The sequence below is a fragment of the Lutibacter sp. genome (assembly GCF_046055765.1).
In the GTDB taxonomy this organism is placed as follows: Bacteria; Bacteroidota; Bacteroidia; order Flavobacteriales; family Flavobacteriaceae; genus Lutibacter.
In genome coordinates, this window is record NZ_JASFZF010000006.1 from 1 (window position 1) to 42,681 (window position 42,681).

Below are 42,681 nucleotides of genomic sequence, written 5' to 3' on the forward strand. Positions count from 1 at the left end.
GTTTGATTCTGGCTCAATGCCTTATGCACAATGGCATTATCCGTTTGAAAATAAAGATTTAATTGACGAGAAGAAATTCTATCCAGCCGATTTTATTGCTGAAGGAGTAGATCAAACTCGTGGTTGGTTTTATACATTACACGCAATTGGAACTATGGTTTTTGATTCTGTAGCCTATAAAAATGTGGTGTCTAACGGGTTAGTGTTAGATAAAGAAGGTAAAAAAATGTCGAAGCGTTTAGGAAATGCTGCAGATCCATTTGAAACAATGGAAAAATACGGAGCAGATGCTACACGTTGGTACATGATTTCAAATGCAAATCCATGGGATAATTTAAAGTTTGATGTTGATGGAATTGATGAGGTTCGAAGAAAATTCTTTGGAACGTTATATAACACTTATTCATTCTTTTCTTTATATGCAAACTTAGATAATTTTACTTATGCTGAAGATGAAATAGCAATTGAAGAGAGACCAGAAATTGATCGTTGGGTATTATCAGAATTGAATACATTAATTAAAAATGTAGAGAAATTTTACGAAGAATACGAACCAACAAAAGTAGCAAGAGCAATTCAAGAATTTGTTTCAGAAAATGTAAGCAACTGGTTTGTTCGTTTAAGTAGAAGACGTTTTTGGAAAGGTGAATATGGACAAGATAAAATATCAGCATACCAAACATTATACACGTGTATGGTTACGGTTGCTAAATTAGCTTCGCCAATTGCGCCATTTTTTATGGATAATTTGTATAAAGATTTAACAACTATTTCAGAAAAAGAAAATTTTGAATCAGTACATTTAACTTCATTTCCAAAGTATGATGAGAGTTTGATTGATAGTAAGTTAGAGCGTAAAATGCAACAAGCTCAAAAAATATCTTCCATGGTTTTATCGTTACGTAAAAAAGAAATGATAAAAGTTCGTCAGCCATTACAAAGAATTATGATTCCTATTTTGGATGAAAACGATAGAGAAGAAATTTTGGCTGTTGAAAACTTGATAAAATCAGAAGTAAATGTAAAGGAAATTGAGTTAATTGATGATGCTTCAGGAATATTAGTAAAAATGATAAAGCCTAATTTTAAAGTACTTGGTCCAAAGTTTGGGAAAGATATGAGGTTTGTTGCTCAGGCAATTCAAAATTTAACACAAGATGACATTGCAACTGTTGAAAAACAAGGTGAAATTTCATTAAAAATTAATGAAAATATTGTAAATTTAACGCTCAATGAAGTTGAAATTTCATCGCAAGATATTGAAGGATGGCTAGTTGCAAATCAAGGCGGTTTAACCGTTGCATTGGATGTAACAATCACTGATGAATTACGTAAAGAAGGAAATGCAAGAGAGTTGGTGAACAGAGTACAGAACCTTCGTAAAGAGTCTGGTTTTGATGTAACTGATAAAATTAGATTGGTTATTCAAAAAAATGATATATTAGAGCAATCAATTTCAGCAAATGAACAATATATAAAAACTGAAACGTTAACAAATGAATTGGTGTTTGAAGATAAAGTAGAAAAAGGCATAGAAATAGCTTTTGACGATGTAAACACTAAAATATTAATACAAAAAGTGTAAGCTTATGAACGAAAATAATAGATATTCAGACAAAGATTTAGCTGAGTTTAAAGAGTTAATTTTATCTAAAATTAACTATGCTGAAGAAGACTTAGCATTGATTAATAGTGCTTTTAAAAATGACAGTAATAATGGGACTGATGATACATCACCAACCTTTAAAGCTTTTGAAGAAGGTTCTGAAACCATGTCAAAAGAAGCAAATGTACAATTAGCAATACGTCAAGAAAAATTTATAAGAGACTTAAAAAATGCCTTGTTGCGTATTGAAAATAAAACGTATGGTATTTGTCGTGTTACAGGAAAATTAATAATGAAAGAACGTTTAAAATTAGTTCCACACGCAACATTAAGTATTGCTGCAAAAAGATTACAGCAATAATTAATAAAAATTATAAAACGAATGGAGCTTCCTACTTTGGAGGCTTCCTTTTTTAAATACCAGAATTAAAATACAATAAAATTGAAAAAGGCCTTATTTATTATATTTATAGTATTGTTAATAGATCAAATTAGTAAATTTTATATTAAAACTAATTTTTTTTATGGAGAAGATGTTATAGTTTTTGATTGGTTTCGAATTCATTTTATTGAAAATAATGGAATGGCTTGGGGAGCTGAATTTGGAGGGAAAGCAGGAAAATTATTTTTAACAGTTTTTAGGTTATTTGCAATTACAGGAATTGGTTATTGGTTGTTTACTTCAGTAAAAAAGAAAGCGAATACTATTTTAATTGTTGCAATTTCCTTAATTTTTGCTGGTGCAATGGGGAATATTATTGATTCTGTTTTTTACGGAGTTATTTTTAATACCCCTGGAGGTCATGATTTAGCCACATTGTTTTCTGAACAAGCCACAGGAAAATTATTTTTCGGAAAAGTGGTAGATATGCTTTATTTTCCTATATGGAGTGGAGATTTACCAAGTTGGTTACCAATTTTGGGTGGAAAACCATTTACTTTTTTTAATGCTATTTTTAATGTAGCTGATACTTCAATTTCTACAGGCGTAGGTTTATTAATATTTTTTAACAAAAAAGCGTTCCCAAAAGGGTTATAGTAGTTTTTTTACGTAAAATATAATAATCCAAATACTAATCGTACATTTGCGATTAACTTATGAGAAGAACTATACAAAATATTACCTATTTGGAGGAAACAGAAGAATTAGCAAAATTTGCGAAAGCTTTAGGTCACCCAACAAGAATAAAAATTCTTAACTATTTAGAAAATCAAAGTTGTTGCTATACAGGTGATTTGATGGAAATGCTTCCATTGGCACAATCAACAATTTCTCAACATTTAAAAGAATTAAAAAATGCAGGGTTAATTCAAGGTGAAGTATCTCCTCCAAAAATAAAGTATTGTATTCAGCAAAAAAATTGGGTAAAAGCAAAAGAATTATTTGAGACATTTTTTCAAAAAAATATGACTAAAATATCGTGTAAATAAAAAAAATAAATACATCCATCGTTTATAGGCGATGATAAATAATAAAAAATAAACTTAAAATGAAAATAATAAAAATATTAGGAACAGGTTGCCCAAATTGTGTAAGTACGGAAAAAATTGTTACTGAAGTTGTAGCTACAGAAAAAATTGAAGCTCAAATTATAAAGGTTACTGATATTCAAGAAATAATGATGTATGATATTATGAGTACACCTGCCGTTGTGATTGATGAAATAGTGGTGGTTAAAGGAAGAGTACCTAGCGCTTCAGAAATTAAAGAATTATTAAAAGAAGAAGCTTGTTGTTCTACTACTGAGGATTCTTGTTGTGAACCTGTTTCTGAAAATAAATCAGATAGTTGTTGTGAACCTAAAAACGGTTGTTGCTAAAACAGGATTGAACTAATTTATTTTAATTATGAAAAAAAAGCTTAAACTATTAGATCGTTTTTTAACGGTATGGATATTTTTAGCAATGATTATTGGTGTTAGTTTGGGTTATTTATTTCCTCAAATTGCAAATGTAACTGAATCTCTTTCAGTTGGAACAACAAATATTCCGTTAGCTATTGGTTTAATTTTAATGATGTATCCACCACTTGCAAAAGTAGACTACAGTTTAATACCAACAGTTTTTAAGGACACAAAATTAATGTCTATGTCCTTGTTTTTAAACTGGATTGTAGGCCCAATTTTAATGTTTCTTTTAGCAATTATTTTTTTAAGAGACGAACCAGGATATATGTCGGGTTTAATTTTAATTGGTTTGGCGCGTTGTATTGCTATGGTAATAGTTTGGAACGATTTAGCAGGTGCAAGTAGAGAATATGGCGCTACTTTAATAGCTTTAAATAGTGTTTTTCAAATTATAACTTATAGTTTTTATGCTTGGTTATTTATTACGGTATTGCCTAATTATTTTGGTATAGAAGGATTTGATGTAAATATTTCGGTATGGGAAGTAGCCAAAAGTGTTTTAATTTATTTAGGAGTTCCATTTTTAGCAGGGTTTTTAAGTAGAAAACACTTAGTAAAATATAAAGGTGAAAACTGGTACAATCGTAAATTTATTCCATTTATTTCTCCAATTACATTAATAGCTTTATTAGCAACAATTGTACTAATGTTTAGCTTAAAAGGCGATTTAATTGTTGAAATCCCTTTAGATGTGTTGAAAATTGCAGTACCATTAGTCATTTATTTTGTGCTCATGTTCTTTGTAAGTTTCTTTGTTGGAAAAGCAATGAATATAGATTACAAACGTAATGCGGCAGTTGCATTTACAGCTACAGGTAATAATTTTGAACTTGCAATTGCAGTTGCTATTGCTGTTTTTGGTTTAAATTCTCCACAAGCTTTTGCTGGTGTAATTGGTCCTTTAGTTGAGGTTCCTGTGTTAATTGCTTTGGTGAATGTTTCATTATGGATGAAGAAATTTTTTTATTAAATGAGAATATTAATTTTATGTACAGGTAATTCTTGTAGAAGTCAAATGGCTGAGGGTTTTTTAAAATCTTTTGATGAGAATCTCGAAGTTTTTTCAGCAGGAACTACACCTGTTATTGAGGTACATCCTTTGGCAATTCAAGTAATGAAAGAGTTAGGTATTGATTTAAGTGCAAACAAGCCTAAATCAGTTCATCAATTTTTAAAAGATGAGTTTGATTTTGTAATTACTGTTTGTGGTGGCGCAAAAGAAGCTTGCCCAATGTTTACAGGTAGTGTAAAACACAGGCTTCATATTGGTTTTGACGACCCTGCTGAATTTACCGGATCTATTGATGAAGTTTTAAATGAATTTAGAAGAATTAGAGATAAAATTAAAAGAGATTTCTTTAATTTTTATAAAGAAAAAATAGCTTAAATATAATGTTTGACTGGATTCAACAAATAGCAGATTGGTTTGTTTTTGATGTTTTGAAGCTTCAAGAAGGAAATCATCTAGCTGAAGCTCTAAATTTTTTCATTTATGATACTGTGAAAATTTTATTACTAGTTTTTGTAATCATCTTTTTTATGGGAATTGTAAATAGCTATTTCCCAGTTGAAAAAGTTAGAAATTATTTATCGCGTAAAAAATTGTTTGGTTTTGAATATTTAATATCCTCATTATTTGGTGTGGTAACACCATTTTGTTCATGTTCATCAGTTCCGTTATTTATTGGCTTCGTAAAAGGAGGAATTCCTTTAGGAGTTACATTTTCTTTTTTAATAACATCTCCACTAGTAAATGAGGTTGCAATAGGCTTATTTATAGGTTTATTCGGTTTAAAAACTACAGTGATTTATGTGATTAGCGGAATTTTATTGGGGACTATTTCAGGAATTATTCTTCAGAAATTAAAACTTGAAAAATATTTAACACCTTGGGTACAACAAGTTCTTGAAAAATCACAAAAAGAAACAGATAAGTTTGAAGTTGCTTCCTCTACCTTTAAAGATAGACTGCCATCAATTTGGGTAGATACCAAATCAATTTTAAAAGGAATTTCACTTTATGTAATTATTGGAATTGCCATTGGAGGATTAATGCACGGTTATATTCCAGAAGGATTTTTTGAAGCGTATTTAACTAAAGATAATTGGTTTGCAGTTCCAATTGCAACCATTTTTGCTGTGCCAATGTATTCGAATGCATCAGGAATTTTACCTATTGTACAAGTATTGGTTGCTAAAGGAATTCCGTTAGGAACTGCTATAGCATTTATGATGGGTGTAGTTGGGCTTTCATTACCAGAAGCTATGCTTTTGAAAAAAGTAATGACTTTCAAGTTAATAGGAATATTTTTTGGAGTAGTAACACTTTGTATTATTATTTCTGGCTATTTATTTAATGTTATTTTGTAAAACAATTTAATAATTTAAGCAAAGAATTTAATGATTTATTATTTTAAAGGATAAATAAAACAGATAAAATGAGTAAATTAAATTATAGCAAGCTAAAAACGGTAAATAAGAAAACATACTTAGGTTTATCAGATATGTTGCCTATTATTATTGGAATGATTTTATTAGTCAGCATTATAACAATTATGATTCCAGCATCTTATTATAATGTACTTTTTGATGGAAATATAATATTTGATTCTATTAAAGGGGCAGTATTAGGTAGCATCCTCACTGGAAACCCTGTTACAGGCTACATTTTAGGAAATGGTTTTTTAGAAGCAAATATTAGTTTAATTGCCATTACCTCATTTATTGTTTCTTGGGTAACAGTTGGTTTAGTTCAGCTGCCTGCAGAATCTTTAGTTTTAGGAAAAGTATTTGCATTTTATAGAAATATTACGGCTTTTATGATGTCTATTGTAGTTTCCTTTTTAACTGTTTTAATTCTAAATTTAATTTAAAAATGGAAAAGAAGGAGCACATTAAAAAAAGTTATGGGAAATGGATTTTCTTAGCTGTGGTTATCCTAATTTTAGGAATTATTTATTTTGTTAATTCAAATAAATTTATTCTAATTTTAGAACAATTTCAAAATTTATTATTTCAAATTATCCCTATTTTATTCATAGTTTATTTTATAATGTTACTTACCAATTATTTTATAGATAAAAATAAGCTAAAAAAATATTTAGGTAAAGATGCAGGTGTAAAAGGATGGGTAATTACTATCATTTCAGGGATTTTATCAATTGGCCCTTTATATTTATGGTATCCTCTGATGAAGGATTTACAAGAAAAAGGAGTGAAAGATAGATTTTTAGTAACATTCTTATTCAACAGAGGAATTAAATTGCAATGGTTGCCAATGTTAATAATATATTTTGGACTTAAATATTCACTTATTTTGTTATTTACAATGGCTATTGTTTCTATTCCACAAGGTATAATTACTGAAAAACTGATTAAAATTTCTTCAAAAAATAAATTATGAAATATATATCAATTCTATGCGTAAGCATCCTATTATTTTCTTGTGAAGGAAAAATAACATCAAAAAAAGATGTAGCAACCGTTAAAAATATGGCTAGTAAAGTAGAAGTCAAGGCAAGTTTAACTTCTGAAACAAACAACGCTAAAGTCACTTTTATAGAGCTAGGTTCTGTACGTTGTATTCCTTGTCAGAAAATGCAAGGTGTTATTAAATCTGTAAATAAAAAATATGGAAAACAAGTCAAAACAATTTTTTATGATGTTTGGACAAAAGAAGGGAAACCTTATGCTGAAACTTATAAAATAAATTTGATACCAACACAAGTATTTTTAGATAGCGAAGGAATAGAATATTACAGACATGAAGGATTTTTTCCTGAAGAAGAACTCGAAAAAATATTAAAACAAAAAGGGGTTAAATAAAATCAAAAAATAACAAAATGAAAAATATCAAATTTAGTATCATCATAGCAATTAGTATACTGCTTTCATCTTGTAGCAGTAAAGTTAAACCTAAATCTCAAGCTTTAGATACATCCATTTCAAAAATTGAAGTAATAGACTTTTATTCAACTCACAGATGTGTAACATGTAAGGCTATTGAAGCAAATGCAAAATATACTTTAGATACTTATTTTTTGAACGAATTAAACGAAAATAAACTCACTTTTCAAACTATCAATGTTGATGAAGAACAAAATTTTAAAATAGCTGAAGAATATAAAGCTACAGGAACTGCATTGTTTTTAAATATTATTAAAAATGGTAAAGAAACTCATATTGATTTAACCGATTTTGCTTTTATGAAAGGAATGGATAAAGAAGCTTTTTCAGAAGAGTTAAAATCAAAATTAGAAGCTGAGTTAAAGAATATTTAGATGGAGTACTTACAAACACTTCTCGAAAATTATAATCTTCCTATTTTATCAGCATTAATACTTGGGCTAATGACCGCCATTAGTCCTTGTCCTTTAGCAACTAACATCACTGCAACAGCTTTTATTTCAAAAAATATTACTAATAAAAAGTTGGTTTTTTTAAGTGGATTATTGTATTCTCTAGGACGAGCATTTAGCTATACCGTAATTGGATTAATTTTATTTTTTGGGGCAAGCAAGTTTCAAATAGCACGGTTTTTTCAACAAAATGGAGAAAAATATTTAGGTCCGCTACTTATTGTTGTTGGTTTAATTATGTTGAATGTGATTAAGTTGAATTTTTTAGGAAAATTAAATTTCACTGAAAAATTCACCAACAAGTTTAAAGATAAAGGTTTACTAGGCTCTTTTTTAATAGGAGTTGTATTTGCGTTGGCATTTTGCCCTTATAGTGGTGCATTGTATTTTGGAATGTTAATTCCAATGACCATTTCAAGTACAAACGGTTTGTACTTGCCAATTATTTTTGCTTTTGGTACGGGATTACCGGTAGTTTTATTTACTTATTTATTGGCTTTTGCAGCAGGTAGTGTAGGAGTATTTTACAATAAAATAACCAAGATAGAAAAAGTAATGCGCTATGTTGCTGGACTAGTATTTATACTAACGGGTTTGTATTATGTACTTATTTTTACAGAGATTATTCAATAACCAATTCAAATAACATTCTCCTTATTTAAGCAACTTAAAAAGTATCAATTAATTGTAGCAACTATTAATTGTAACTATTGCTACAATTAATGTTGAATTTTGCCATACCTTTGTAAGTGAATACTTACTTACATCTATTATGAAACGTTTAGATACCGAAACACGACAAATTTTAATTAAAGAGGCTGTGCTAGATATTATTTCAACTGAAGGAATGTCAAAGCTATCGACCAAAAATATTGCTTTGAAAGTTGGCGTAACTGAAGGAGCAATTTACCGTCATTTCAAAAGTAAAAAAGCAATTCTACTATCCATTATACTAGATGTTTATGAAAATTTGGTTGTGAAGCAAGAAGAAATTGCAATTTCAAATTTAGCACCTTCAAAAAAATTATTTACATTTTTCTGCAAACAAATACAGTATTTAATAAAGAATAAAGGTATTACTATTCTACTTTTTTCTGAAGCTACACATTCCAATGATTCTGAACTAAAAAAACAATTACTTAAAACATTAAAAGCACAAAAACAACTATTAATTAAAATAGTACAAGAGGGAATTGATAAAAATGTATGGGATAAAAACTTAAATTTAAATGATTTTTCAACACTTTATATGGGAATACCAGTAATATTAAATATTGAATTAATTCTTCAAAAAGAGAAATTTAAAAGTGATGAGTTTTGTACTAAAATGTTTTATCTATTATTAAAAATTCTAAAAAAATAAATTATTTATCTAATGAAAACTAAAATTTTAATATTAAGTCTACTCCTATTATTCTTAGTTCCTAAAAACAATTATTCACAGGAAATTAATAATATACAAGACCTATTTAGTGCTTTAAAAACGAACCCTCAAACAAAAAGTGATGCATTAGCGTTTGAAAAAGCAACAACAGGAAAACAATTAGCATATAGCGCTTTATATCCAAAAATTACGGCGTTTGGTACTTATGATAATACTTCTATTCCAACAGGAATGATACCAGTGCCTCCTAACGTTATGTTTTCTATGATTCAAGATCCGAGTATACCTCAACCTTTTAGCGATCAAATTTTTAGAGCTGGTGTTAGTATTTCAATGCCGGTATTTATAAAATCTATTTATACGATGGCGAGCAAAGCAAAACACATGCAAAAATCAGCTAAAGCAAAAAAACATATTAATTTATTGCAAAATGAAGCGATTATTATAAGCTCTAATGCTAATTTGCAATATATAAATGCTTTAGCAAAAGCACTTGACAGTAAAAAAGAATCACTTTTAAAAACAAAAGAAATAATTGCTTTAAAAGTGAAAAATGGCAGAGCTCCAGGTTCAAGTTTGTTAATTATTAACAATGGTGTAAATCAGGTAGAAGCTACTAAAAACGAAATTGCTATTAATCGTCTAAAAGCAATAGAAGCTATTGAAACTTTAACAGGAATAAGAATGGAAAACCCTGTAGATATGCTTGAAATTAGCAAAAGTATAGATACAAGTGCTATGAAGGCATTAGAACCTCTAAAACAAAAAGTTATTGCCGATAAATTAAATTATAGAGCTGAAAAAGAAAAGTTATTACCATCCATTTTGCTTAGAGGAAATTATAATCACAGCTTTGCAAATTCTTATAATAATGATATTGCAATTGATGAAAATTATACCACATTTGGTTTAGTTGTAAGCATGCCACTTTTTAATAAAAGTCAATATACTCAAATTAAAAAAAGTAAAATAACTTATAATGCTACTCAAAATGAATTTGATAAACTAAAATTGTCTTTAGAATCTCAAGCTAATCAATTAGAAAATAGTTTACAATTGTTGTATAAATCAGAAAAATTGTACCAACAAAACATACAAGATAAAGAAGAAATTTTAAAAATAGCAAAAGTAAGTTATAGCTCTAATAGAATAGCTATTGAAGATTATTTAAAATATGAAGATGATTTGGTTTTAGAAAAATCAAAACTATATAAAGCACAAGCCGAAAAATGGCAAACATTAGTAAAATTAGCAGTAATTTATGGTAATAACATTGAAAATTTAATAAAATGAAAACGATAAAAAATAAAAAAATAATAGGAATAATTGTAGTAATAATAATTATTATTTTAGCAATTTTTGCTGTAGTTAATGCAAAACGTAAAGAAGCTAATATGCCAATTGCCAAACAATATGGAATTGTAGTACCAACGTTTAAACCAGTAGTAGCAGAAGTAATATTAACGCTTCCTTATTTGGCTCAAACAGAAAATGATAAGGATGTAAAACTATCTTCAAAAGTAACTGCTCGTGTCAATTTCATAAAGCCTAGTGGGGCAAAAGTTAAAAAAGGAGATGTTATTGCCAGATTAGACAATACTTCTATTCAAACAAGTGCTATTAGTTTAAAATCTCAAGTTAAAGCAACAGAAATAGCTCTTAAAAATATAAGAGATACTCATAAAAGAACCAAAGAATTATTAGCTATAAAAGGAGCTTCAATTGAACAATATCAAAAAGAAGAAAGTGAATTGGAAGCTTTAAAAGCTAAATTAAATACTCTACAACAAAATCAAATTGATGTTGCCAATACATTAACGTATGTTACTATTTTATCCCCAGTTGATGGTATTATTTCAAAGACATTAGTCAATAATGGAGATATGTGTTTACCCGGTCATCCAGTAGCAAATATTAGTGCTACTAATGGTTTTTATTTATTGTTAAGAATTCCAACAGATTTACCTATTTATGGCGTAAGTTTTAATAACAAAAGTTATCCTGTTGTTGCTTTAAATAGCACCTTTAACAATCTAGCTGAATACAAAGTGTATGTAGATTCAAAAGGATTTACAACAGGCGATAGAATTGAAGTGAATGTTATTGTATTTAAAGGTAATGCTATAAAATTGCCATTTGATGCTATACTTAATCGCGATGGAAAAAGTTTTGTTTTGATAAATGATAATAGCAAGGCGAAAGCAATTCCTGTAGATATTATTCAAACAGGTGAAAATGGTTTGGTGGTAGTCAATACCAATTTAATAGGTAAAGAAATAGTTGTTGCTAAACAAGATATTTTATTAAAACTCCTTGGAGGTTTAACTATACTAACTCAAAAATAAAAAGTTATGTTTGATTATTTTTATAAACGACCATATACATTATATGCAATTATAGCAGGTTTCTTTATTATGGGGATAGTTGGTCTAGTTACTTTACCTAAAAATCTATTTCCTGATGCAAACCCTCCACAAGTAATTGTAATTACAAATGTTCCTGGAGCAACAGCACAAGTAGCGGCAAATACCGTTTCAAAACCAATTGAACAAGAAATTTCAAGATTAGGTTTAGTAACCGATGTGAGCTCTGTAAATGTTGCAAATTTTTCAATAGTAAAAGTTGAATTTGGTTACAAAAAAGATTTAAATGCAGCTGCTGTTGATGTGGCTAACGCATTGTCTATTGCTAAAGGGAAATTACCCGCCAACGTAAATCCGGCTATTTATACCGCAGGTGATTTTACGTTACCTGTAGATATTATATCATTAAGTCCAAAAAATAATAATATTAGCACTGCTGATATTAGAAAAATAGCTGAAAGTTTTATAAAACCATACTTATTGAGTAATCCTGAAATAGGAAATGTAGAAGTTTTTGGGGGCTATCAAAGTGCTATAAATATTGAAGTTGACCCATTTAAAGCAAAACGTTATAATGTTAATTTTGAATCTATAGCAAAAGCTATTCAAGTATTAAATAAAGATATACCAGTTGGTTTTGTAAAAGGGGAGAACAGCTTTTATACCATTACTTTTTATGGAGAAAAAGATAATATTGAAAAAATTAAAAATATCAATATTTTACCCAATGTACAATTAAGAGATGTTGCCGACGTAAAATGGGGTTTTAAAAAAAGAACTAGCGGATATATTGGTAATGGTAAACAAGCTATAGCTTTAGCTGTACAACGTGCTCCTGGAGGAAGTGTGTTGGATGTAAGTAAAGCGGCCAGAGCCGAAATGAAAACTTTACAAGCCAAATATCCTAATATCAATTTCGAAATTTCCGATACGCAACGCAATCTTATCGAGTTGGCAAACTCTAATATGTTAGACGCTTTACGTGATGCTATCATATTTACACTTATTGTTGTTTTATTCTTTTTAGGAAATTTTAGAGCCATTATTGCTGCAGGTTTATCAATCCCTATGGTATTTTTTGCAACGATGGCTATTATTTGGTTAACTGGTGGCGAATTGAATATTGTAATATATACTGCTATAATTTTAGCTCTGGGTATGTTAACAGATGATGCTGTAGTCGTTTTAGAAAATGTAGAACGGCACCTTAATGAACTAAAAGAAGATTTAGAAACTGCCATTATTAAGGGTACTAAAGAAGTTATTGCGCCAATTTTTGCTGGAACAATTTCTACTATTGCTGTAATATTTCCTTTAATGTTTATAGGTGGTTTTCCTGAAAAAATATTTAAACCCTTAATATTTACATTAATTATTGCATTAATAATTTCATTTTTTATATCCATCACGTTTATTCCACAATTATTAAAAAGACTGTATAAAAATGGGTTTAGAAAAACCAAAGTAGAATTGTGGTTTGATCGTGCTTATGAAAATTCAGTTGGTAAATTAGTTGAACCTTATGTAAATGTGATTAAATTTTCTAATGGTAAACGAAAAGTTTTAAGAAGAATTGTATTAACTGTTGGAGTTGTAATTTTATTATTAGTGAGTATGGGCAGTATTATGCCAACTATAGGTAAAGATGCGATGCCACCAATGGATACAGGTATTATTAAAGCACAAATTGCTTTTAGTGCTAACGAAACTGTAAATAGTGCTGAAAATAAAATGGAACCTTTTTTAACTTGGTTACACAAACAAGATTGGGCAGAAAAAAGTTCTGTTGCTTTTGGTACAGAACCAGGTGTTTTAAGTTTAGGGTCTGGTAATTTACCATCAGAAGCTACAATTACCATTAATTGTGTGGATCGTTTTCATAGAAAATTAACCATGTGGGAAATAGAAGATATTTTACGTGATAGGCTTTCAAAATTAGAAGGCTTAAAACGTAATGATGTTTTCGATTTTGGCGCAACTGCAGTATCTTCTGTAAAAGCACCATTAGATATTCGGTTAAAATCGCCTGTTGTAGATGGTTTAACCGATAAAACACATCAAGTAAGTGATGCTATTGCTACCATAAAAGGATTAACATCGGTTTCAACGAGTTGGGATAAAGATGTAAGCGAAATAGTGTTGGATATTGATGAAAATAAAGCCTTGAGTTTTGGTTTAACACCTTATCAAATCGCGATGCAAATTCCGGTTAAAGGTCAAGTAGTTGGGCTAAACGCCAATTTACAATCTATGAATACGCAGTATGTGCGATTGTATTTAAAAGGAAAATTTAGCGAAAATGAACAAACTTTAAGGCTGTTACCAATCCAATCAAAGTTTGGTGAAATCCCTCTTGAATCTTTAGCTAAAATTTCAAAACGATTAACCTATGCTAAGATCGAACGAAATAAAATGTTATACAGTGTAGATGTTAATGGATACAGAGCCAAACGGCCAATTACACATTTAACAGATGATGCAGATGCAGCTTTAAGTAAAGTTAAAAATCTAGACGATGTTATAGTAACGCAAGAAGGTGATATCCAAACCATAAATGATAGTTTTGACAGAATGATGAAAGCCATTGCCTTAGGAATCATCATCTTATTAATGGTGTTAATTGCTATTTATAAATCAGTTAAAATGGCCTTAATTATGATATTGGTATTACCATTATCCTTAATTGGTGCTGCTTGGGGAATGTTATTATTCCACAAACCAAGTTGTATGCCAAGTTTGTTAGGTATCTTATTGCTTTTTGGAATCATCATTAAAAATGCTGTATTGCTGATAGATTTTTACCAAAAACACCGTGCTAGTGGAGAATCGCCTTATGAGAGTGCTATAGAAAGTGTTCGTGTAAGATTTCGACCAGTATTAATGACAGCTTTTGGTACCATTGCCGGTATGATTCCTATTGCATTAGAAAATGCGGTTGGGTTAGAACGTTTAAGTCCATTGGCAGATGTGGCTATTGGCGGATTACTTATAGGAACACTTTTAACTTTAATTTATGTCCCTATTTATGCTTATGCAGTAGATAAAGATAAAATAATTAAAAAACAATAGAAATAATTTAAGAAGATGGAAACACAAAAGCCAACTATAGAACAAATCCTTACAAAAATGAAAGGATCTATGAATGGAGAATTGCCAAATGTGGTAAAACTAGCAAGTGAAAAATTGCCCGAAATGTTGTACGAACAAATTAGAAGTAATATGTTCGCAATGCCAGAAAATGGTGCTTTAGAAAACGAAACGAGAACTTTAATTTATTTAGGAGTTGCCATAGCAACAGGAGGTAAAACTTGCATCAAGGCAATGCTAAATAAAGCCAAAACGCAAAATATTTCAAAAGATAAATTAATTGAAACCTATAAAATTGTACGTTATGCTGAATCTTCTAGAATTTTGAGCAATGCAGAACAATTGTTTGAAGAATTATAATTTAAAAAACTATTCTCCAAATTTGAGCCACTAAAAAAGTAACAACAAAGCCTAAAATAACAGGAAAAATAGTAGCAACTGTAGTCCATTTTAGGCTTTTAGTTTCCTTATAAATAGTATAAATAGTTGTACTGCAAGGGTTGTGTAATAGGCTGAATAACATTAAGTTAATGGCCGTTAATAAAGTCCAACCTCCAGCTTTTAATATAGCACCTGTTGCATTAACTGAATCTAATTCAAACATCACCCCAGCACCATTTCCAGCCGATATTCCTGTAACTAAAACAGTTAACATCAATATGGTTGGAATTACAATTTCATTGGCAGGAATAGCAACGATATATGCTAATAAGATAACACCATTTAATCCAAATAAAAATCCAAATCCATCTAATGAATTTATAATCCAAGCAGCAATACTTTCATTTCCAATATAAATATTAGAAATTAACCAAATTATTGCACCAGCAGGAGCTGCAAAAACAATAGCTCTCCATAAAACAATTAGCGTTCTGTCAATTAAAGAAGTATAAATAGTTTTCCAAAATCTTGGCGGGCGATACGGAGGTAGTTCTAAATTAAATGTTGAGACCTCACCTTTTAACACTGTTTTAGATAATATCCAAGAAGAAAAAAACATAAATAATATTCCAAGCAATGCGATTCCAATAACTGCGGTTAGTGATGCTATTCCTGAAAAAGAAGTAGGAACTGTTGCTCCAATAAATATGGTAGCAATTAGTATTTGAGTTGGCCAACGACCGTTACATAATGAAAAATTATTGGTGAGTATAGCAATTAAACGTTCTCTTGGGCTATCAATAATTCTAGTAGCAACAACACCAGCAGCATTGCACCCAAACCCCATACTCATGGTAAGTGCTTGTTTTCCGTGTGCACCTGTTTTATTAAATAGAGTATCTAAATTAAAAGCAACTCTTGGCAAATAGCCAAAATCTTCTAAAAGTGTAAATAAAGGAAAAAAGATAGCCATTGGAGGTAGCATTACTGCAATAACCCAAGCAACTGCTAAATAAATACCATCAAATAAAAAACCACTTAACCAAATAGGTGTTCCAATATTGTTAGCAAATGTTTTTAAAACCGGATGAAAATCATCTAATAAAATTTGTGCTAATAATGATGATGGATAATTAGCTCCAGTAATTGTTAACCATAAAATAACGGCTAAAATTAAAAACATGATTGGAAATCCCCAAGTTTTACTTGTTACAATTTTATCTATTTTTGAATCTAAATTAAAATTAATTTTTGAAGTATCTTTTGAAACAGATTGACTTACTATATCAGAAGCATCAGCATAAATACCTTCTGCTAAATGATCGTGAAAATCATCGCCTATTTCCCAGCGTAACTCCTTTGAAAGTGTAATAATTTTATCTATATTTTTAGTGCTCATTTGTTTTTATAATACAAATTCTCCCTTTTCAAGAGCATTTATGATTTGTGTATCCCCTTCAAGTAATCTAAAAGCAATCCATCTGCTATTTGGTATCTTTGGATACTCTTTTTCAATTTCAATACTTAATTCTTTTACAGCATTTTCTATTTTTTTAGGAATATTTTTAATTCGATGTGGTTTGCAACTAATTTTGTTGTTAGCTAATTCGCTAATGGTTTGAATTAATTCTGGAATTCCTCGATTATACCGAGCACTTGTTGGTATTACGGGGATTCCTAAATTTCGAGCTAAATTCCGAGTGTTAATTTCTATATGATTTCTCTCGGCTTCATCCATTAAATTTAAGCACAAAACAGCCTTATTAGTAATTTCTAAAATTTGCAATACTAAATTTAAGTTGCGTTCTAATCTGCTTGCATCAACCACAATTACGGTTACTGTAGGCTTTCCAAATAAAATAAAATTACGTGCAACTTCCTCATCTTCAGATGTTGACAATAAAGAATAAGTTCCTGGCAAATCAATTAATTTAAAAGTTTCATTATTGTATTGAAATCCACCTTCAGCTCTGGTAACAGTTTTCCCTGGCCAATTTCCAGTATGTTGTTTCAATCCAGTTAACGCATTAAATACCGTACTTTTTCCTGTATTCGGGTTTCCAGCCAACGCAACAACAAAATCAAAATTAGAAGTATCGATTCCTAATTTTTTCAGTCCGTTTGCATTAAATTGAGAACAAGTTTCGCATACGCTTTTAATTGATTTTTCCATTAAATATCTTTTTTAATCAAAATATAGGAAGCTTGATTGTTTCTTAAAGCAATAGAAGTTCCTTTAATTAAATACGCTGTAGGTTCTTTTAAAGGATTTACCAAATCAATGCTAACACTCGCTCCTTTTACAAACCCTAAGTCTAATAATCTTCTCCTGCTATCTCCTCTACTTTCCTTTGAAAGCCCAATAATTGTTGCAGTTTCATTTTCCTTTAAACTTGTAAGTCGCATTAAATCATGTTCAACCTTAATATCATTCTGAAATACCGCTATTGTTAAATTTTCGGCAACTTCAGGAGAAAGTCGATATTCTTCACCTTCAGAATAAAAAGTAATCCGAGTTTTATTATTTTCTAAAACCTTTAAGATTGATCCAATGTGAATATTTTCTGCTAAAATTTGTTTATAAACTACTTCTGGCTCGTCTTCAATATGGACTATTTTCCCAGTGAAATATACGGGTAATGTAGTAAGAGAAACCCCTTTTAAAACTGGCATTTTTCCAGTTTGAGAAGGAATTGGATCTCCATGAGGGTCAAATTGTGGTTGTCCTAATTTAGAAGCCAATAAATTAACTTGTTCAACATCTAGTTCATGCTCTTTTCGTTCGGCTCTTTCGTGCCATTCTATTTTATCATACCCTGTTTTTTCTGCTAAAAATTTTTCCCAAAGTCGGTGGGTTCTAATAATTCGTAAGGCTTCTTTTCTACCTTCTAATGTTAATTGAACCAACTTATTTTCAATTGAAATCAATTTTTGAGAGACTGCAATATCAATGACTTTTGTAATTATTGAATTTTTAATTTTTAAGAATTCAAAAAGCTCTATTTTATAAACGGTTTTCCCTTCACTTTCAGAATGAAAAAGAAATTTTAAAATATCTTCGGCAATAACTTTTTTATTGGGCTTATAATTATTTTTGATGATCCAAAACCATCCTTTTTTTGGTTGAAACAAAAAAAATAGCACTGTTGCAATTACAAGAAATAGTAATAGCGATAAAAGTGGATTATAAGTTTGCATCAGTTTTTTATATATAAATTTTTGGCAACATTTTTTGAAATAATTAATTGCTGATTGTTATAGCTTATTTTAATTGAATTATCAAAAGGTTCAATTTCTTTCACTTTAATTTTTAAACCGATTTTTAAATTGTTTTTACTCAAATAATTTAAAAAATTATCGGAAGAATCCTTTACATGGAAAAATGTTCCTTCTTCATTTTCGTTTAATTGCGTTAAATTTTGTAGTTCAACTTTTTTTATTTTTCCGTGTTTTGAAGGAATAGGATCTCCATGTGGATCGAACGTTGGGAAATTTAAAAAAGCATCTAAATTAGCAATTAGTTTATCAGACTTGATATGTTCAAGTTCTTCAGCAAGTTCGTGAACTTCATTCCATTTAAAATGAAGTTTTTCAACTAAAAAAACTTCCCATAAACGATGATTTCTAATTATAGATAGTGCTACTTGTTCTCCTTTTAAAGTTAAGTTAACACCGTAGTATTTTTTATAGTCAATTAAGTTTTTAGTAGCTAATTTTTTTAGCATATCTGTTACAGAAGAAGCTTTTGTATTTAATGCTTTAGCAATAGCATTGGTTGAAGTTCCTTTTTTTTGAGTCAGGCTAAATTTATAAATAGCTTTTAAGTAATTTTCTTCTGTAGATGAGTACACCAAAATATAATTTTTATAAATATACAAAATAATATTTAGATGAATCTAAAAATTAGAATATAATTATTTTATGTAAATCTATTTTGTTCAAATAGTTTAAACTAACGCTTTTAATTCATTCACAAATTTCAGTAAATCTTCAATTTCAACGTGATCCATCATAATAACTTTGTACCATTTTTGATTTTCATTATGAGTATCTGGAACAAGGCCAAATTTATGTGCTAAATTTTCAGGAACAAATTTAGCTTTTAGGGTTACTATATTCATAAAAGGATCGCGGAAATATTCAATTGATAATTCATTCAATTGTTTACAAAACCATTCTGTACGAAGTAATAATGTGTTTATTTTTTCAAACCAGCCATAATATCCATAACTAAAAAGAATCATCCAAACAGCAATGGCATTGGCTCCAGAACGGCTTCCAACTAAGGTTAAATCCATTCCATCTACATATTGAGCTTCTTTGGTTAATACATTTTCAATCAATCCTTTTCTGCATAAAAACACACCGGTTCCATAAGGAGCTTGTAACATTTTATGTGCGTCAATGGTAATTGAGGAAATAGTTGGATTTAAAAAATTAATGGTTGAATTTTTATTTGAAATAGGGTAAATAAACCCTCCAAAAGCACCATCTATATGAATTTTAAACTCAACGTTATGCTTCGTTAAAATGCTAGCATACACATCAGGATTGTCAACAGATCCAAACATTGTTGTCGCCATGTTTGAAATAATGATAAAGTATTTTTTCCCTTCTGAAATTAAATTTTTAACAATATTATCTAGTTCTTCAACGATAATTTCTCTAGAATTAAAATCAACAGGAATATTTAAAGTATCAACACTTAATAAATTAGAACCTTTATGAACGGAATAATGGGTATCTTCAGAAGCTAAAATAACCATTTCATCCAGTGAAGCACCAAAATTCTTTTTATAATAATTTCTATAAATCCATAGAGCTTGAATATTTGCTTCAGTTCCTCCAGTGGCGATATAACCATCGTATTCATTTTCTTTGGCTTTAAAAATATCAACTGCTAACACTTCAATTACTTCTTTTTCAAGCTGTTGAGATCCTTTAAAAGCTTCTTCAGATTTACCTGTAGTATGACAGCCAATATTATTTGGGTTGGCTATAAAAGATTTTAACAATGGAGAATCATTTAAAAAAGCACCATTTGTGTTAAATACATTTTCATCTAAACGCGATACAGGGTAACCTAAAAATTTGCTAGTTTGAAAATTAACATTTGCGTTTAATGCTTTATCAATTTTATCAATTAAGGTTTCTTTTGAATATTTTTTCCAGTATTTCATGTTTCGTATTTCATGGGATTCTTAAAAAATGGTATTTTAATAATTTTTTTACATTTTTCGCAAAAATACGGTTTTTTTGGTTGTGAATAAGTTATAAAATGTTTGAATAGGTAACAATTGAAGAGTTCATTAAAAAACAGTATTTTTAATTTTTAAAATAACACTATTTTTGGAATTAGAGATTCAAATAAAAACGTTGCCTTCATCACCTGGAGTTTATCAGTATTATGATATAGATGGAACTATTTTATATATTGGAAAAGCAAAAAATTTAAAAAAAAGAGTGTCTTCGTATTTTACAAAAAAACACGAGTATGGAAAAACAAAAATACTAGTTAAAAAAATTGTCACCATTAAGCATATTGTTGTTGATACAGAGACTGATGCTTTGTTGTTAGAAAACAATTTAATTAAAAAATATCAACCTCGCTATAATGTGATGTTGAAAGATGATAAAACATATCCTTGGATTTGTATTAAAAAAGAACGTTTTCCACGAATTTTTTTAACGCGAAATGTAATTAAAGATGGCTCGGAATATTTTGGTCCTTATACTTCAGTACGAACGGCAAAAGCATTGTTAGATTTAATTAAAGAATTGTATTTATTACGAAGTTGTAGTTATTTTTTAAGTAAAAAAAATATTGAAATTAAAAAGTATAAAGTGTGTTTAGATTTTCATATTGGGAATTGTAAAGGCGCTTGTGAGGGATTTCAAACAGAAGAAAATTATTTAGAAGATATTGTTTCAATTCGAAATATTATTAAGGGGAATTTTAAAGAATCCTTAAAATTATTTCAGCAGTTAATGATGCGTTATGCTAGTGAAATGAAATTTGAAGAAGCGCAAAAAATTAAAGAAAAAATAGAATTGCTTGCAAATTATCAAGCTAAATCAACTGTTGTAAATCCATCAATTACAAATGTTGATGTGTTCTCAATTATTTCAGATGAAAGTTTTAGTTATATAAACTTTTTTAAAATTGTTAATGGAGCTATAATTCAATCTCATACTTCTGAAATTAAAAAGAAATTAGAAGAGACAGATAAAGAATTATTAGAGTTGGCAATTATTGAAATTAGACAACGTTTTAATTCATTGTCAAAAGAAATTTATGTACCATTTAGTGTTGATTTAGGTGAAAACTTAAAAATAACAATTCCTAAACTTGGAGATAAAAAACGAATTGTAGATTTGAGCCTTAGAAATGCAAAATATTATAGGCAAGAAAGATTTAAACAAATTAAAATTGTGGATCCAGACAGGCATGTGAAAAGAATTATGGCACAAATGCAGAAAGATTTACGACTAACTGTTGAACCAAGACATATTGAGTGTTTTGATAATTCTAATATTCAAGGTACAAACCCAGTGGCTGCTTGTGTTGTTTTTAAGGATGGAAAACCTAGTAAAAAAGACTACAGACATTTTAATATAAAAACTGTTGAAGGACCAGATGATTTTGCATCTATGGAAGAAGTTGTTTTTAGGCGATATAAACGATTACAAGAAGAAGGTTTGAGTTTACCTCAGCTAATTGTTGTTGATGGAGGAAAAGGACAATTATCTGCGTCTTTAAAAAGTTTAGAGGTGTTAGGTCTAAGAAATAAAATTGCCATTATTGGAATTGCAAAGCGATTAGAAGAAATTTATTACCCAAATGATCCTATACCATTGTATTTAGATAAAACTTCAGAAAGTTTAAAAATAATTCAACGACTTAGAGATGAGGCACATCGATTTGGAATTACGCATCATAGAAATAAACGGAGTAAAGGAGCTATAACCAATGAATTGGAACAAGTTTTAGGAATTGGTAAACAAACTGTTGTATCTTTAATGAGGCATTTTAAATCTGTAAAAAGAATTAAACTAGCGTCTTTAAATGAAATGGAAAAAGTGGTAGGTAAAAATAGAGCTCAAAAAATAAAAGAATATTATCAAAAAAAAGATACATGAAAAAACTATTAATTTCATTTTTAATTATTTCAAGTTTATCCGTTTTTTCCCAAAATGAACCAAAGAAAAAAGATTTAAAAGTAGGTTTAGTACTTAGTGGAGGTGGAGCTAAAGGATTTGCACATGTAGCAGCCATAAAAGTTTTAGAGGAAGCAGGTGTTAGAATTGATTATGTTGGAGGAACAAGTATGGGAGCTATTGTAGGAGGTTTGTATGCCGCTGGATATAATGGTACACAATTAGATTCCATTTTAAGAGCTATAGATTACCAACAAATTTTGTCTAGGAGTTTGCCCCGTAAATCGAAACCATTTTATGAAAAAGAAAATGGAGAAAAATATATTTTGGTATTACCAATAAAAAAAGGAAAGGTTGGAATACCAGTAGCTTTAACTGGAGGACAAAATTTACTTAATTTATTAACTAGGTTAACCCAACAAGTTAATAATACTCATGATTTTAATAAATTACCTACGCCCTTTTTATGTATTGCAACTAATTTAGAAAATGGAAAACAGGAAGTGCTTCGAAATGGGTTTTTACCTTTAGCTATAAAAGCAAGTGGATCTTTTCCTACACTATTATCCCCAGTAGAAATTAATGGTAAACTTTTAACCGATGGAGGGATTATAAACAATTTTCCAGCAAAAGAAGTTAAAGAAATGGGAGCGGATATTGTTATTGGTGTTGATACACAGAGTGGTTTAGATAAAAAAGAAAATTTAGATTCTGCAGTAAAAATCTTAAATCAAATTGTTAGTTTTCAAATTAGTAAAAATGGAGAAGGAAAAAATAAATATGTAGATGTGTTAATAAAACCTACTGTACAAAAATACAATGTGGTTTCATTTGACAAGATTGATGAAATTATGAAACAAGGAGATAGTGCAGCACGAATAAAAATGGCTGATTTAAAAGCAATAGCAAAGCAACAAATAAAAATTGAGAAACCACAAATTAAAAATAATTACAAACAGAAATTTGTAATAAAAAAGATTGAAATAACTGGGAATAAAAATTATACAAGAGCTTATATGCTTGGTAAATTGAATATAAGAAGGAAGGATTCAACGAATTATGATAAGCTAGAAAGTTGTATTAATAATATTGCTGCAACTGGTAATTTTGAATCGGTACAGTACAATATGTTACAATCTGATGAAGGAGAAACAATACAGTTTAAAGTAAAAGAAAATGAAATTTCTAACTATTTAAAACTAGGAATTCATTATGATGATTTATATAAAACAGGAGTGTTAGTAAATTATACTTCTAAACATGTTTTAAGTAAAAATGATGTGCTTTCAGCCGATTTCATTTTAGGTGATAATTTAAGATACAATCTTAATTATTTTATTGATAATGGGTTTTATTGGAGTTTTGGAATTAGGTCAAGGTATAATACTTTTCATGCCGACGTGAATTTTAACGAAGCAAATGTGAATAAAATTAGCTTAAGTTATGAAGATATTACCAATCAAATATACGTACAAACGGTTTTTAATAGAAAGTTTGCTCTTGAAATAGGTGCTGAACAAAAAAATATAAAAGCTTATACAGAAACTATAGGTACGTTAGATTCTATTCCTTCTAACGCTAGTAGATTATATTTTGATAAATCTGATTATTTTAATTTAATTGCTTCTATTAAAATAGATACTTACGACAAAAAATATTTTCAAAAAAAAGGCTTTTATCTAAACACAGATTTTAAATGGTTTTTAACATCTTCTAATTACAATAAAAACTTTAAAGCTTTTACTCAAATAAAAGGTAAAATGGGATTAGCATTTACGATTTTTAATAAATTAACTACACACTTTGTTTCAGAGGCAGGTATTACAATTGGTGATAATGATAATAGAGTGTTGGATTTTAATATAGGAGGCTACGGAGAAAATTTTATCAATGAATTTATTCTGTTTTATGGGTATGATTTTGCACAACTAAGCGCAAATTCATTTTTAAGATCAGCTTTAACTTTTAGATACGAATTTTTACCAAAAAACTATTTAATAACTACGGCAAATTATGCTCGTGTTGAAAAAGATGTATTTAATGAAGGAAGAATATTTGAAAATACCAAATCTGGTTATATGGTTGGTTATGGTTTAGATACCTTTCTTGGACCTATTGAAATAAATTATTCGTGGTCACCAGACCATAATGAGACTTACTGGTATTTTAATGTTGGGTATTGGTTTTAATAAAAAAAGTCCTGCAAATTTGCAGGACTTTTTAGATATTGTATGCCTTATTTAATAATTTCACCATTTTCATTGGTGAAATCAAATCTTAAATATTGGTAAGCATCTCTTGGTAAAATTTTAATCCACTTTTTATATTTTGCAAACCATCGTTGCTGAATAGATGGAATTCCCTTTTTTAAATAAGCAGCAATAAAAGGATGAACATTTAGTGTTATCTTTTTATGCTTTTTATAAGTAATACGATTATCAAGTTCAGCTTCAATTGTATCTAATAATACAATAGGAGCTTCAACTTCTCCAGAACCACTAGGGTTAGGTTCTTGAGTTTTAATAACCATTTCTGGCCGTACTCGTTGCCGAGTAATTTGAATTAAACCAAATTTAGTTGGAGGTAATATTTTATGTTTAGTTCTATCAAATGCCATTTCAGCTTTTAAATGATCATATAATTTTTGTCTATGTTCAGCTGTGTGCATATCAATAAAATCAACAACTATAATTCCTCCCATATCACGTAATTGTAATTGCCTTGCAACTTCTGAAGCTGATATTAAATTTACTTCAAGTGCGGTGTCTGCCTGAGATAATGCTTTATTAGAGCGGTTACCACTATTAACATCAATTACATGAAGTGCTTCAGTATGTTCAATTACTAAATAAGCACCTTTACTCATTGAAACTGTGCGGCCAAATGATGTTTTTATTTGACGTTCAATTCCAAATTTTTCAAAAATTGGAACTTTCGATTTGTATAAGTTTACAATTGATTCTTTTTTTGGTGCAATTTCTTGTAAGTATTCTTTAATTTCCACATACAATACTTCATCATTTGTAACAATATTTGTAAAAGAATCATTAAATAAATCTCTTAAAATTGAAGAAGCTCTATTTAATTCGCTTAGTACTTTTATGGGTGTTTGTGGTGCTTTTACTGTTTTAATTTTTTTACACATTGCCACCCAACGTTCTAAAGAGTTTTGTATATCTCTATCTAGTTCTGCAACTTTTTTATTTACAGCTACAGTTCTAATAATTACTCCAAACCCTTTAGGTTTTATGCTTTTTACAAGTCTTTTTAAACGTTCTTTTTCTTGTAAGTCGGTAATTTTTTGAGAAACCGAAACTCTTTCAGAAAAAGGAACTAAAACCATATACCTACCAGCAATAGATATTTCAGAACTCATGCGCGGTCCTTTTGTAGAAATTGGTTCTTTAACAATTTGTACTAATGAATTTTGACCTGTTTTTAATGTATCAACTATATTTCCATATTTATCAATGTCTTTTTCTAGTTGAAAATTATTTAAAGTGTAATCTTTAATTTTACCTGTGCTAATACCTTTTATAAACTTATTTAATGATAATAATTGTGCTCCTAAATCTTGGTAATGTAAAAAGCCGTCTTTTTCGTAACCAACGTTAACAAATGAGGCGTTTAAACCAGACAAAACTTTTCCAATTTTGGCAAGAAATATATCTCCTACAGAGAATTTATTTCCATTAGTTTCTTTGTTTAGGGCTATTAATTTACCATCTTTTAATAAGGCAAAATCAATATCAGAGGAGTTTGATCTAATAATTAATTCCGTTTTCACTCTGAATTGTTTTTATGTTCAAATAGTTAAATTTGAACTATTTATAATTAATTTTTACAGGATTTTATACCCAACAATATTTACAGTTTAATGTAAATATTTATTTCAATGAACTTAATAATATAAAGAAAAAAGTAAGCTTAGCTTACTTTTTCTTTTTGTGTCTATTCGCTCTCGCTCTTTTTTTACGTTTATGCGTAGAGATCTTAGCTCTTTTTCTTTTTTTACCACTTGGCATAATAAAAGGATGTTTTTATGTTAATAATTATGTTGTGCCTACTTTACACTTACTTTAGTTTTTACACCTTCTACAAATACTTTTGCAGGTTTAAATGAAGGTATATTGTGAGCAGGAATTTTAATAGTTGTGTTTTTAGAAATGTTTCTTCCAGTTTTTTCAGCTCTAGTTTTGATAATAAAACTACCAAACCCTCTTAAGTAAACATTGTCTCCTTTTTCTAAAGATACTTTTACTTCGTCCATAAACGCTTCAACAGTTGCTAAAACATCTGCTTTTTCAATTCCAGATTTATCTGAAATACTTGATACGATTTCTGCTTTCGTCATTTTTAATATTGTTATATAAGTTATTATAAAATTAAGACGGCAAATATAGGATATATAAATCAATTTCAAAAAGTTAATTCACTAAAATTTAATCGATTAAATCTTGTATTATTGCATTTTATAAAAAAGCAATGAAATTTTCTAATCAGTTAATATTGTGGTATTTACAAAATAAAAGAGATTTACCTTGGAGAACTACTATAAATCCATTTAAGATATGGCTATCCGAAATTATTTTACAGCAAACTAGAGTTGATCAAGGAATGTCGTATTATTTTAAGTTTACAGAGCGTTTTCCTACGGTAAACGACTTAGCAAATGCTTCAGAAGAACAAGTGCTAAAATTGTGGCAAGGTTTGGGATATTATTCACGAGCAAGAAATCTTCATTTTTCAGCAAAATACATAATGAATGAACTGAAAGGAGAGTTTCCAATAAACTATAATGAACTTATTAAATTAAAAGGAGTTGGAGATTATACTGCTTCTGCAATTGCATCTATTTGTTATAACGAACCAACAGCCGTAGTTGATGGCAATGTATATAGAGTGTTAGCTCGTTATTTTGGAATTACTACACCCATTAATTCAACAAAAGGAATTAAAGAATTTAAACAATTAGCCCAACAATTAATAAATAAAAAACAACCGGGAACACACAATCAAGCTATCATGGAATTTGGAGCGCAAATGTGCAAACCTCAAAATCCTGATTGTACTACTTGCCCTTTAAATACTAGCTGTGTAGCATTGTCTAAAAAACAAATTAAAGAACTTCCCGTTAAAGAGAAAAAGATTAAAATTAGAAATAGATATTTTAATTATTTGGTAATTAAAACGGAAGATAATAAAACAACTTTAGTAAAACGAAAAAAAGGTATTTGGCTAAATTTGTATGAATTTCCTTTGATTGAAACCGTGCAAGAAATAAATGAAAATGAATTAATTGAACATCAGGAATTCAATAATATGTTTAAAAAAAGGTCAGTTAGCCTTCAACTTTTTAATAATGAGATAATAATACACAAACTATCTCATCAACATATTTACACTAAATTTTGGATTGTAAACACATTAGTTTCAAATGATTTTAAACTCTCTTGGGAAACCATAGCTGATTATCCTGTTTCAACCTTAATAGATAATTTTTTAACCCAATTTAAAATACACTAAATTTTTTAGTACTTTTGATTTATATATTAATGAGATAATTATGGCTGGCACAATTAATAAAGTAATACTTATTGGGCATTTAGGAGATGAAGTAAAAATGCATTATTTTGATGGAGGAAATTCTATTGGGCGTTTTCCAATAGCAACTAATGAAACTTATACAAATAGGCAAACAGGCGAGAAAGTTACAACTACGGAGTGGCATAATATTGTGGTTAGAAATAAACTAGCTGAAATTTGCGAAAAATATTTACATAAAGGAGATAAAGTGTATTGTGAAGGTCGTATTAAAACTCGGCAGTGGGAAGATGAAACTGGAAATAAAAGATATACAACGGAGATTCATGTGGTAGATATGACATTTTTAACTACAAAAAGTGATCTAAATACTCCACAGCAAACTGCTGAGAAAAAACCAATTGAACCAACGACACCCGAACAATCTATAAATGATGCGGCAGATGAAGATTTGCCATTCTAAGTTTAATTAAATAAAAATTAATTTGGATCCTGAACCCACATTTTTACTAATTTTATTTGTCGAAAGCATTAACTACTTGTTATTGTCAAGTATAATTGCACTTTTATTTTTACTCATATTATCAGCATTAATATCAGGTGCTGAAGTGGCTTTTTTCTCTCTCTCTAAAGAAGATATAACAAAAGCTTCTGAATCTAAATCGAACATTCAAAAAAAAGTTGTTGAATTATTAAAAAACCCACAAAAATTATTAGCAACAATACTTATCTCAAATAACTTTATTAATATTTTAGTAGTCTTACTTTTTGCATATATAGGAGATACGATATTTAGTAAAATAACACCTGTAGAATTAAAATTTGGGGTTGAAATTGTATTAGTAACTTTTTTAATATTATTATTTGGTGAAGTTTTACCTAAAGTTTATGCTACAAGAAATTCGTTAAAATTTGCCTCTTTTATGGCGTTTCCATTAAAAGTTTTAAATTCCTTACTAACTATTGTTAGTACACCTTTAATGAGTTTAACAAATGTAATTGAAAATAGATTAGGTAAAAAACAATCTAACTTATCTGTTGAAAAATTATCACAAGCATTAGAATTAACTTCAAATGAAGCTACTACAAAAGATGAGCAAAAAATATTAGAAGGTATTGTAAATTTTGGAAATACAGAAACTAGCCAAATTATGATTCCAAGGATCGATATTTTTGCACTTTCAATTGAAGAATCTTATGGAAAAGTTGTAACTAAAATTGTAAATAAAGGTTTTTCTAGAAATCCAGTATATAAAGAAAATATAGATGAAATTATAGGTGTTTTATATGCGAAAGATTTATTGCCTCATTTAAATAAAGAAAATTTTAAATGGCAAAAATTAATTAGAACCCCTTATTTTGTGCCAGAAAATAAAAAATTAGATGATTTATTGAAAGAATTTCAAGAAAAGAAAAATCACTTAGCTATAGTTGTTGATGAATACGGAGGTACAAGTGGAATTGTAACTTTGGAAGACGTTATTGAAGAAATTGTTGGTGATATTAACGATGAATTTGATGATGAAGACCTTTCCTATTCAAAATTAGATGCAAACAACTATTTATTCGAAGGAAAAACTAATTTAAAGGATTTTTATAAAATTTTAGAAATCCAAAACCCTGAATTATTTGAGGAAAATAAGGGGGAATCAGAAACAATTGCAGGTTTTATATTAGAAATTTACGGTAAATTCCCAAGAGAAAAAGAAATAATAAAGTTTGGTAATTATTCGTTTAAAATTGAAGCAATGGATAAAAAGCGTATAAAACAAGTTAAAATTACCATTAACAATAATAATTAAAATGAAAAATTTTAGTGTAGTGTTAATTATTGCTGTTTTAATAACTGCTTGTAATGGTGAAATTTCACCAAAACCAACACCGTATTTAAAATTACAATACCCAACTTCATCTTATAAAAAAATAACTACAAATTGCCCTTATACTTTTGAAGTTTCAAAGAATGCTAAGGTTAATTTTAAAGCTAATTGTTGGTCAACTATTGAGTACCCACAACTAAAAGCTACTATTTATATTACTTATAGACCTGTTAAAAATAATTTACTAGAAATTTTAAAAGAAGTAGAAAAACTTACTTTTGAACATACTGTAAAAGCGGATGTGATTAATGCAATACCTTTTGAAAATTTCGATAAAAAAGTTTTTGCTAAAATGTACAATATTGAAGGTAACGTGGCTACAAATATTCAATTTAGAGCAACCGATAGTGTAAAGCATGTACTATCTGGAGCATTGTATTTTTATGCAAAACCTAATTACGATTCAATTGTACCGGCAATAAAATATATAGAGAAAGATATGATGCATTTAGTTGAAACTTTAGAATGGAAATAAATGTTAAAAAAAAATTATAAATACACAAAAATAATTAGAGGTTGGTTATTGGTTGGTCTAATTATGTTAGTTGGTCAAGTTATTTTAGGGGGCATTACTCGTTTAACAGGTTCTGGACTTTCAATAACGCGCTGGGATATAATTACAGGTGTAATTCCGCCATTAAATGCTAAGCAATGGTCAGAGGCTTTTGAATTGTATAAAGAAACACCACAGTTTCATAAAATGAACTCAATGTTTACGGTACAAGATTTTAAATTTATTTATTTCTGGGAATTTTTTCATCGACTTTGGGTACGTGCTTTAGGTTTTATATTCTTAATCCCGTTTATTTTTTTTGTTATAAAAAAGCAAATCAACTCGTATTTAATAAAACGATTAGCAGTTGTTATTTTACTAACTATTCTAACAGCTTCCGCTGGTTGGATTATGGTTTTAAGTGGATTTGTTAATAGACCTTGGGTTAATGCATATAAATTAACATTGCATTTTATTTTAGCAGTATTGGTTATAATGGCAATGGTTAAAACTGTTGCAGATGTTTATAATTTTGGAGTGAAAAATAAATTAAAGCAGTATAAGTTTGTTCGTGTTGTTTTAGGTGTTGCTTTTATTCAAATGCTATTTGCAGGACTGATGTCTGGTATGAAAGCGGGATTGTACTATCCAACTTGGCCAGATATGAATGGTAAATTTGTTCCTAGTGTTTTATTGAACTCAACAAATTGGAGTTGGACTAATATGATAAATTACGATAGTTATTTATTTGCTCCGGCATTTATACAATTTACACATCGTTTTTTAGCTTATGTATTAGTGCTTCTTACCTTTATAATATTTTATAAATTAAGAAATGAATTAGAAGGAAGTCAAAAAAAATGGATACAACTCCCTATAATTTTAGTATTTGTTCAAATAACATTAGGAATACTTACGGTGTTAAATGTAAATGGTAAAATTCCATTATTTTTTGGTGTAAGCCACCAATTAGTTGGCTTATTGTATTTTATGAGTTTATTATTTTTGTATTATTCTTTAAGAAAAAATAAGGCATAAAAAAAGCTTCAATTAATTGAAGCTTTTAATTTTTTTAAAGGTAAATCTTAGTGTTTTACAGCTTCTTTTACAGCTTCAGCACCTTCTTTAATAACTTCTTTTACCTCTTCAGTTGTTTTTTTTACTTCAGTTTTAAGGCTGTCTACAACAACTTCAACTTCTTCTTTAACTTCAGTAGTTTTTTCAGTAACTGCTTCAACAGCATCTTTTACTTCTTCTTTTTTAGTTTCTTTACAAGAAATAGCAATAACACTAACTAATGCAATTGCAATTAAAAATTTAATTTGTTTCATTTTAGATTGATTTTATTGATAATTATTTATTTATATTAAATTTCGATTGATGCTACAAAGAAACAATAAATATTTTATTGAAAATTTATATTATTCAGTTTTTTTTTGTAATAGAGTCAATTTTAGTTGTTTTTACAACTTTATACAAATCTCCACCAGCAATTCCGCCTATTTTTTTAACAATATCTTCGGTGTTTATTTTATTTGTATCATAAGTAAATTGACCTGTTTTTGTTTCAAAGTCAACATTTGAATATGTTATACCCTCAACTTTAGATAATTTAGATTCAATTAATCTTGCACATCCAATTTCACAAGTCATTCCTTCAATTTTAACTTCTAAATTTTGATACACAGCAGCAATTTCTTGGGATTTAACATCTGTATCTTTTTTTATATTTTCTTTTTTTGTCTCGTTACACGAAAAAAGAACAAAAAAAACGATTAAAATTGAAAGATATTTTTCCATAAGTGATTTCTATTTAAATATTTAGCCAATTTATAAACTATTAACTTGAAATCCGAATATTTATGCGATTTTTGCACTTTATTTTATCTCAATGGGAAATAAGAAATTACGCTGGGTTTATTTAATTGCTCTTTCTATAATTTGGGGTAGCTCATTTATTTTAATGAAAAAAGCATTAATTGGATTAACTCCAATGCAAGTTGGTGCTTTACGAATTATTATTACTGCTGTATTTTTATTGCTGATTGGTTTTAAGCGTTTATTAAAAATTAAGAGAAGACATTGGTATTATTTAACTTTAAATGGTTTTGTTGGTACTTTTTTTCCCGCATTTTTATTTGCCTACGCTATTGATAAAATAGATAGTTCTATTGCTTCTATATTAAATTCTCTTACACCTTTAAATACATTAATATTTGGGGCGCTTCTTTTCGGATTTGGGTTTAAAAAAAGGCAGCTTATTGGTGTTTTAATTGGGTTAATAGGAACTGCACTGCTAATATTAAAAGGAGTAGAATTACATCCAAATCAAGATTATTTTTATGCAAGTTTTATTTTAATTTCTTCAGTAGGGTATTCTTTAAATGTGAATATATTGAAAAAATATTTACATGATTTAGACGCTTTAAGTATAACGGTTGGAAATTTTTCATTACTAATTTTACCTGCATTAATAGTGTTATGGTTTACAGATTTTTCTCAATCTTTTGAAGTGAATGATGAAAGTTTGAAAGGAATATTTTATTTAACAATTTTAGCTGTATTAGGAACTGGTATTGCAAAAATTATGTTTAATAGGTTAATTCAAATATCAAACCCAATATTTTCTTCTTCAGTAACTTATTTAATTCCTATTGTTGCTATTTCTTGGGGGATTTTTGATGGGGAAAAATTAACAGGAATGCAATTTGGTTCTGGTTTTATAATTTTATTTGGCGTGTATTTAGTGAATAGAACCAAATAAAAACGCCTCAATTTCTTGAAGCGTTTTATAAATTTATTTAAAAGTATTATTTATTCAAAATCGCTATTTGAAATACCTTCGTTTACTTTCGCATCAATTAGTTTAAATTCAACTTTTTGAGGTCCTAAATTTCCTATTTTTGTACCTGGAAATTTAACACCATTAAATTCTTTATAATTACTATAAAAAGCTTCTTGATTTTGAGTTTTTCCGTTCATAGAAATAGTTTGTACTTCTTTTATTTTAAGTCCAGTTTTAACATCAAAATATATTGAAATGGTTACCACTTCACCTTTTGAGGATATTACATAAGCGTCATTTCCATCTACAGGTTCAATACTTGTTAATTTAGTATTTTCATCATGAAGTAAACCAATTTCTAAAAACGTACCTAAAGTTTTCATCATATCATTTGCCATTGCAGGAGGTAAAGGTTGTTTATTCATAAAAACACCTTCTTTACTCATCAATACTTTTGCAAGAACATTGCCGCCCATGCTAGTCTCATTTACATAATTAGTAGCAGTTCTTTTTTCGGTTGTTGATATTGTACTACCCATTGCGCTAGCTTCATAAGTTACTAATGTACTTTCTAAAGCTTTTAATTTATCAGCACCACCAATAGCATTAAAATAAGTATCTATTACGGTTTGTTTTGTAACTCCTTTAGGAATTGGTTTTGTCATTTCTGGTTTGTCAGCAACATTTGCATATTTATCAAAATAATTGATTTTGTAAGGTAATTTCTCAAGATTTGGTAATACATCAAGCGCTTTTCCTGTAATTATAATTCTTGCATTATCTACACTAAAATATTTTTGTGCTACACGTTGAATATCTTCAATAGTAACAGCACTAATTTTAGTTAAGTAGGTTTCATAAAAATCTTCAGGTAAATTATTGATTTCAATATTTAGAGCGTAATCAGCTACAGTTTGAGGTTTTTCAACATTTCTTACAAAATTTCCTACATAAGCAGCTTTTGTATTATTTAATTCTTCTTCAGTAACTTTAGTGTCTCTAAATTTTTTGATTTCATTAATGAATTCAACAGCAGCACTATCTGTAACCATATTACGAACTTGTGCTGATGCTTTAAATGTAGATGCTGTTTTTTCGTTACTTCTTATGCTAGAATAAGCACCATAAGTATAACCTTTGTCTTCACGTAGATTTAGGAATAATCTTCCTTCACCACCGCCACCAAGTATTTTATTGGCTAGTTTAACTGCAAAATAATCGGGGTTACTCATTTTTAAATTAACAGTATTTAAAACTGCAACATCAGATTGTACAGCATTTGGCATATCAATAAAATCAATTTCAGTTGTAGCTACATTATTTACTGTTGGAATTGTATATGTAGGTAAATCGCCTTTTTCCCATTTGTTAAAGTATTTTTTAACTAATTTTTTAACTTCTTTAAAATTAACATCCCCAACTATTACTAAATAAGCATTGTTTGGTTTGAAATAAGTATTGTAAAAATTCTGAACATCGGCTAGTGTAATATTCTCTACAGTTTCTTTGGATGTAAATTCTCCATAAGGATGGTTTTTCCCATAAGTTAAAGCTGATTGAACTCTACTTGCAATGGTTGCAACACTTTTTTCTCCAGATTTAATACCATCTAATAAAATGTTCACTTCTTTGTCAAAATCTTCTTGTGTAAAAACTGGATTTTGAGAACCGTCAGCCATTAATTCTAAAACTCTTGAAAAATATTTTGATAGTGAGTTTAAACGAGCACCTCTAGTTGAAAAAGTTAAACGAGCTCCTAAATAATCAACCTCTTCATTAAAGGCATCTTTACTTATGTTTTTTGTTCCTGAGCCAATTAAACTACCTGTTAAACTAGATACTCCTGCTTTGTCTCCTTCAAAAATCGGATTATTATCAATGGTTAAAGTTGCAGATACTCTAGGTAAAATGTGGTTTTCAACTACCAACACTTTTAAACCATTTTTTAACTCAAAAGTTTGTGGTTTACCTAAGTTAATTTTTGGTGATGGTCCCGGTTTTGGTTGAACAGATCGATCTATTTGTGCTGACATTGATAATGTCAATAAAAATAACGTTATAATAGATAATATTTTTGTTTTCATGTGTGGTTGCATTTTATTCATTAGCTTTTTTTGGTAAGTAATCTAAAACTAATCGTTGATTAGGGTTTAAATATTTTTTAGCAATGTCTCTAATTTCTTCTTTAGTAATTGAATTGTAGATGTTTATTTCGGTGTTAATTAAATTCACATCGTCATATAACATATAGTATTTGGCTAAAGAATTTGCAATTCCTTCAACACTTGCATTAGAATTTACAAAGTTGTTTTCAAATTTATTTCTTAATTTTTGAAGATCTTTATCGGAAATTAAATTTGTCTGAATTTTTACAATTTCTTCATCCATTTCATTTACCAAATCATCTAAGGTGTTTTTTCCAACAGGAAGTGCTAAAACTATGTATGCTCCATAATCTTCTAATGAATAATTAAATGCAGCAATTTGCATTGCCATTTTTTTATCATCTACTAATTTTTTGTACAAACGAGAACTTTTTCCATCACTAAGTATTGTTGAAATCATATCTAAAACTCTAGCATCTCTTGTGGTCATTGCAGGTGTTCTATATACTGTAAAAACTGCTGGAATTTGAATGTTTGGATCTTCAAAAGTTGCGCTAATTTCTTTTATAATAGGGTCTTCTTTAATTTCTTTTCTAGTAATGTCTGCACCTTTTGGGATACTTTCAAAATAGTCTGCAACCATTTTTTTTGTAGATGAGAATTCAAAATCACCCGCCACCACTAAAACAGCATTATTAGGAACATAATATTTTTTATTAAATGCTTTAAATTCATCTAATGTAGCAGCATCTAAATGGCTCATAGACCCAATAGTTGTCCATCTGTAAGGATGTTTTTTAAACAAGTTTTTGAACACTTCAGGAGTCCATTGTCCATAAGGAGAATTGTCATAACGCATTCTTTTTTCTTCTTTTACAACTTCATTTTGAGTATCTACACCAATTTGATTGATAACTGGATGTAACATTCTTTCAGACTCCATCCATAAACCTAATTTCAAGTTGTTTGAAGGGAATACTTCATAATAATAAGTTCGATCTTGAGTTGTGTTGGCATTGTTAGTTCCACCGTTAGATGATACTATTTTAAACCAATCACCTCTTTTAATATTTTCAGTTCCTTCAAATAATAAATGTTCAAAAAAATGTGCAAAACCAGTTCTTTCTAGATTTTCATCTTTAGAACCAACGTGGTACATAACAGAAGTAGTTACTAAGGGTGCAGAATTGTCTTGATGTAAAATTACATGTAAGCCATTGCTTAAGTCATACTCTTCAAACGCAACCTTTTGTGCAAATGAATTTGCACTTAAAAGTAACCCTAAAAAGCTTAAAAAATAAATTTTCTTCATAGTTTATAAGAAGTTTTAAATTAATTAATATTGCGTATAAGACGCAATTTATAAATAAATGTTACAATTTTAAATTAAAACATATTCAAATTAATAAAGTAGTTTTTTAAAGCAAAATTGGTACTCAAATTTATAACTATTTCCTAAATTAGAAGAGAAACAATTAAAAATTAACCTAAAATTAAGATAATTACCAGTAATTAGCTTAAAATGAGTGTTTTCTTTGGTTTAAATTAGTTTTGTTAAAAAGGAAAAAAGCTATATATTTGCACCCGCCTTTATAGAAAAGGTAATTATTTATTAATAAAGCGAATAAAACAATACGTATGTATGCAATTGTAGAGATAGCAGGGCAGCAGTTTAAAGTTGCAAAAGACCAAAAGGTTTACGTACACCGCTTACAAGAAGAAGAAGGAACAAAAGTTTCTTTTAACAAAGTTCTTCTTTTAGATAGCGATGGTACAGTAACAGTTGGCGCCCCAGCTATAGAAGGAGCCGAAGTAACGGCCAAAATTCTAGGTCATCTTAAAGGTGATAAAGTAATCGTTTTTAAGAAAAAACGTAGAAAAGGATATAAGAAGAAAAATGGTCATCGCCAGTTTTTAACTGAAATTCAAATTGAAAGTATTGCTGCAAGTGGAGCAAAGAAAAAAGCAGCTTCTAAAAGAGTAGCACCTAAAGTTGAGGTTGCAGCACCAAAAGAATCAGTATCAGAAGATTTAAGTTCTAAGACTGTAGCTGAATTAAAAGCTTTGGCTAAAGAAAAAGGTATCACAGGATATACTTCTTTAAAGAAAGCTGAATTAATTGAAGCATTAACTAAATAAAAATTTCAATTTTAAAACCATAATATCATGGCACATAAAAAAGGAGTAGGTAGTTCGAAGAATGGTAGAGAATCAGAATCGAAACGACTAGGAGTAAAAATATTTGGTGGTCAAGCTGCAATTGCAGGGAACATTATTATCCGTCAAAGAGGAACTCAACATCACCCTGGTGATAACGTTTATATGGGAAAAGACCACACTTTACACGCAAAAGTTGATGGTGTTGTAAAATTCCAAAAAAAGAGAAACAACAGATCTTATGTTTCTATTGAGCCATTTAAAGCTTAAGAAACAGATTTAATAAAATTAAAACTCTCAAACTGAAAAGCTTGAGAGTTTTTTTGTATGCTTATTTTGTATCTTTGTACGCTTATGAATTTTTTATACAACATACTAGTTTTAATAGTAGGATTCCTTTTAAAAATTATAGCTGTTTTTAATAAAAAAATAAAACTTTTTGTTGAGGGTAGAAAAGAAACGTTTTTAAAATTGACAACTACAATTTCTAAAAAAGATAATGTAATTTGGTTTCATTGCGCATCACTTGGAGAGTTTGAGCAAGGGCGTCCAATACTTGAAAAATTAAAGATTGAAAATCCAACACATAAAATCGTTTTGACTTTTTTTTCACCTTCAGGATATGAAGTTAGGAAAAATTATGAAATAGCTGATGTTATTTGTTATTTACCTATAGACACTAAACATAAAGCTAAAAAGTTTTTAGATACTGTAAATCCTCAATTGGCAATTTTTGTAAAGTATGAGTTTTGGCCAAATATTTTAAATGAGTTAAAAAAGAGAGAGATTAAAACTATATTAGTTTCAGGGATATTTAGAAATACCCAATCATTTTTTAAATGGTATGGAAGCTGGATGCGAAATTCACTGAAAGCATTTGAACATTTTTTTGTTCAAGATGAAAATTCAAAAAAACTACTAAACTCAATTAATTTTAGTAATGTAACCGTAAGTGGAGATACACGTTTTGATCGGGTTTTTGAAATAACAAAACAAGATAATCAACTTTCTTTTATTGAAGAATTTATAAATAATAAGTACACACTTGTTGCTGGGAGTACATGGAAAGAAGATGAAGAATTATTAGTTGAATACATTAATAATGCAGCCTCAGAAAACGAAAAATTTATAATAGCTCCACACAATATAAATGCTGAAGCTATTAAAAAATTAAAAAATTTAATAATAAAAAAAACAGTATTATTTTCAGAAAAAGAGCAACAAAAATTAGAAAATCATCAAGTTTTTATAATTGATACAGTGGGTATTCTTACTAAAATATATAGTTACGCATCTGTTGCTTACGTTGGTGGAGGTTTTACAAAATCTGGAGTGCATAATGTTTTAGAGCCAGCTTCTTATGGAATTCCAATAATAATTGGCCCAAATTATTATAAGTTTAATGAAGCAATAGACTTAGTTAAAGAGGAAGCATGTTTTACCATAAATAATTCTAAAAAATTATCCGTACTTTTAGAGAAATTATTTCAGTTTAATGAATTTAGAGAAAAAACAGGTAATAACGCTTTAAAATATGTAATTGATAAAACTGGAGCTACTACTAAAATTTTATATTATTTAAAAAAATGAGAGAAAAATTAAACAACTACTTTTCATTTGTATTTGAGAAAGAATTACTAGATGAAATTGAGAAAGTGGGTATTTATAGAAAACTTCGTGAAAACGAACTTTTAGTTGATTTAGGAGATAAAATGAAAGGGGTACCTTTATTATTAGATGGAGCAATTAAAATTGTTAGAGAAGATAAAAAAGGTGAAGAAATACTACTTTATTTTTTAGAAAGAGGAGATACTTGTGCAAGTTCTTTTGCAAGTGCAATTGCACATGGTAAGTGTGGTATTAGAGCCATTGCCGAAAAGGAATCTGAAATAATTTTTTTACCATCCAATAAGTTAGATGAATGGTTAGTAAAGTATAAATCATGGAGAAATTTTGTAATTGATAGTTATAACATTCGTCTAAATGAAATGATGGAAACTATTGATACGCTAGCATTTATGAGGATGGATGAGCGCTTATTTAAATACTTAACAGATAAGGCTCAAATAATGAGAGAAACATCTCTAAATACAACGCACCAAGAGATTGCTTATGATTTACATACCTCTAGAGTTGTAATTTCTAGATTGTTAAAGCAACTGGAAAATGAAGGTAAAATAAAGCTACATAGAAATAAGATAGTGATTCTTGAATTTTAAGTTATGTAACATTTATTACAAAGTGACATAATTTATATGATATTTTTGGTAAACTAACTAATTAAATAAATTATGGAATTTATAACTCAGCCTTGGGCGTGGTATGTTGCTGGTCCCATTATTGCCTTTATTATGTTTTTACTTTATTATTTTGGAGAACGTTTCGGAATGTCTTCCAATTTAGAAACTTTTTGCTCCATAGGTGGAGCAGGTAAATTTGTAGACTACTTTAAAATTGACTGGAAAGAAAACATTTGGAATTTAATTTTTGTTGCAGGTGCAATTACAGGAGGTTTTATAGCCTCTAATTGGTTATCAACTAGTGATGTAGTTTTATTAAACCCACAAACAGTAAAGGATTTAGCAGAAATAGGAATTGTAAATGCAGGAGCTACTTATTTGCCTGATACAATTTTTAGTATTGATGCAATGCTTTCAATTAAAGGGTTTTCTATATTGTTAATTGCAGGTATTATGGTAGGCTTTGGAGCTCGCTGGGCAGGTGGTTGTACTTCAGGTCATGCAATTGTAGGTTTAAGTAATTTGGAGCTTCCTTCCTTAATTTCTGTAATAGGATTTTTTATAGGAGGTTTAGTAATGACTTGGTTAATTTTACCACTAATATTTTAATAGTATGAAATATATAAAGTTTTTTTTAGTAGGAATTCTCTTTGGAATAGTAATGAGCAAGGCTGAAATTATATCATGGTATAGAATATATGAAATGTTTAAATTTCAATCTTTCCATATGTATGGAATAATTGGTTCTGCTGTACTATTAGGGATGATAAGTATGTATTTTTTTAAAACAAAAGTGATTAAAACTTTTGAGGGTGAAGATATTCATGTAAGACCCAAAAAGAAAGGAATGTACAGAAATCTTTTAGGTGGAATTTTATTTGGGTTAGGCTGGGCTTTAGCAGGTGCTTGTCCAGGGCCAATGTTTGTTTTAATTGGAAAAGGTGTAGTTTCTATTTTGGTTGTAATTTTTGGAGCAACTTTAGGAGCATTTCTTTATGGTTTATCAAAAAATAAAATTCCTCATTAGAATTTAAATGAGATATACTTTGTAAAGTAAAATTTAAAATGTTGAAATTAAACGAAATTATAAACACTAATTTTTCTAATTTATTTGAAGATAATTTACTACAAGAAATATGTAATAACGGTATTTTAAAATATGCCGAACCTGAAAAAATAATTTTAGAAATAAGAAGAGATATTAAGTTTATTCCATTAATTGTTTCAGGTATTGTGAAAGTAATGCACCGTGATGGTAAAGGGAATGGTATATTTTTGCATTATTTACTTGAAAACCAGAGTAGTGCAATTGCAATTTCTTATGCGTTAGAAGGCGAAAAAAGTGAAATTAGACTAGAAGCACAAAGTAATATTATTTACATAGCTATACCTTCAAAAGTTGTAGATTTGTGGTTTTTAAAATACAAGTCTTGGCGAACATTTTATTTCAAGTTAAATAGGCAACAAACCTCCTATTTAATTGGAACAATTGATGATATTGCCTTTACAAGTTTAGAAAATAGATTGTTAAAATATTTAGAGTATACCAGCTTAATAAGTAATGATAATACCATAAGTAAAAAACATTTTGATATTGCACGTGATTTAAAAGTATCAAGAGAAGCAATTTCAAGAGTTTTAAAAAAACTAGAAAAAGAAGAAGTAATATCATTAGGTAGAAACAAAATAACGCTCAATTAATGGAGTTAAGAGATAAATTTGGTAGAAAAATATCATACTTACGATTGGCAATTACAGATCGTTGTAATTTACGTTGCCAATACTGTATGCCAGCTCAAGGTATTGATATAGTTGATAGAAAAGAATTACTTTCCTACAAAGAAATGTATAGAATTACACGTGTACTTTCTGAATTAGGTGTAAATAAAGTTCGTTTAACTGGTGGAGAACCTTTTGTACGTAAAGATTTTGTAAATTTTTTAGAATCACTTTCATTTAACGATAAATTAGACGAAATAAATATCACTACAAACGGTGCTTTAATTTCAAACCATATAGATAAGTTAGAAGCATTAAAAATAAATGCAATCAATCTAAGTATTGACAGTTTGCAGAAAGATAAATTCGCTAAAATTACTCGTAGAGATGTTTTTGAAGGAGTTTATGATACACTTGAAAAATTAGAAAAAAGTAATTTACAATTAAAATTAAATGTGGTTGTTCAATCAGGTTTTAATACCGATGAAATTATTGACTTTATTGAGCTTTCTAAAAATAAAGATATAGCGGTTCGCTTTATTGAAGAAATGCCTTTTAATGGAAAAGGGCAACGTGATATGGAAGAAGTATGGGATTATAATAAAATTATAAATCTTGTAAATGAACATTATAATGTTGTTGAGCCTCTTAAGGATAAAAAATCTTCTACATCCAAAAATTTTAAGATTCCAAATTACAAAGGTACTTTTGGAATTATACCAGCATTTACAAGAACTATTTGTAATGATTGTAATAGAATTAGAATAACGGCAACAGGAATGTTTAAAAACTGTTTATTTGATGGTGGCGTTTTTAATGTTAGAGATTTTTTGAGAGAAGGTGCAAGTGATGATGAGTTGAAACAGTTATTTATTAGCACTGTTCATAAAAAACCAGAAAATGGGTTTGTAGCCGAAGCAGCTCGCGGAAATGATGTTTCTGAAAGCATGTCTACAATTGGAGGGTAATTTATTGCAAATTAAAAAATAACATAATTCCTATCAAAGCAGGAATCTTTTTTGAAATAAGATGGACTTAACTACAGCAAAACAAGCATTAGAAATAATTTTAAAAACTTCTGAAGATTTTGGAATTGAAGAAGTTAAATTTTTTAATTCAAATGGTAGAATTTTAAAAGAAGATATTGTTGCCGATCGTGATTTTCCACCTTTCAATAGAGTAAGTATGGATGGAATTGCAATTTCATCAGAAGCTTTTAATAGCGGGCAGAGAAAATTTAAAATTGAAGGCGTACAAGCAGCAGGAAGCGAACAATTGACAATGCAAAACCCTTTAAATTGTATTGAAGCGATGACGGGTGCTATTTTACCAAACAACACCGATGCGGTTATTCAATATGAATTATTAGCGATAGAAAATGGTTATGCCACCATAAATTTAGAAGCAATTAAAGAGCTTCAAAATGTTCATTTAAAAGGATTAGATAGAAAACAAGGTGCTATTTTAATACCAAAAAACACGTTAATATCTTCGGCTGAAATTGGGGTGTTTGC

Annotated in this window: 43 protein-coding genes and 2 pseudogenes; 35 read left to right on the forward strand and 10 right to left on the reverse strand. The window is 28.8% G+C overall.

Translation table 11 applies throughout. The annotated features are described in order from the left end of the window. The 18 genes from QM495_RS00420 to QM495_RS00505 form a co-directional block, all read left to right on the forward strand. Positions 1 to 1,585 (forward strand): DUF5915 domain-containing protein (locus tag QM495_RS00420; protein ID WP_408670129.1); only part of this gene is annotated, 1,585 nt, incomplete at its 5' end. A gap of 4 nt (positions 1,586 to 1,589) precedes the next feature. Beyond that, positions 1,590 to 1,967 carry a TraR/DksA family transcriptional regulator gene (locus QM495_RS00425; protein WP_408670130.1) on the forward strand — a complete coding sequence of 126 codons (378 nt, stop codon included), beginning with the start codon at positions 1,590 to 1,592 and terminating at the stop codon, positions 1,965 to 1,967. Positions 1,968 to 2,042: 75 nt separating this feature from the next. After that, the gene (locus tag QM495_RS00430) at positions 2,043 to 2,645 is read left to right on the forward strand and encodes a lipoprotein signal peptidase (protein ID WP_408670170.1); all 603 of its coding nucleotides are present in this window, start codon (positions 2,043 to 2,045) and stop codon (positions 2,643 to 2,645) included. A gap of 59 nt (positions 2,646 to 2,704) precedes the next feature. Further along, positions 2,705 to 3,037 carry an ArsR/SmtB family transcription factor gene (locus QM495_RS00435; RefSeq protein WP_408670131.1) on the forward strand — a complete coding sequence of 111 codons (333 nt, stop codon included), beginning with the start codon at positions 2,705 to 2,707 and terminating at the stop codon, positions 3,035 to 3,037. 59 nt (positions 3,038 to 3,096) lie between these two features. Further along, complete coding sequence (locus QM495_RS00440; protein ID WP_408670132.1) at positions 3,097 to 3,426, forward strand: thioredoxin family protein; 330 nt, start codon at positions 3,097 to 3,099, stop codon at positions 3,424 to 3,426. A gap of 28 nt (positions 3,427 to 3,454) precedes the next feature. Next, positions 3,455 to 4,483, forward strand: a complete 1,029-nt coding sequence (arsB, locus tag QM495_RS00445; RefSeq protein WP_408670133.1) for an ACR3 family arsenite efflux transporter — start codon at positions 3,455 to 3,457, stop codon at positions 4,481 to 4,483. Further along, positions 4,484 to 4,900, forward strand: a complete 417-nt coding sequence (locus QM495_RS00450) for an arsenate reductase ArsC (RefSeq protein ID WP_408670134.1) — start codon at positions 4,484 to 4,486, stop codon at positions 4,898 to 4,900. It abuts the gene before it with no gap. Between the two features lie 5 nt (positions 4,901 to 4,905). Then, complete coding sequence (locus QM495_RS00455; RefSeq protein WP_408670135.1) at positions 4,906 to 5,883, forward strand: permease; 978 nt, start codon at positions 4,906 to 4,908, stop codon at positions 5,881 to 5,883. 68 nt (positions 5,884 to 5,951) lie between these two features. Then, positions 5,952 to 6,386 (forward strand): hypothetical protein, encoded by a 435-nt coding sequence (locus QM495_RS00460; RefSeq protein ID WP_408670136.1) that lies wholly within the window; start codon positions 5,952 to 5,954, stop codon positions 6,384 to 6,386. Positions 6,387 to 6,388: 2 nt separating this feature from the next. Then, on the forward strand, positions 6,389 to 6,916 hold the full coding sequence (locus tag QM495_RS00465; RefSeq protein ID WP_408670137.1) for a hypothetical protein: 528 nt from the start codon (positions 6,389 to 6,391) through the stop codon (positions 6,914 to 6,916). Continuing rightward, a complete protein-coding gene (locus QM495_RS00470) occupies positions 6,913 to 7,338 on the forward strand; it encodes a TlpA family protein disulfide reductase (RefSeq protein ID WP_408670138.1) in 426 nt (141 codons plus the stop codon). Before QM495_RS00465 ends, QM495_RS00470 begins: the two co-directional genes overlap by 4 nt. Before the next feature lie 17 nt (positions 7,339 to 7,355). After that, positions 7,356 to 7,793, forward strand: a complete 438-nt coding sequence (locus QM495_RS00475) for a nitrophenyl compound nitroreductase subunit ArsF family protein (protein WP_408670139.1) — start codon at positions 7,356 to 7,358, stop codon at positions 7,791 to 7,793. Then, positions 7,794 to 8,504, forward strand: coding sequence for an aromatic aminobenezylarsenical efflux permease ArsG family transporter (locus QM495_RS00480; protein WP_408670140.1), 711 nt, complete (start codon positions 7,794 to 7,796; stop codon positions 8,502 to 8,504). Positions 8,505 to 8,643: 139 nt separating this feature from the next. Beyond that, a complete protein-coding gene (locus QM495_RS00485) occupies positions 8,644 to 9,234 on the forward strand; it encodes a TetR/AcrR family transcriptional regulator (RefSeq protein ID WP_408670141.1) in 591 nt (196 codons plus the stop codon). Positions 9,235 to 9,246: 12 nt separating this feature from the next. Next, positions 9,247 to 10,548, forward strand: a complete 1,302-nt coding sequence (locus tag QM495_RS00490; protein WP_408670142.1) for a TolC family protein — start codon at positions 9,247 to 9,249, stop codon at positions 10,546 to 10,548. Next, positions 10,545 to 11,600 (forward strand): efflux RND transporter periplasmic adaptor subunit, encoded by a 1,056-nt coding sequence (locus QM495_RS00495; protein WP_408670143.1) that lies wholly within the window; start codon positions 10,545 to 10,547, stop codon positions 11,598 to 11,600. Before QM495_RS00490 ends, QM495_RS00495 begins: the two co-directional genes overlap by 4 nt. A gap of 6 nt (positions 11,601 to 11,606) precedes the next feature. Then, a complete protein-coding gene (locus tag QM495_RS00500; protein ID WP_408670144.1) occupies positions 11,607 to 14,687 on the forward strand; it encodes an efflux RND transporter permease subunit in 3,081 nt (1,026 codons plus the stop codon). 15 nt (positions 14,688 to 14,702) lie between these two features. After that, complete coding sequence (locus QM495_RS00505; protein WP_408670145.1) at positions 14,703 to 15,065, forward strand: carboxymuconolactone decarboxylase family protein; 363 nt, start codon at positions 14,703 to 14,705, stop codon at positions 15,063 to 15,065. Position 15,066: 1 nt separating this feature from the next. Here the strand turns inward: QM495_RS00505 and feoB are convergent. The 4 genes and pseudogenes from feoB to QM495_RS00525 form a co-directional block, all read right to left on the reverse strand. After that, positions 15,067 to 17,247: pseudogene (gene feoB / locus QM495_RS00510) on the reverse strand (ferrous iron transport protein B). Positions 17,248 to 17,258: 11 nt separating this feature from the next. Next, positions 17,259 to 18,284 carry a DtxR family transcriptional regulator gene (locus tag QM495_RS00515; RefSeq protein ID WP_408670146.1) on the reverse strand — a complete coding sequence of 342 codons (1,026 nt, stop codon included), beginning with the start codon at positions 18,282 to 18,284 and terminating at the stop codon, positions 17,259 to 17,261. Beyond that, on the reverse strand, positions 18,284 to 18,943 hold the full coding sequence (locus QM495_RS00520) for a metal-dependent transcriptional regulator (protein WP_408670171.1): 660 nt from the start codon (positions 18,941 to 18,943) through the stop codon (positions 18,284 to 18,286). The genes QM495_RS00515 and QM495_RS00520 overlap by 1 nt, the downstream gene beginning before the upstream one ends. 90 nt (positions 18,944 to 19,033) lie before the next feature. Then, positions 19,034 to 20,266: a pyridoxal phosphate-dependent decarboxylase family protein gene (locus tag QM495_RS00525; protein WP_408670147.1), complete on the reverse strand. Its 1,233-nt coding sequence runs from the start codon at positions 20,264 to 20,266 to the stop codon at positions 19,034 to 19,036. Between the two features lie 169 nt (positions 20,267 to 20,435). On the opposite strand from QM495_RS00525, the gene uvrC reads away from it, so the two are divergent. Both uvrC and QM495_RS00535 read left to right on the forward strand, forming a co-directional pair. After that, positions 20,436 to 22,226, forward strand: a complete 1,791-nt coding sequence (uvrC, locus tag QM495_RS00530) for an excinuclease ABC subunit UvrC (protein ID WP_408670148.1) — start codon at positions 20,436 to 20,438, stop codon at positions 22,224 to 22,226. Next, the gene (locus QM495_RS00535) at positions 22,223 to 24,433 is read left to right on the forward strand and encodes a patatin-like phospholipase family protein (RefSeq protein WP_408670149.1); all 2,211 of its coding nucleotides are present in this window, start codon (positions 22,223 to 22,225) and stop codon (positions 24,431 to 24,433) included. The genes uvrC and QM495_RS00535 overlap by 4 nt, the downstream gene beginning before the upstream one ends. A 47-nt stretch (positions 24,434 to 24,480) precedes the next feature. On the opposite strand, the gene QM495_RS00540 is transcribed toward QM495_RS00535, so the two are convergent. Together QM495_RS00540 and QM495_RS00545 are read right to left on the reverse strand one after the other, a co-directional pair. Then, the gene (locus tag QM495_RS00540) at positions 24,481 to 26,031 is read right to left on the reverse strand and encodes an Rne/Rng family ribonuclease (protein ID WP_408670150.1); all 1,551 of its coding nucleotides are present in this window, start codon (positions 26,029 to 26,031) and stop codon (positions 24,481 to 24,483) included. Between the two features lie 276 nt (positions 26,032 to 26,307). Further along, complete coding sequence (locus QM495_RS00545) at positions 26,308 to 26,598, reverse strand: HU family DNA-binding protein (protein WP_408670151.1); 291 nt, start codon at positions 26,596 to 26,598, stop codon at positions 26,308 to 26,310. Positions 26,599 to 26,729: 131 nt separating this feature from the next. On the opposite strand from QM495_RS00545, the gene mutY reads away from it, so the two are divergent. Genes mutY through QM495_RS00570 form a run of 5 tightly spaced genes read left to right on the forward strand, consistent with a single transcriptional unit; the run spans position 26,730 to position 31,199 of the window. After that, a complete protein-coding gene (gene mutY / locus QM495_RS00550; RefSeq protein WP_408670152.1) occupies positions 26,730 to 27,770 on the forward strand; it encodes an A/G-specific adenine glycosylase in 1,041 nt (346 codons plus the stop codon). 40 nt (positions 27,771 to 27,810) lie between these two features. Continuing rightward, positions 27,811 to 28,251: a single-stranded DNA-binding protein gene (locus QM495_RS00555; protein ID WP_408670153.1), complete on the forward strand. Its 441-nt coding sequence runs from the start codon at positions 27,811 to 27,813 to the stop codon at positions 28,249 to 28,251. Positions 28,252 to 28,273: 22 nt separating this feature from the next. Next, entirely contained in the window at positions 28,274 to 29,590 is a 1,317-nt protein-coding gene (gene gldE, locus QM495_RS00560; RefSeq protein ID WP_408670154.1) for a gliding motility-associated protein GldE, read from the forward strand. Between the two features lies 1 nt (position 29,591). Further along, a complete protein-coding gene (gene gldD / locus QM495_RS00565) occupies positions 29,592 to 30,143 on the forward strand; it encodes a gliding motility lipoprotein GldD (RefSeq protein WP_408670155.1) in 552 nt (183 codons plus the stop codon). Beyond that, positions 30,144 to 31,199 (forward strand): COX15/CtaA family protein, encoded by a 1,056-nt coding sequence (locus QM495_RS00570; protein WP_408670156.1) that lies wholly within the window; start codon positions 30,144 to 30,146, stop codon positions 31,197 to 31,199. A gap of 47 nt (positions 31,200 to 31,246) precedes the next feature. Here the strand turns inward: QM495_RS00570 and QM495_RS00575 are convergent, their stop codons facing one another. Together QM495_RS00575 and QM495_RS00580 are read right to left on the reverse strand one after the other, a co-directional pair. Further along, complete coding sequence (locus QM495_RS00575) at positions 31,247 to 31,492, reverse strand: hypothetical protein (protein ID WP_408670157.1); 246 nt, start codon at positions 31,490 to 31,492, stop codon at positions 31,247 to 31,249. A gap of 94 nt (positions 31,493 to 31,586) precedes the next feature. After that, positions 31,587 to 31,961 carry a heavy-metal-associated domain-containing protein gene (locus tag QM495_RS00580; protein ID WP_408670158.1) on the reverse strand — a complete coding sequence of 125 codons (375 nt, stop codon included), beginning with the start codon at positions 31,959 to 31,961 and terminating at the stop codon, positions 31,587 to 31,589. Positions 31,962 to 32,052: 91 nt separating this feature from the next. On the opposite strand from QM495_RS00580, the gene QM495_RS00585 reads away from it, so the two are divergent. Continuing rightward, positions 32,053 to 32,925 carry a DMT family transporter gene (locus tag QM495_RS00585; protein WP_408670159.1) on the forward strand — a complete coding sequence of 291 codons (873 nt, stop codon included), beginning with the start codon at positions 32,053 to 32,055 and terminating at the stop codon, positions 32,923 to 32,925. A gap of 50 nt (positions 32,926 to 32,975) precedes the next feature. On the opposite strand, the gene QM495_RS00590 is transcribed toward QM495_RS00585, so the two are convergent. Beyond that, positions 32,976 to 35,030: a M16 family metallopeptidase gene (locus QM495_RS00590; protein WP_408670160.1), complete on the reverse strand. Its 2,055-nt coding sequence runs from the start codon at positions 35,028 to 35,030 to the stop codon at positions 32,976 to 32,978. Between the two features lie 13 nt (positions 35,031 to 35,043). Then, positions 35,044 to 36,363, reverse strand: a complete 1,320-nt coding sequence (locus QM495_RS00595) for a M16 family metallopeptidase (RefSeq protein ID WP_408670161.1) — start codon at positions 36,361 to 36,363, stop codon at positions 35,044 to 35,046. A gap of 326 nt (positions 36,364 to 36,689) precedes the next feature. Between QM495_RS00595 and rplU the strand changes: the two genes are divergently transcribed. The 9 genes and pseudogenes from rplU to QM495_RS00640 form a co-directional block, all read left to right on the forward strand. Continuing rightward, entirely contained in the window at positions 36,690 to 37,190 is a 501-nt protein-coding gene (gene rplU, locus QM495_RS00600; RefSeq protein ID WP_408670162.1) for a 50S ribosomal protein L21, read from the forward strand. Between the two features lie 27 nt (positions 37,191 to 37,217). Next, positions 37,218 to 37,478 (forward strand): 50S ribosomal protein L27, encoded by a 261-nt coding sequence (gene rpmA, locus QM495_RS00605; protein ID WP_408670163.1) that lies wholly within the window; start codon positions 37,218 to 37,220, stop codon positions 37,476 to 37,478. 84 nt (positions 37,479 to 37,562) lie between these two features. Continuing rightward, the gene (locus tag QM495_RS00610; RefSeq protein ID WP_408670164.1) at positions 37,563 to 38,798 is read left to right on the forward strand and encodes a 3-deoxy-D-manno-octulosonic acid transferase; all 1,236 of its coding nucleotides are present in this window, start codon (positions 37,563 to 37,565) and stop codon (positions 38,796 to 38,798) included. Further along, positions 38,795 to 39,427, forward strand: coding sequence for a Crp/Fnr family transcriptional regulator (locus tag QM495_RS00615; protein ID WP_408670165.1), 633 nt, complete (start codon positions 38,795 to 38,797; stop codon positions 39,425 to 39,427). Before QM495_RS00610 ends, QM495_RS00615 begins: the two co-directional genes overlap by 4 nt. Before the next feature lie 72 nt (positions 39,428 to 39,499). Next, the gene (locus QM495_RS00620; RefSeq protein ID WP_408670166.1) at positions 39,500 to 40,057 is read left to right on the forward strand and encodes a YeeE/YedE family protein; all 558 of its coding nucleotides are present in this window, start codon (positions 39,500 to 39,502) and stop codon (positions 40,055 to 40,057) included. A 4-nt stretch (positions 40,058 to 40,061) separates the two neighbouring features. Continuing rightward, the gene (locus QM495_RS00625; RefSeq protein ID WP_408670167.1) at positions 40,062 to 40,475 is read left to right on the forward strand and encodes a DUF6691 family protein; all 414 of its coding nucleotides are present in this window, start codon (positions 40,062 to 40,064) and stop codon (positions 40,473 to 40,475) included. A 38-nt stretch (positions 40,476 to 40,513) separates the two neighbouring features. Next, complete coding sequence (locus QM495_RS00630; RefSeq protein ID WP_408670168.1) at positions 40,514 to 41,149, forward strand: Crp/Fnr family transcriptional regulator; 636 nt, start codon at positions 40,514 to 40,516, stop codon at positions 41,147 to 41,149. Then, positions 41,149 to 42,135: a GTP 3',8-cyclase MoaA gene (gene moaA, locus QM495_RS00635; protein ID WP_408670169.1), complete on the forward strand. Its 987-nt coding sequence runs from the start codon at positions 41,149 to 41,151 to the stop codon at positions 42,133 to 42,135. Before QM495_RS00630 ends, moaA begins: the two co-directional genes overlap by 1 nt. Positions 42,136 to 42,196: 61 nt before the next feature. Beyond that, positions 42,197 to 42,681: pseudogene (locus QM495_RS00640) on the forward strand (molybdopterin molybdenumtransferase MoeA); the annotation flags it as partial.

What these genes read in the sequence shown, in the direction of transcription:
- QM495_RS00450 (WP_408670134.1), top strand. Translation starts at nt 4,484, where the DNA reads ATGAGAATATTAATTTTATGTACAGGTAATTCTTGTAGAAGTCAAATG.
- QM495_RS00475 (WP_408670139.1), top strand. Translation starts at nt 7,356, where the DNA reads ATGAAAAATATCAAATTTAGTATCATCATAGCAATTAGTATACTGCTT.
- QM495_RS00440 (WP_408670132.1), top strand. Translation starts at nt 3,097, where the DNA reads ATGAAAATAATAAAAATATTAGGAACAGGTTGCCCAAATTGTGTAAGT.
- rplU (WP_408670162.1), top strand. Translation starts at nt 36,690, where the DNA reads ATGTATGCAATTGTAGAGATAGCAGGGCAGCAGTTTAAAGTTGCAAAA.
- QM495_RS00625 (WP_408670167.1), top strand. Translation starts at nt 40,062, where the DNA reads ATGAAATATATAAAGTTTTTTTTAGTAGGAATTCTCTTTGGAATAGTA.
- mutY (WP_408670152.1), top strand. Translation starts at nt 26,730, where the DNA reads ATGAAATTTTCTAATCAGTTAATATTGTGGTATTTACAAAATAAAAGA.
- QM495_RS00455 (WP_408670135.1), top strand. Translation starts at nt 4,906, where the DNA reads ATGTTTGACTGGATTCAACAAATAGCAGATTGGTTTGTTTTTGATGTT.
- QM495_RS00620 (WP_408670166.1), top strand. Translation starts at nt 39,500, where the DNA reads ATGGAATTTATAACTCAGCCTTGGGCGTGGTATGTTGCTGGTCCCATT.
- QM495_RS00570 (WP_408670156.1), top strand. Translation starts at nt 30,144, where the DNA reads ATGTTAAAAAAAAATTATAAATACACAAAAATAATTAGAGGTTGGTTA.
- QM495_RS00580 (WP_408670158.1), bottom strand. Translation starts at nt 31,961, where the DNA reads ATGGAAAAATATCTTTCAATTTTAATCGTTTTTTTTGTTCTTTTTTCG.
- QM495_RS00575 (WP_408670157.1), bottom strand. Translation starts at nt 31,492, where the DNA reads ATGAAACAAATTAAATTTTTAATTGCAATTGCATTAGTTAGTGTTATT.
- QM495_RS00435 (WP_408670131.1), top strand. Translation starts at nt 2,705, where the DNA reads ATGAGAAGAACTATACAAAATATTACCTATTTGGAGGAAACAGAAGAA.
- QM495_RS00505 (WP_408670145.1), top strand. Translation starts at nt 14,703, where the DNA reads ATGGAAACACAAAAGCCAACTATAGAACAAATCCTTACAAAAATGAAA.
- gldD (WP_408670155.1), top strand. Translation starts at nt 29,592, where the DNA reads ATGAAAAATTTTAGTGTAGTGTTAATTATTGCTGTTTTAATAACTGCT.
- QM495_RS00595 (WP_408670161.1), bottom strand. Translation starts at nt 36,363, where the DNA reads ATGAAGAAAATTTATTTTTTAAGCTTTTTAGGGTTACTTTTAAGTGCA.
- QM495_RS00615 (WP_408670165.1), top strand. Translation starts at nt 38,795, where the DNA reads ATGAGAGAAAAATTAAACAACTACTTTTCATTTGTATTTGAGAAAGAA.
- QM495_RS00585 (WP_408670159.1), top strand. Translation starts at nt 32,053, where the DNA reads ATGGGAAATAAGAAATTACGCTGGGTTTATTTAATTGCTCTTTCTATA.
- QM495_RS00480 (WP_408670140.1), top strand. Translation starts at nt 7,794, where the DNA reads ATGGAGTACTTACAAACACTTCTCGAAAATTATAATCTTCCTATTTTA.
- QM495_RS00515 (WP_408670146.1), bottom strand. Translation starts at nt 18,284, where the DNA reads ATGCAAACTTATAATCCACTTTTATCGCTATTACTATTTCTTGTAATT.
- arsB (WP_408670133.1), top strand. Translation starts at nt 3,455, where the DNA reads ATGAAAAAAAAGCTTAAACTATTAGATCGTTTTTTAACGGTATGGATA.
- QM495_RS00470 (WP_408670138.1), top strand. Translation starts at nt 6,913, where the DNA reads ATGAAATATATATCAATTCTATGCGTAAGCATCCTATTATTTTCTTGT.
- QM495_RS00495 (WP_408670143.1), top strand. Translation starts at nt 10,545, where the DNA reads ATGAAAACGATAAAAAATAAAAAAATAATAGGAATAATTGTAGTAATA.
- QM495_RS00555 (WP_408670153.1), top strand. Translation starts at nt 27,811, where the DNA reads ATGGCTGGCACAATTAATAAAGTAATACTTATTGGGCATTTAGGAGAT.
- QM495_RS00535 (WP_408670149.1), top strand. Translation starts at nt 22,223, where the DNA reads ATGAAAAAACTATTAATTTCATTTTTAATTATTTCAAGTTTATCCGTT.
- QM495_RS00460 (WP_408670136.1), top strand. Translation starts at nt 5,952, where the DNA reads ATGAGTAAATTAAATTATAGCAAGCTAAAAACGGTAAATAAGAAAACA.
- QM495_RS00485 (WP_408670141.1), top strand. Translation starts at nt 8,644, where the DNA reads ATGAAACGTTTAGATACCGAAACACGACAAATTTTAATTAAAGAGGCT.
- moaA (WP_408670169.1), top strand. Translation starts at nt 41,149, where the DNA reads ATGGAGTTAAGAGATAAATTTGGTAGAAAAATATCATACTTACGATTG.
- QM495_RS00525 (WP_408670147.1), bottom strand. Translation starts at nt 20,266, where the DNA reads ATGAAATACTGGAAAAAATATTCAAAAGAAACCTTAATTGATAAAATT.
- rpmA (WP_408670163.1), top strand. Translation starts at nt 37,218, where the DNA reads ATGGCACATAAAAAAGGAGTAGGTAGTTCGAAGAATGGTAGAGAATCA.
- QM495_RS00630 (WP_408670168.1), top strand. Translation starts at nt 40,514, where the DNA reads ATGTTGAAATTAAACGAAATTATAAACACTAATTTTTCTAATTTATTT.
- QM495_RS00490 (WP_408670142.1), top strand. Translation starts at nt 9,247, where the DNA reads ATGAAAACTAAAATTTTAATATTAAGTCTACTCCTATTATTCTTAGTT.
- QM495_RS00590 (WP_408670160.1), bottom strand. Translation starts at nt 35,030, where the DNA reads ATGAAAACAAAAATATTATCTATTATAACGTTATTTTTATTGACATTA.
- QM495_RS00545 (WP_408670151.1), bottom strand. Translation starts at nt 26,598, where the DNA reads ATGACGAAAGCAGAAATCGTATCAAGTATTTCAGATAAATCTGGAATT.
- QM495_RS00500 (WP_408670144.1), top strand. Translation starts at nt 11,607, where the DNA reads ATGTTTGATTATTTTTATAAACGACCATATACATTATATGCAATTATA.
- QM495_RS00610 (WP_408670164.1), top strand. Translation starts at nt 37,563, where the DNA reads ATGAATTTTTTATACAACATACTAGTTTTAATAGTAGGATTCCTTTTA.
- QM495_RS00465 (WP_408670137.1), top strand. Translation starts at nt 6,389, where the DNA reads ATGGAAAAGAAGGAGCACATTAAAAAAAGTTATGGGAAATGGATTTTC.
- QM495_RS00425 (WP_408670130.1), top strand. Translation starts at nt 1,590, where the DNA reads ATGAACGAAAATAATAGATATTCAGACAAAGATTTAGCTGAGTTTAAA.